Annotated in this window: 42 protein-coding genes, 1 other RNA gene and 1 pseudogene; 34 read left to right on the top strand and 10 right to left on the bottom strand. The window is 30.1% G+C overall.

Going from position 1 to position 45,408, the window contains the following annotated elements; genetic code table 11:
* Positions 1–162: 162 nt before the first annotated feature.
* From prmA to CLCHR_RS25475, 17 genes are all read left to right on the top strand, one after another.
* Positions 163–1,107, top strand: a complete 945-nt coding sequence (prmA, locus tag CLCHR_RS15875) for a 50S ribosomal protein L11 methyltransferase (protein ID WP_079440813.1) — start codon at positions 163–165, stop codon at positions 1,105–1,107.
* Between the two features lie 8 nt (positions 1,108–1,115).
* Entirely contained in the window at positions 1,116–1,883 is a 768-nt protein-coding gene (locus tag CLCHR_RS15870) for a 16S rRNA (uracil(1498)-N(3))-methyltransferase (RefSeq protein ID WP_079440812.1), read from the top strand.
* Positions 1,883–3,283, top strand: coding sequence for a tRNA (N(6)-L-threonylcarbamoyladenosine(37)-C(2))-methylthiotransferase MtaB (gene mtaB, locus CLCHR_RS15865; protein ID WP_079440811.1), 1,401 nt, complete (start codon positions 1,883–1,885; stop codon positions 3,281–3,283). The genes CLCHR_RS15870 and mtaB overlap by 1 nt, the downstream gene beginning before the upstream one ends.
* Before the next feature lie 455 nt (positions 3,284–3,738).
* On the top strand, positions 3,739–4,083 hold the full coding sequence (locus tag CLCHR_RS15860) for a histidine triad nucleotide-binding protein (RefSeq protein WP_079440810.1): 345 nt from the start codon (positions 3,739–3,741) through the stop codon (positions 4,081–4,083).
* Between the two features lie 143 nt (positions 4,084–4,226).
* The gene (rpsU, locus tag CLCHR_RS15855; protein ID WP_079440809.1) at positions 4,227–4,403 is read left to right on the top strand and encodes a 30S ribosomal protein S21; all 177 of its coding nucleotides are present in this window, start codon (positions 4,227–4,229) and stop codon (positions 4,401–4,403) included.
* A gap of 30 nt (positions 4,404–4,433) precedes the next feature.
* Positions 4,434–4,886 (top strand): GatB/YqeY domain-containing protein, encoded by a 453-nt coding sequence (locus tag CLCHR_RS15850; RefSeq protein WP_079440808.1) that lies wholly within the window; start codon positions 4,434–4,436, stop codon positions 4,884–4,886.
* A 145-nt stretch (positions 4,887–5,031) separates the two neighbouring features.
* A complete protein-coding gene (yqfC, locus tag CLCHR_RS15845; RefSeq protein WP_079440807.1) occupies positions 5,032–5,310 on the top strand; it encodes a sporulation protein YqfC in 279 nt (92 codons plus the stop codon).
* 5 nt (positions 5,311–5,315) lie between these two features.
* Positions 5,316–6,443 (top strand): sporulation protein YqfD, encoded by a 1,128-nt coding sequence (yqfD, locus tag CLCHR_RS15840; protein WP_079440806.1) that lies wholly within the window; start codon positions 5,316–5,318, stop codon positions 6,441–6,443.
* 71 nt (positions 6,444–6,514) lie between these two features.
* Entirely contained in the window at positions 6,515–8,620 is a 2,106-nt protein-coding gene (locus tag CLCHR_RS15835; RefSeq protein ID WP_169896818.1) for an HD family phosphohydrolase, read from the top strand.
* Between the two features lie 2 nt (positions 8,621–8,622).
* Positions 8,623–9,123, top strand: a complete 501-nt coding sequence (gene ybeY / locus CLCHR_RS15830; protein WP_079440804.1) for an rRNA maturation RNase YbeY — start codon at positions 8,623–8,625, stop codon at positions 9,121–9,123.
* 248 nt (positions 9,124–9,371) lie between these two features.
* Positions 9,372–10,073, top strand: coding sequence for a diacylglycerol kinase (locus CLCHR_RS15825; protein ID WP_079440803.1), 702 nt, complete (start codon positions 9,372–9,374; stop codon positions 10,071–10,073).
* A gap of 256 nt (positions 10,074–10,329) precedes the next feature.
* Entirely contained in the window at positions 10,330–11,220 is an 891-nt protein-coding gene (gene era / locus CLCHR_RS15820) for a GTPase Era (protein WP_079440802.1), read from the top strand.
* A gap of 122 nt (positions 11,221–11,342) precedes the next feature.
* A complete protein-coding gene (gene recO, locus CLCHR_RS15815; RefSeq protein ID WP_079440801.1) occupies positions 11,343–12,092 on the top strand; it encodes a DNA repair protein RecO in 750 nt (249 codons plus the stop codon).
* A gap of 6 nt (positions 12,093–12,098) precedes the next feature.
* The gene (locus CLCHR_RS15810; RefSeq protein WP_079440800.1) at positions 12,099–12,812 is read left to right on the top strand and encodes a DUF4342 domain-containing protein; all 714 of its coding nucleotides are present in this window, start codon (positions 12,099–12,101) and stop codon (positions 12,810–12,812) included.
* Between the two features lie 199 nt (positions 12,813–13,011).
* The gene (gene ccpN / locus CLCHR_RS15805; protein ID WP_079440799.1) at positions 13,012–13,650 is read left to right on the top strand and encodes a transcriptional regulator CcpN; all 639 of its coding nucleotides are present in this window, start codon (positions 13,012–13,014) and stop codon (positions 13,648–13,650) included.
* Positions 13,651–13,892: 242 nt separating this feature from the next.
* Positions 13,893–16,520: a pyruvate, phosphate dikinase gene (gene ppdK / locus CLCHR_RS15800; protein WP_079440798.1), complete on the top strand. Its 2,628-nt coding sequence runs from the start codon at positions 13,893–13,895 to the stop codon at positions 16,518–16,520.
* A gap of 230 nt (positions 16,521–16,750) precedes the next feature.
* Positions 16,751–16,876, top strand: a complete 126-nt coding sequence (locus CLCHR_RS25475; protein WP_278337009.1) for a hypothetical protein — start codon at positions 16,751–16,753, stop codon at positions 16,874–16,876.
* A gap of 174 nt (positions 16,877–17,050) precedes the next feature.
* Here the strand turns inward: CLCHR_RS25475 and CLCHR_RS15790 are convergent, their stop codons facing one another.
* Entirely contained in the window at positions 17,051–18,118 is a 1,068-nt protein-coding gene (locus tag CLCHR_RS15790; RefSeq protein WP_079440797.1) for a CotS family spore coat protein, read from the bottom strand.
* 283 nt (positions 18,119–18,401) lie between these two features.
* Here CLCHR_RS15790 and CLCHR_RS15785 point away from each other — a divergent pair, with 283 nt between their 5' ends.
* The 7 genes from CLCHR_RS15785 to rnpB all read left to right on the top strand — a co-directional run bounded on the left by CLCHR_RS15785 (position 18,402) and on the right by rnpB (position 25,206).
* Complete coding sequence (locus CLCHR_RS15785; protein ID WP_079440796.1) at positions 18,402–19,427, top strand: deoxyguanosinetriphosphate triphosphohydrolase; 1,026 nt, start codon at positions 18,402–18,404, stop codon at positions 19,425–19,427.
* A 261-nt stretch (positions 19,428–19,688) separates the two neighbouring features.
* Positions 19,689–21,470, top strand: coding sequence for a DNA primase (dnaG, locus tag CLCHR_RS15780; RefSeq protein WP_079440795.1), 1,782 nt, complete (start codon positions 19,689–19,691; stop codon positions 21,468–21,470).
* A 29-nt stretch (positions 21,471–21,499) separates the two neighbouring features.
* Positions 21,500–22,609 carry an RNA polymerase sigma factor RpoD gene (gene rpoD / locus CLCHR_RS15775; protein ID WP_079440794.1) on the top strand — a complete coding sequence of 370 codons (1,110 nt, stop codon included), beginning with the start codon at positions 21,500–21,502 and terminating at the stop codon, positions 22,607–22,609.
* A 203-nt stretch (positions 22,610–22,812) separates the two neighbouring features.
* Complete coding sequence (locus tag CLCHR_RS15770; RefSeq protein ID WP_079440793.1) at positions 22,813–23,511, top strand: tRNA (adenine(22)-N(1))-methyltransferase; 699 nt, start codon at positions 22,813–22,815, stop codon at positions 23,509–23,511.
* A gap of 4 nt (positions 23,512–23,515) precedes the next feature.
* Positions 23,516–24,307 carry a Nif3-like dinuclear metal center hexameric protein gene (locus CLCHR_RS15765; RefSeq protein ID WP_079440792.1) on the top strand — a complete coding sequence of 264 codons (792 nt, stop codon included), beginning with the start codon at positions 23,516–23,518 and terminating at the stop codon, positions 24,305–24,307.
* Positions 24,308–24,484: 177 nt separating this feature from the next.
* Complete coding sequence (locus CLCHR_RS15760) at positions 24,485–24,787, top strand: hypothetical protein (RefSeq protein ID WP_079440791.1); 303 nt, start codon at positions 24,485–24,487, stop codon at positions 24,785–24,787.
* Between the two features lie 71 nt (positions 24,788–24,858).
* An RNA gene (gene rnpB / locus CLCHR_RS15755) (RNase P RNA component class A) lies at positions 24,859–25,206 on the top strand.
* Between the two features lie 44 nt (positions 25,207–25,250).
* On the opposite strand, the gene CLCHR_RS25250 is transcribed toward rnpB, so the two are convergent.
* Both CLCHR_RS25250 and CLCHR_RS25245 read right to left on the bottom strand, forming a co-directional pair.
* Positions 25,251–25,517, bottom strand: a complete 267-nt coding sequence (locus tag CLCHR_RS25250) for a tyrosine-type recombinase/integrase (RefSeq protein WP_243128322.1) — start codon at positions 25,515–25,517, stop codon at positions 25,251–25,253.
* A 62-nt stretch (positions 25,518–25,579) separates the two neighbouring features.
* Entirely contained in the window at positions 25,580–25,894 is a 315-nt protein-coding gene (locus CLCHR_RS25245) for a tyrosine-type recombinase/integrase (protein ID WP_242966116.1), read from the bottom strand.
* Between the two features lie 308 nt (positions 25,895–26,202).
* On the opposite strand from CLCHR_RS25245, the gene CLCHR_RS15745 reads away from it, so the two are divergent.
* Positions 26,203–26,721 carry a YcxB family protein gene (locus tag CLCHR_RS15745; RefSeq protein ID WP_079440790.1) on the top strand — a complete coding sequence of 173 codons (519 nt, stop codon included), beginning with the start codon at positions 26,203–26,205 and terminating at the stop codon, positions 26,719–26,721.
* 214 nt (positions 26,722–26,935) lie between these two features.
* On the opposite strand, the gene CLCHR_RS15740 is transcribed toward CLCHR_RS15745, so the two are convergent.
* The gene (locus CLCHR_RS15740; RefSeq protein ID WP_242966114.1) at positions 26,936–27,226 is read right to left on the bottom strand and encodes a tyrosine-type recombinase/integrase; all 291 of its coding nucleotides are present in this window, start codon (positions 27,224–27,226) and stop codon (positions 26,936–26,938) included.
* A gap of 350 nt (positions 27,227–27,576) precedes the next feature.
* A complete protein-coding gene (gene pdxR, locus CLCHR_RS15735; protein ID WP_079440788.1) occupies positions 27,577–29,001 on the bottom strand; it encodes a MocR-like pyridoxine biosynthesis transcription factor PdxR in 1,425 nt (474 codons plus the stop codon).
* A gap of 173 nt (positions 29,002–29,174) precedes the next feature.
* Between pdxR and CLCHR_RS15730 the strand changes: the two genes are divergently transcribed.
* From CLCHR_RS15730 to CLCHR_RS15710, 4 genes are all read left to right on the top strand, one after another.
* Positions 29,175–29,546, top strand: a complete 372-nt coding sequence (locus tag CLCHR_RS15730; protein WP_079440787.1) for a pyridoxamine 5'-phosphate oxidase family protein — start codon at positions 29,175–29,177, stop codon at positions 29,544–29,546.
* 206 nt (positions 29,547–29,752) lie between these two features.
* Complete coding sequence (locus tag CLCHR_RS15725; RefSeq protein ID WP_079440786.1) at positions 29,753–31,219, top strand: MFS transporter; 1,467 nt, start codon at positions 29,753–29,755, stop codon at positions 31,217–31,219.
* 533 nt (positions 31,220–31,752) lie between these two features.
* The gene (locus CLCHR_RS15715) at positions 31,753–32,190 is read left to right on the top strand and encodes a GNAT family N-acetyltransferase (RefSeq protein ID WP_079440785.1); all 438 of its coding nucleotides are present in this window, start codon (positions 31,753–31,755) and stop codon (positions 32,188–32,190) included.
* Between the two features lie 361 nt (positions 32,191–32,551).
* The gene (locus CLCHR_RS15710) at positions 32,552–33,202 is read left to right on the top strand and encodes a hypothetical protein (RefSeq protein ID WP_139376248.1); all 651 of its coding nucleotides are present in this window, start codon (positions 32,552–32,554) and stop codon (positions 33,200–33,202) included.
* A gap of 747 nt (positions 33,203–33,949) precedes the next feature.
* On the opposite strand, the gene allB (CLCHR_RS15705) is transcribed toward CLCHR_RS15710, so the two are convergent.
* From allB (CLCHR_RS15705) to CLCHR_RS15685, 5 genes are all read right to left on the bottom strand, one after another.
* Positions 33,950–35,305 carry an allantoinase AllB gene (allB, locus tag CLCHR_RS15705; protein ID WP_079440783.1) on the bottom strand — a complete coding sequence of 452 codons (1,356 nt, stop codon included), beginning with the start codon at positions 35,303–35,305 and terminating at the stop codon, positions 33,950–33,952.
* Between the two features lie 88 nt (positions 35,306–35,393).
* Entirely contained in the window at positions 35,394–36,473 is a 1,080-nt protein-coding gene (locus CLCHR_RS15700; RefSeq protein ID WP_079440782.1) for an ABC transporter substrate-binding protein, read from the bottom strand.
* 79 nt (positions 36,474–36,552) lie between these two features.
* Positions 36,553–37,920, bottom strand: coding sequence for an allantoinase AllB (gene allB, locus CLCHR_RS15695; RefSeq protein ID WP_079440781.1), 1,368 nt, complete (start codon positions 37,918–37,920; stop codon positions 36,553–36,555).
* Between the two features lie 89 nt (positions 37,921–38,009).
* Positions 38,010–39,062 carry an ABC transporter substrate-binding protein gene (locus tag CLCHR_RS15690; protein WP_079440780.1) on the bottom strand — a complete coding sequence of 351 codons (1,053 nt, stop codon included), beginning with the start codon at positions 39,060–39,062 and terminating at the stop codon, positions 38,010–38,012.
* Positions 39,063–39,311: 249 nt separating this feature from the next.
* The gene (locus CLCHR_RS15685; protein WP_079440779.1) at positions 39,312–40,940 is read right to left on the bottom strand and encodes a PucR family transcriptional regulator; all 1,629 of its coding nucleotides are present in this window, start codon (positions 40,938–40,940) and stop codon (positions 39,312–39,314) included.
* A 302-nt stretch (positions 40,941–41,242) separates the two neighbouring features.
* Between CLCHR_RS15685 and CLCHR_RS15680 the strand changes: the two genes are divergently transcribed.
* The 5 genes and pseudogenes from CLCHR_RS15680 to CLCHR_RS15660 form a co-directional block, all read left to right on the top strand.
* On the top strand, positions 41,243–42,001 hold the full coding sequence (locus CLCHR_RS15680) for an ABC transporter ATP-binding protein (RefSeq protein ID WP_079440778.1): 759 nt from the start codon (positions 41,243–41,245) through the stop codon (positions 41,999–42,001).
* A 16-nt stretch (positions 42,002–42,017) separates the two neighbouring features.
* Positions 42,018–42,914: an ABC transporter permease gene (locus CLCHR_RS15675; RefSeq protein WP_079440777.1), complete on the top strand. Its 897-nt coding sequence runs from the start codon at positions 42,018–42,020 to the stop codon at positions 42,912–42,914.
* Between the two features lie 15 nt (positions 42,915–42,929).
* Positions 42,930–44,150, top strand: coding sequence for a M20 family metallo-hydrolase (locus CLCHR_RS15670; protein ID WP_242966111.1), 1,221 nt, complete (start codon positions 42,930–42,932; stop codon positions 44,148–44,150).
* 23 nt (positions 44,151–44,173) lie between these two features.
* Positions 44,174–44,938 (top strand): (S)-ureidoglycine aminohydrolase, encoded by a 765-nt coding sequence (allE, locus tag CLCHR_RS15665; RefSeq protein WP_079440775.1) that lies wholly within the window; start codon positions 44,174–44,176, stop codon positions 44,936–44,938.
* A gap of 142 nt (positions 44,939–45,080) precedes the next feature.
* Positions 45,081–45,408: pseudogene (locus CLCHR_RS15660) on the top strand (hydroxyacid dehydrogenase); the annotation flags it as partial.

The following is a 45,408-nucleotide window of genomic DNA, read 5'->3' as shown; positions in this document are numbered from 1 at the left end:
ATATATAGGTATTAAAATAGAAACCTATGTAAAAAGTTAACTATATAAAAAGATAAATATGTAAATATTTATAGTTATTATGCGGGTTACAGACATGTAATATAAGCATAATACTAAAGGTAAATTGCAAACTATTAACTGAATTAAGGAAGGATGATAAATATGGACGGAATATGGATAGAGGTTAGTGTAATAACAAAGAGTGAGGCTTTAGAGCCTATATCAGGAATATTTTATGGATTAAATTGTCCTAATGTTGCAATTGAAGATCCTGAGGATTTGCTTTCAAGAGATCAAGGACCATTAACTTGGGATTTTGCAGATATAAATATCTTAGAACATAAAGGAAATGCAGCTGTAGTTAAAGCTTATTTTTCTCAAGATGATAAGGTTGAAGAGATTGTTGAATATGTTAAGGAAAAACTTTCAGAAATTAAAGAGTTTGGAATAGATATTGGTGAAGGTACAGTTGAAGCTAAAAAGATGCACGAAGAGGACTGGGCTAATAATTGGAAGCAATATTATAAACCAGTTAAAATAACAGATAAGATTGTTGTTAAACCAATTTGGGAAGACTATGAAAAAAATGATGAGGAACTAATTATAGAGTTGGATCCAGGAATGGCATTTGGAACTGGAACTCATGAAACTACAAGAATGTGTATTCAAGCTTTAGATAAGTATGTAAAGCCTGATACAACAGTGTTTGACGTAGGATGTGGGTCGGGAATACTTGCGATAGCAGCAGCGAAGCTTGGAGCCAAACATGTCGTTGGTGTTGACCTAGATCCTGTTGCTGTTGATTCTTCTAAAGAAAATATAGGCTTTAATAATTTGAATAATATTGAAGTATTAGAAGGAAATCTTTTAGATGTAGTTGATGGAAAAGCTGATATTGTAGTAGCTAATATAATAGCAGAAATTATTTGTATATTAACAGAAGATGTAAAGAAAGCATTAAATGAAGGCGGTTTATTTATTACATCAGGCATAATTCATGATAGAGTGGATATGGTTAAAGAAAAATTTGCAGAGTGCGGTTTTGAAGTTATTGAAATAAACAAAGATGGAGAATGGAACTGCATAGTGGCTAAGGCTATTAGTTAGGAGTTTGTATGCATAAGTTTTTTATTGAGCCTCAAAATGTTACGGAAACTGAAGGAAAGATACTTGGAGATGATGTAAAACATATTTACAAAGTTTTAAGATTATCTGAAGGAGAAGAAGTAGTAATAAATAATTGTGAAGGTAAGGAATACTTAGGAGAAATAAAAACTATAACTAAGAGTGAAGTTATAGTTAACATAATTAAAAAATTAGATATAGATAATGAAAGTAAAGTTAAAGTACATCTTTACCAGGGATTACCTAAAGGTCAAAAGATGGATTTAATAGTTCAAAAGGGAACAGAGCTTGGCGTAATTGAATTTATACCTACAATCACTGCAAGAGTAGATGTAAAACTTAAGGGTGAGTTTAAAAAGCTTGATAGATTAAATAGGATTGCACTAGAAGCTTGCAAACAATCAAAAAGAAGTATTATTCCACAAGTTAAAGAAGTAATTGAGTTTGATGAAGCTTTGACTCAATTAAAGAATATGGATTTAATTATAGTACCATATGAAAATGCTGATAACTTTGGAATAAAAACTCTATTTAAGCAGCTTGATAAAGAAAATATAGATTCAAATAATATAATAAATGTTGGAATAATTATAGGACCAGAAGGCGGATTTGAAGAGTCTGAAATTAACGCTCTAAGAGAACAAGGAGCTCATATTGTTACTCTTGGAAGTAGAATATTACGTACAGAAACAGCTGGATTTACGGCTACATCGTTAATTCAGTATGAATTAGGAGATTTAGGAGGAAGACTATTATAATGGGAGAAAACCAAAAAAAAATAGTTAGAGTTAATAATAAGTCTGAACTAAAAAAAATACCCAATAAACAATTTAAAAAAAGTTCAGAAGGAAAAAGTCTTGTAGCTTTTGCAACATTAGGATGTAGAGTAAATCATTACGAGACAGAAGCAATGGCTGAAAAATTCATAAGAGAAGGATATGAAGTTACGGATTTTGAAAACTTTGCAGATGTTTATGTTATAAATACATGTTCAGTAACCAATATGAGTGATAAGAAATCAAGGCAAATAATAAGCAAGGCGAGAAGAAGAAATGAAAATGCAATAATTGCAGCGGTTGGATGCTATTCGCAAGTTTCACCAGAGGAAGTTTCTAAAATAGAAGGCGTAGATGTAGTTCTTGGAACTAGAAATAAAGGTGATATTGTTTATTATGTGAATAAGGCTAAGGATGAACAAAAACCTCAGTTAATGGTTGGAGAAGTTCTAAAGAATAAACAGTTTGAAGAGCTAAATATAGAAGAGTACCAAGATAAAACAAGAGCGTTCTTGAAGATACAGGATGGTTGCAATAGATTTTGTGCATATTGTTTGATACCTTATACTAGAGGAACAACTTGCTCAAAAGATCCTCAAAAAGTACTAGAGGAAATAAAGAAGTTAAGTGAGCATGGATTTAAGGAAATAATATTATCAGGAATACATACAGCATCCTATGGAGTTGACTTAGATGGAAATGTAACTTTAATAACTTTATTAGAAGAAATAGAGAAGATGGGTGGTATAGAAAGAGTAAGAATAGGATCAATTGAGCCAAGTTTCTTTACTGATGAAGTCATAGAAAAAATGAAGAACATGAAAAAACTATGCCCACAGTTCCATTTATCACTTCAAAGCGGCTGCGATTCAACTTTAAAAAGAATGAATAGAAGATATACCGCTAAAGAATATGAGGATGCAGTTAATAGAATAAGAGAAAATCTTAAAGATGCTTCAATAACTACCGATGTAATTGTAGGTTTCCCAGGTGAAACTGATGAAGAATTTAATGAAACTTATGAATACTTAAAGAGAATTAAGTTAACTAAAACACATGTATTCAAATTTAGTCCAAGAAAAGGGACGAAAGCAGCGGATATGCCTAATCAAATAGATGGAACTATAAAAGATAAGAGAAGTAAGGCTTTAATTGAACTAAATGCAAAGAATGAAGGGGATTTTAGCGAATCTTTAGTTGGAAGAGAGTTAGATGTATTAGTTGAGCAAGAAGTTCCGAATAAATTAGGTGTATTTGAAGGGTATACAAGAAATTATGTGAAAGTTGAAATTCAGTCGGGTAATGAACATATGATAGGTAAGATAATTCCATGTAAAATTGAGGAAGCAAATGGGGATTATGTTGTTGGAAAAATTATATAATTTTGGTATAATGTAAGTTAAGAAAATAAATTGAGATTTACGTATAAGATTGAAATTATTATAGAGAAATGTAAAATGCCCACAGGGAAAGTTCTGCTAACCAAATGCAAGAATTCAAAAGGAAGTTAAATCGCATGTGCGATTTGACTAAGTTCGAATAACGAAATGTAAGATTTGGATTTTTTCAAAGGAAACTCGACTCACGTTCGTTCGCTGAGTGCTCACAGAGTAAGCGACCATCATAAAATCATAGATTTGAGATGTCTGCTTAAGTTCGAATAACGAAATGTAAAAAAGCAAAAGGAAGTTAAATCACTTGTGCGATTTAACTAAGTTCGGGAAACCAAATATAAAATTTGGACTTTTTCAAAGGAAACTCGACTCGCGTTCGCTCGCTGAGTAAGTTCGACTAACCAAATATAAAATTTGGAGTCTCACTTAAAGGAGGTGAATTTATGGATGATTGTATATTTTGCAAGATTGTAAAGGGGGAAATCCCTAGTAAAAAAATATATGAAGATGATAAAGTGTATGCTTTCTATGATATAAATCCGGAAGCTCCAGTTCATTTTTTGGTAATACCAAAAGATCATATTGCAAGTGCAAATGATTTGAATGATAATAATGCTGATATTGTTTCACACATATTTAAGATTATTAATAAATTAGCAGTGGAACTTAATATATCTGATAAGGGATATAGGATTGTAAATAACTGTGGAGAAGATGGCGGACAGACGGTAAAACATATTCATTTTCATGTGCTCGGGGGAAGATGTTTACATTGGCCACCAGGCTAAGAAATTAGAGGAAAAATGGGGTAAAAAACATGGAGATTTTTTCTTAATTTCTTGACATTGTTTATTTGAATATTGTATAATATAGCATGTGTTATTAAGCCCATAGCTGAGTTAATTTAAGCTAGCGGAGGGAGGGATAGTAAATGTCAGAAATTAAAGTTGGAGAAAATGAAACACTTGAAAGTGCGTTAAAAAGATTTAAGAGAAAATGTGCTAGAGCTGGGGTTCTTTCAGAAGTTAGGAAGAGAGAACATTACGAAAAGCCAAGCGTTAAGAAAAAGAAAAAATCAGAAGCTGCAAGAAAGAGAAAGTTTAAATAGTGATATTTTCTTTTGAAAGAAGGTACAATTATGCCAACAATTAAAGATAAATTACAAGATGATTGGAAAGCTGCTTTAAAGACAAAAGATAAATTCACAGCTAACGTAATTAGTACGGCTAAGTCTGCTATATTATTTGTTGAAAAAACTGATAATAGAAAGCTTGAAGATGACGAAGTTATAAGTATATTAGCTAAAGAAATCAAGCAAAGAAGAGAAGCTGTGCTTGAATTTGAAAAAGGAAATAGACAAGATTTAGTAGATCAGCATAAAGCTGAAATAGAAATTTTGTTAAGATACCTTCCTCAGCAGTTAGGTGAAGAAGAGATAAAACAAATAGTAAAAGAATCAGCTGAAGAAGTGGGTGCAAATAGCATTAAGGATATGGGAAAAGTTATGTCAGCCGTTAAACCTAAAGTAGTAGGAAAAGCTGATGGTAAACTTGTAAGTCAAATTGTTAAAGAATATTTAAATAATAAATAATAAAAGAACTCAAGAAAGCCTTGAGTTCTTTTATTATTTATTTTTATATGCCTTAAAATTATTATAAATTTAAGAAAAGAATTTGTGTATTAAATTTCCAAAACCATCATAAATTACAATGAAGAAGTTTATGTAGGAGGAAATTATGGAGGATAAAATTCAAAAGGGAAAAGAGAAAATTCTAAATAAATTAGATTTTCCAAGTGATATTTCATTAGACTTACCCAAGATAATAGTTGTAGGAAATAGAGAAATAACAATTGAGAATCATAGAGGCATTATGTTTTTTGAAACTAATATGGTTAAGATAAATTCCAGAATTGGTGGGATTATAATACATGGGGAAGAGTTTGAAATACTTTTTATTGCTGAGACAAGCATTACTATAAGTGGAATCTTTAAAGGTATTTCATATGAGAGGTAAAAGAGATGTTCGATAGTTTAAAATCAGGACAAATAACCATAGAAGTTAATGCTTTAATGCCAGAAAAAATATTAAACATACTTTGGAATAATGAAATTTATACATGTAATATTATCCGCGTTAATTTAACCACGCTTAGATTTACGATATATTATAAAGATTATAAAGAAACTGAAATGTTAATTAAAAAACATAAGGGAAAAGTAAGAATTGTTAGGAAGAAAGGATTAGTAGTTCTGCTATCTAAAATGAAAAGTAGGATTTCATTACTGGTAGGGGTAATACTATTTTTTGTAGTTATATATGGACTTTCAAATTATATATGGGCTATAGATATACAAACCCAAAGAAATCTAAGCCCTTTTGAAATTAGACAACAGCTTACATCAATTGGAATTAAACCTGGCATAGACAAATCTCAAATAAATGTATATGATTTGGAAAAGAAGATGGAAAATTTAAATGATCAAATAATGTGGATTAGAATTAGGGTTGAAGGATCAACTTTAAAATTAGTAATAAAAGAAAAGGTAAATCCACCCTCAACAGAAAAAACATTATTTAATCAAGTTATTGCTAAAATGGATGGAGAAGTAAAAAGAATATACACTAATTCAGGAAATCCGGCAGTAGTACCAGGTGACATAGTAAAAAAAGGTGATAATTTAATCCTTCCTATTCAAGGAAGAGAAGGATTCCAAATAGAAGTAAAGCCAAGTGGTACGGTTATAGCTAACACTTTTTATGAAAAGTTTATGGAAGTTCAGATAAGTGGAGATAAACTAGAAAGAACAGGAGAAAAAAGCAGCGATATTTACTTGAGTTTTTACGGAAAAAAAATTTACTTAAAAAAGGCTATAAATGAATTTACTAATTATGATAAAATAGAAGAAGATGGTGGATTTTTTAATAAGGTAACATATTTTGAGAAGAAAGGAAAACCAGTAAACTTAGATAAGGATATTACAGTAAAAGAATCAACTCAAAAATTAGAAGATTCACTAAAAAAGACACTTAGTAATGACGCTAAAATTATAGATAAAAAGGTTACAGTAGATGATATTGGTAATGGAAAGATATTGGTTAAGGCGATATTTACAGTAGAACAAGATATAGCAAGGAACATATCATAAGACAATTTTAAACTTTATTTTTAGGCCTAATTACTCTATTAGAAGATGAAAAGGTGAATAGCATGAATATGATGAAGAAAAATAATAAAAGGAAGGATAATAGGATTCAAAGAATTATATTATTCACACTTGTATTTATTATAGGTTATATATTGCTTGTTACGGCAATAACTCCAAAGCAATATAACCTAAAAGAAGGAGATATACCTAGAGTAGACATAAAGGCACCAAGAGATATTATAGATGAAAAAGCAACTAAGGAAAAGGAAGAGCAATCACTCGAAAAGGTAGGTAAACAGTATACCTTAAAGCCGGAAATAAAAAAACAATCTGAAGATAATATTAAAGTTTTGTTTGATAAACTTGTTTCTATTAGTAATGATTCGAATGCAACGGCTCCAGCAAAAGAAAGTGATAAAATAACTGAACTAAAGAAGTTGACAGTATTTAAATTAACTGAAGATCAATATAAAGTATTAGTAAATATACATAAGGATAACTTAAGTGATTTACAAATAAAAATGTTAGCTGTCGTTGATTCGGCATATGAAAAAAATATAAATGAAAATGATGAGACAGCAATTAAAGAAGCAAGAAATATTGTGGCTGACAAGATAGATGCTTTAAGTTTAGAATTAGAATTATCTAATGTATTAAAACAGATAATTCAAAGTCAAATTAATCCTAATGTTTTCTTTGATCAAGAAAAGACAGATGAAAAAATACAAGAAGCTCAGAAAAGTATTTCTAAGGTTGTAATAAAACAAAATCAAACAATTGTAAAAGAAGGGGAACCAGTTACAAAGGATCAAATAGATATTTTATCAGACCTAGGTATGCTAGATAGTGAAAATGCTTCTGTAAATTTATATGTATATATTGCACTTGCAGTTTTTCTAGCTATAATATTATTTCTCCAATATATTTACATTAAAATAAATTACGGTGAAATGTATAGAAATACTAAAAAACTAGTATTGATTAGTTTTATAAATCTTATTTCTTTAGTATTTGGTAGAACAATAGGAATTGCATCACCATTTTTGATTCCCTTTGCATGTGCTCCTATGATGCTCACATTATTATTGAATTACAAGATATCATTTGTTATGAGCGCTTTAAATATAATTCTTATAAGTGCGTTAAATGGGTTTGATGTTCAAATAATAATATTGGGTATAGTAAGTTCTATAATTGGATCGACTTTATTAAAAAAAATACAGCAAAGGAACGAATTGTTGTATTCAACATTATATGTTGCAGCAGCAGGGGCGATTTTTTCACTGTCAACTGGGATGTTAATATCAAGCAATTTTATGGACATTTTAATAAAAGGTGGACTTACAATTATAGGAGGACTTCTATCAGGAATCCTTGCTTTGGGGATACTACCATTTTTAGAGGGAGTATTTAATGAAGTCACAACTTTAAAGTTATTAGAATTATCAAATCCCAATAATCCACTTTTAAAGAGACTTTTAATGGAGGCTCCTGGAACATATCATCATAGTATGCTTGTAGCGAATCTCGCTGAAATGGCTGCAGAAGAAGTTGGGGCAAATTCTGTAATTACTAGAGTAGGATCTTACTATCATGATATTGGTAAAACAGAAAGACCATATTTCTTTGGAGAAAATCAGATGGGAGGAGATAATCCTCATAAAAACATACCGGCTAATTTAAGTACGATGATAATAAAATCTCATGTAAAGGATGGTCTAGAATTAGCTAAAAAACATAATTTACCAAAGGTAATACAAGATATTATTGAAGAACATCATGGAAAGACGTTAGTTAAATATTTTTATTACACTATGAAAAATAGTGCTGAAAATCCAGATGATATAAAAGAAGAAGATTACATGTATGAAGGTCCTATACCTAGTACAAAAGAAGCAGGGATAGTTATGCTTGCAGATAGTGTTGAGGCTGCTGTAAGGTCAATAAAGAATCCTAGTAAAGAGAAAATTAATGATATGGTCAATTGCATAATGGATGATAAATTATCATCAGGACAATTAAATAACTGTAATTTAACATTGAAGGATATAGAAAAAATTAGAACCTGCTTCTTGACTGCATTAAATGGAATTTATCATCAAAGAATAGAATATCCTCAAGAAAAAATCAAAGATTTAAGCGATGAAAACAATGAAGTTGAAACTAAGGAGCAATAAAAATGATTTATGTAGATAATAGACAAGAAAAACTAGAGGTAAAAGATAGTTTGATAGACCAATTAAAAAAAGTAATTGAATTTACATTAAAAGAGGAAGAAGTAAATATTGAATGCGAGATTTCTTTAGTATTTGTTGATAATGATGAGATTAAACAAATTAATAATGATACTAGAAGGATTAATAAAGAAACAGATGTGTTATCTTTTCCTATGCTTGAATATGAGGAACAAAAAGTCTTTAAAGAAATGTACAAAGATTATAAATTTTCCCAAAGTGATTTTGATGGAGATGAACTTGTGCTTGGAGATGTAGTACTATCTTTAGAAAAGGCCCTAGAACAAAGCAAGGAATTTAATCATTCCTTTGAAAGAGAAGCATCATACTTGGTAGTGCATTCGATACTGCACTTATTAGGGTATGACCATATGGAGGATGATGAAAAAAAGATTATGAGAAGCAGGGAAGAAGAAATTCTAAATAAACTCAATATACCTAGATAAAAATATTGTATTTCACATAATTTTTAGTATAGATGGTGAATACTATTGTTTGTCTTTTAGTTACGTGATATGTTGGTAAGTTCTACTTAACAGTTTGAATAAGTAGAGCTTACTTTCTTATATAATAGGTGAAAATTTTTAGATTGCACTACATGAGTTTTAATTAGATGGGGGTTAAGATTATGTTGCAAGTAAAGAGGCATTATAAATTATTAAATATACTTAAAAGAGTAAAGTAGGGGTTAGCAATGAAGATGAAAAAAACACTAGAAAGTTTTAATAATGCGATAACAGGTATCATCGACACAGTAAGAACAGAAAGAAATATGAAGATACATTTAATTGTTGCGTTAATAGTATTAATTTCAAGCTTTTTCTTTGATGTAACAAAATATGAGTTTTTAATTTTGGCTGTTACAATAGCCATGGTAATTGCAGCAGAACTCGTGAATACCGCTATAGAAGCAACAATTGATATGACAACTAATTATTATCACCCGCTGGCTAAGATAGCCAAAAATGCAGCAGCAGGAGCTGTACTTATTACGGCCATAAATGCATTGCTTGTTGGTTATATTGTATTTTGGGAAAAGTTAACTAAGTTTTCTTTCACTTTAATCAACAGAGTTAAAAATTCAGAGCCGTATACAATGCTGATCGTATTAATAATAGTTTGCATTGTAACAATCATAGCAAAGGCTATATTTGGTGAAGGAACTCCTTTAAAAGGGGGAATGCCTAGTGGGCATAGCGCTTTAGGATTTTCCATTGCAACAGCAATATCATTAATTACAGAAGAACCAATCTGCATTCTTCTAAGTTTTTTACTAGCATTTATAACAGCGCAAAGTAGAGTGGACTCAGAGGTTCATAGTATTCTAGAAGTAATTGTCGGAGCGATATTTGGGGTTTTATTAACATTATTTATTTTCACTTTATTTAGACTTTAGCTAAACTCGTGGTAATAAAATTTTTATTTACAGGAGAATATATTAAAGAAAAGTAAGTTTAAATAATAATTAACAAAAAACTAGGTTGCCATAATTTAATAGTGAATATAAATAATTATTAAATTATGGTAGTTAATTAGATTGAGTACATTGTCAATTAACTTATAAATAGAGTATACTATTTGTAAAGTAGTATAACATTAGTTAAATTAGTTAAGCTTCTATCAAAATGAAGCTTATTTTTGAGGAGGAAAAAATGTTTAGATCAGGATTTGTTACAATAGTTGGAAGACCTAATGTAGGTAAATCAACTTTGTTAAATTACATAATGGGAGAAAAGTTATCAATAGTTTCAAATAAACCACAAACCACAAGAAATAATATTCAAACAATATTGACAGGTGATGATTATCAGATGGTATTTGTTGATACACCTGGTATACATAAACCTAAACATAAATTAGGTGAATACATGGTTAATTCGGCAAAGGAATCTACTAAAGATGTAGATTTAGTATTATTCTTAACCAATCCAGATGAGGAGATTGGTAGAGGAGATAAATTCATATTAGAAACTCTAAAAGGAAAAAAATGCCCAATATTTTTAGTGTTAAATAAGGTTGATGAAAGCACTCAGGACAGAGTAGCTAAAAGTTTAGAAATGTATTCTAAAGAATTTGAATTTGCAGAAATAATACCGATATCTGCAATTAAGGGTAAAAATGTTGATAGATTGGTAGAGCTTATGAAAAAGGCAATGCCAGAAGGGCCAAAGTATTATCCAGATGATATGATTACTGATGTACAAGAAAAGTTTGTTGTATCTGAAATAATCAGAGAAAAAGCACTAAGGACACTAAGGGATGAAGTTCCTCACGGTATAGCTGTAGATATAATTCAAATGAAACAAAATGATATAGGAACATATCATATAGAAGTGGATTTAATATGCGAAAAGGATTCGCATAAAGGTATAATAATAGGTAAAAATGGGCAAACACTTAAAAGAATTGGAGAAAATTCAAGATACGAATTAGAGAAATTTCTAAGATGCAAGGTTAATTTAAAGATATGGGTTAAAGTTAGAAAAGAGTGGAGAGACAATCAGAACTTACTAAAAGAACTGGGTTATAAGTCTAAGAAATAAAATAAAGTTATACTCCTGATGAATTTGATCTTGTTCTTAGAAATTAAAAACGAACATTAAAAGTTTTTTAATACATAAGATAAGATAAAGAGATAATAGTGGAAACATGAGATAAATGGGGGATGATTAATCTGTCTACTTTTGAAACCAAAGCTGTAATTATTAAGACACAAGATTTCAAAGAAAACGATAAATTAGTTTGGTTTTATACTGAAAAATTAGGAAAAATCACAGCTGTAGTTAGGGGCGCTAAAAGAAGTAAAAGTAAGTTTTTAGCGTTGACATTACCATTATGTTATGGAGACTATATGGTATATAAGGGTAAAAATCTATATACTCTTCAAGAAGGAAAGATAATTAATTCTTTCCAAGGACTTTTAGATAATTTATATAAACTTACTTATTCTTCATATTTATGTGAGCTTATAGATATTGCTTGTGCTGATAATGAGGTTAATATTGAGTTGTTTAGAAATTTGGTTACAACATTATACTTATTAAATACAGATGCATTAGATTATGAACTCTTAATAAGATCATTTGAGTTAAAATTATTAAAGACTACTGGATATAGTTTGATATTAGATGATTGTAGTATTTGTAGAAAAAAGATATCTACATCAAATTATATAAGCCTATCGTATTATGGTGGTGTATGTGATGAATGTCCCAAAGAACATGGTCTATTCATTTCTAAGGGTGCATACAATGCTTTAAGATTTCTAATGAATATGGATGTAGATAAGATATATAGATTAAATTTGAATAATGAAATAAAGGAAGAGATAGAAAGGGTTACTACTTTTTTGATATCCAATAATTATGCAAAAAAGCCTAAAAGTTTAGATATGTTAAAATTTATTAAGGAGTGATGAATTATGGAAAATATAACATTAGAAAAAGTTGATATGATACGTGAAAGAACAGGTATCAGTTATGAAAAGGCTAAAGAAGCTTTAGAAACTTGTGAAGGAGATGTACTTGAGGCCTTAATATACATTGAAAAGACTCAAGGCATACCAGAACAAAATAGCTCCGACACTGAAGGCGGCAAAGTTACAATGACAATAGAAGAGCTAAGAGCTTGGTTCAAGCAAACAATAGAAAAAGGCAATGTAGCAAGGGTTAAAATTAAGAAAGACGATACAGAGCTAATAGATATTCCAGTTAATGCGGGACTTGCAGCAGGAGTTGTGGCGATTATAATACCACCATTACTTGCAGCAGGAGTTATTGCAGCAATAGCAACTCAAATTACAATAGAAATAACTAAAGAAGATGGATCAGTAGAGGTAGTAAATAAGTATGTTTCAGAAGTTGCAAGCACTGTAAAAAATGCAGCAAGTGATTTTGCAGATAAAATCAAAACTAAAGTAAATGAAATAAAACATGATCACGAAGCTAATAAATATAACAATGATTCAAATGATAAGGGATATACTGGTGGTTCAGATACAGTATATAGTTATACTGTAAATTTTGAAGAAGAAGAAAAAGAAGAAGAAAAAGAAGAAGAAAAAGAAGAAGAAAAAGAAGAAGAAAAAGAAGAAGAAAAAAATGAAAATATAGAGAAAGAAAATTCAGAAAATTAAAAGATAATGATAGAAATATATAGGAAAACATATTTATAAGTAGGATAAAATTATTATTCAAGAGATATTTGGTGAATTTATTTGATTTTTCTGAAAATTAACTCTAGTCAAACAATAATTACATGATATAATTAGAGTGTAATAAAAATTAATACAAATTAGCTAAATATTTCTTGAAGTTATAGAAAGAGGGATAAGATTGAAATTATCACCTAGGCAAGAAGAAATAGTATGCTTAGTTAAAGAGAATGCGCCAATTACAAGTGAAGCACTTGCTGAGAAGATAGGAGTTACTAGAGCAGCACTTAGGGCAGATTTAGCAGTTCTTACAATGATAGGAATTCTAGATGCTAGACCAAAGGTTGGATATGTATATACAGGGAGATCTTCTAACAAATTAGTTTATCAGCAAATTAGTAAAATTAAAGTATCGGAAATTATGTCAAAACCTGTGACAGTAAGCGAAGATACAATGGTATATGATGCAATCGTATACCTGTTTTTAAATGATGTGGGCACGTTATTTATAGAAAATAACGGAATATTAACAGGAGCTGTTTCAAGGAAAGATTTTCTTAAAATTTCTATAGGGGGGACCGATATACACAAGGTTCCAGTTGGAGTAATCATGACTAGAATGCCAAATATAATATGTGCAAATGAAAATGATAATGCCTATGATTTAGCGAAGAAGATTATTGAACATGAAATTGACAGTATTCCAGTTGTTAATATAGTGGAGAGGTCTGATGGTAAGGACCAAATGAAGATAATAGGAAAGGTTTCAAAGACTAACATAACAAAATTATTTGTTAAACTTGGAGAAATCGAAAATTAATTATTAGGGTAACTACGAAGTCTTTAGGCGCACGAAAGAAAATAATAAGTCCATGATGCGATGAATATTTCCTGTTAGATAAGGAGGTACGTTTACCTCATAGTGGACTATTAAGTAAACATGCTGATAAGTATAACGGCAAATACACTGGCATGCAGACTTATTATTTTATTTCATGTGCCTTAGGTAGGCATCGATAGTAAATATAGTGAGAAAATTATAAGAAAAGAGGGAGTATTGAGATGTCAAATAAGTATGTATATCTTTTTAGTGAAGGAAATGCTTCAATGAAAAATCTACTTGGAGGAAAAGGTGCTAATTTAGCAGAAATGACTAGTCTAGGGATTCCAGTACCAAATGGTTTTATTGTTACAACAGAATCTTGTAATAAATATTACGAAGATGGTAGAAAAATTTCTGACGAAATAATAGGTCAAATCTATGAAAATTTAGCTAAACTCGAAGAATCTACAGGTAAGAAATTTGGAGATAACACAAATCCTTTACTAGTTTCAGTAAGATCTGGTGCAAGAGTTTCAATGCCAGGAATGATGGATACAATTTTAAATCTTGGATTAAATGATATAGCAGTAGAAGCTATGGCTGAGCTAACAAACAATCCTAGATTTGCATATGATTCTTATAGAAGATTTATTCAAATGTTCTCTGATGTTGTTATGGGGATTGAAAAGAGATTATTTGAAAATAAAATCGATGAACTTAAAGAAAAGAAAGGTGTTGAATTTGATACAGATTTAACAGCTGATGATTTAAAAGAGTTAGTTGATGAATTTAAGGCTCTTTACAAAAAAGAAAAAGGTGAGGATTTTCCAAGTGATCCAAAAGTTCAATTAATAGAATCTATAACAGCTGTTTTTAGATCTTGGGATAATCCAAGAGCTATTGTATATAGAAGATTAAATGATATTCCAGGAGAATGGGGTACAGCTGTAAATGTACAACAAATGGTATTTGGTAATAAAGGAGAAACATCAGGAACTGGAGTTGCATTTTCAAGAAATCCAGCTAATGGAGATAACGCTATATATGGTGAATATCTAATGAATGCACAGGGAGAAGATGTTGTTGCAGGTATCAGAACACCACTTGAAATAGGAAAATTAAAAGAACAAAACCCAGAAATATATGCTGAATTCGAGGGAATTGTTAATAGGCTTGAAAATCACTATAGAGATATGCAAGATATGGAATTTACCATAGAAGAAGGTAAGCTATACTTCTTACAAACTAGAAATGGTAAGAGAACAGCTCAATCTGCTTTAAAGATTGCAGTTGATTTAGTTGAAGAAGGAATGCTTACTAAAGAGCAAGCAATATTAAAGGTTGAGCCTAAACAATTAGATACATTATTACACCCAGCTTTCTACACTGAAGATTTAAAGAGTGCTACACCAGTTGCAAAAGGGTTGCCAGCATCTCCAGGAGCTGCATGTGGTAAAATTGCATTTACTGCTAATGAAGCTAAAGATAGAGTTGCACTTGGTGAAGATGTAGTTCTTGTAAGACTTGAAACTTCTCCTGAAGATATTGAAGGTATGATAGCTGCTCAAGGAATACTTACTGTAAGAGGAGGTATGACTTCTCACGCTGCCGTTGTTGCAAGAGGAATGGGAACTTGCTGCGTAGCAGGATGTGGAGCTATTAAGGTTGATGAAGAAAAGAGAATAGTAGAGATCAATGGAAAAGTTTATACAAGTGATGACTATATTTCAATTGATGGTACTAGTGGTAATGTATATGGAGAAAAGATAAAGACTGTTACTCCAGAAATATCAGGACATTTCGCAACATTTATGGGATGGGCTGATGAAATAAGAAAATTAAAAGTTAGAGCTAATGCAGATAGTCCAAGAGATGCAAAGCAAGCTGTTGAATTTGGTGCAGAAGGTATAGGTCTTTGTAGAACAGAGCATATGTTCTTTGCAGAAGATAGAATTATGGCTGTAAGACAAATGATTACTTCTAAAGATGTTGAACAAAGAAGAGTTGCTTTAGATAAGATATTACCAATGCAAAAATCAGACTTTATAGGTATTTATGAAGCAATGGAAGGAAGAGCTGTTACAATAAGATTGTTGGACCCACCTTTACATGAATTCTTACCAACTGCTGATGCAGATGTAAAAGAATTGGCTAGAGAAATGGGAATAACTTATGAAGAATTAAAAGCTACAGTTCAAGAACTTCATGAGTTTAATCCAATGATGGGTCATAGAGGATGCCGTCTTGCAGTATCTTATCCAGAAATTGCTGAAATGCAAGCAAGAGCTATTATTGAAGCTGCAATAGAAGTTAATAAAGATAAAGGTTATGATATAGTGCCAGAAATAATGATTCCATTAGTTGGAGAAATTAAGGAATTAAAATATGTTAAAGATGTAATTGTGAATACAGTTGAAGCAGTTATGAAAGAAAAAGGTGTAACTTTAGAATATAAAGTTGGAACTATGATAGAAATACCAAGAGCTGCATTAACAGCTGATCAAATAGCAAAAGAAGCAGAATTCTTCTCATTTGGTACAAATGACTTAACTCAAATGACATTTGGATTCTCAAGAGATGACGCAGCTAAATTCTTATCTGCTTATTATGAAAAGAAGATTTATGAACAAGATCCATTTGCTAAATTAGATCAAACTGGAGTAGGTTCACTAATTAAGATAGCCGCAGAAAAAGGAAAGGCTACTCGCCCAGACATCCATCTTGGTATCTGTGGAGAACATGGTGGAGATCCTTCATCAATTGAATTCTGCCATAACACAGGCCTTGATTATGTGTCATGTTCACCATTTAGAGTGCCACTTGCAAGACTTGCAGCAGCACAAGCACAAGTGAAAAATAAAAGATAATATCTATGTTTATAGGCTTGTCTAAAGACTTGATGCAATTAAGAGTTTAATTATTCATACAGTAAAAAGTATAGGATATTGTAATTTAAAACTTTACTAGTTTAAATGCAATATCCTATTTTTTATTTAAGAACTTGTAGTTCATAAATATTAGTGATTCTATTTGGAATCATGACAATTAAAATCTCTGAGCATTTCTGTAAACTGTTCTAGTTTAGAATCATCCCATTTTGAAGTACGTTCATGGAATAGAGATTCTTATGATTACTAATCCAATAGTTGTAATAACCGGGGCTACCAATGGTCTTGGACAGCTAGTTGCAAGCGAATTAGCATCATCTTATTTTAACTGCTAGGAGTAAGGATAAATCCGAAGCAACTAAAAAAATGATAAAAAGTATAGCACCGAAAGCAGAAGTAGAATTTTTCTTCGGAGATTTGTCATTGATGAAAGATGTCAAAAGAATAGGAAATGAGATTAATATTTAAAATAGCAGCCTCTTGAATATGAAATTCAAGAGGTTTCTATTTTACATCAAATTCATATTATATTTTGTTTGTACTGCATTTATTATGTTTAATGCGAAGTCATATTGGAAGTCTGACTTTGAAACAGCATTTGAGAGCAGGGTTGAAAAAGCGGGTTTATTACATTTATGAATATTTTTGTAATAATCCCTTGAAATCTTCCAATACTTTTGTGGAAAGCAAATATATGAGATTATATATCTTAAATCTGATTTTGTTAAGGGAGAAATTTCGTTATAATTATCCAATACAGATAAAGCTAAATCAATATTCCATTTTGTATTTTCTCTTTTTAATAATCGACGCATGAAGTATGCTAAATCTTTCGCACAATAATCTACCTTACATTTATCAAAATCTATAATCCATGGATCTAAGTCTTCAGGGAAAATTAAGTTCTTATTTACATAATCACCATGACATAAAGATTTACTTAATTCGCTAGTATCAATCTTGTTAGAAATATCTAAGGATACCTTTGCAAGCCGTAAGTTTGTATCAAAGCTTGATATGAATTGCCTTGAAAAGATATCTTTGTATTTAAAGGCTTCATTTGATGATTCAAGTAAATCTTGAAAGTGTTTTAAAGTTGATATGTAATAATCATCAAGTCCTTGTTTTGGCGAACTACCTAAAATAGGTTGAAAATTACGCGATATCGAATGAATAGCAGCAAGTTTTTTTATGGAGATTATTACATGATCTGAGTTATCAAAACTGCATTTTTCACCTTCAATCCAAGGAGTAAGTATGAAAAGCATATTCTGATAAGATACAAAACGATTATTATCAATTGTAGGTAAGAGTTTCGGAACTCTGATATTATTTCTATACAGCCATTCAATTGCTGAGTACACATATAATAAATCTTTAATATCATAATAAACCTTTTTTAAACAATAACTCTTTTCATTATAGTCTATTCTGTAGACAGCCCTTTGTTTTTCAGTATCCTTAAACTTAATTACAGAGATTTTACCATTCTGTAAATTATAATATGGTAAAACATTTTGTTTTATGATTTCAGGGGACAAGTTAGATTCTTGTAAAGATAAAATTTCACTACCCATAATACACTCCTTTATAAAGTGATTCTAATTTATATTAATAAAGAATTTTAAAGGAAATTAATCAAAATCAGCTTTGTTCAATAAATATTAGATAAAATATAAAAAACCTCATTATTAAATAATATTAAAGTGATTATAGTAATATACTTAAAGTATTTTATAAAAATATAAAAATTTATATGTAAAGGATATTATTTTTTTATTATTTGCAAATAATAAATATAGCCAATAAATAGAGGAATATAATGATAAGAGTAGAATACATAAAAAGAGGTGAGAATATATGAGTGTGAGAGAAAAAATTCAGAATTTTGAAAGCTTGACATTAATTCCAGAAGCAGCTTTTTCAAAAAACTCTCTAGGGAGAAAAATAAGGGAAGACGATGATGAAATTAGAACTTGTTATATGCTTGATAGAGATAGAATTATTCAAAGTAAATCATTTAGACGCCTCAAGCATAAGACACAAGTATATATAAAAACTTTTGGTGATCATTATAGAACAAGATTAACTCATACCCTTGAAGTATCACAGGTTGCTAGAAATATTGGTGTTGGAATTGGATTAAATGAAAATTTAATTGAAGCAATAGCATTAGGGCACGACTTAGGGCATGTTGCTTTTGCTCATAATGGGGAAGAGGTATTAAATGAATACCTAAAAGATGGTTTCCGTCATAACGAACAAAGTGTGAGGGTCGTTACAAAACTCGAAAATAATGGGTTAGGCCTTAACTTAACTGAAGAAGTTATTAACGGAATATTAAATCATAGTGGTCTAGGTACTATAAAAGACATTATTACATTAGAGGGAATTGTAGTTAAATATAGTGATAAAATGGCTTATTTAAACCATGATATAGATGACTCTATACGTGCAGGTTTACTTAGCATAGAGCAGATTCCAAAAGAAATTGTAAAAGTTTTAGGTGATAATTCAAATCAAAGATTGAACACTTTAATTAAGGATTTTGTAAAAACATCCAATGAAAATCTTATGAATGGAATACGAGTGGTTGGGTTAAGCAAAGAAATTAATGAAGCGATGATAGAACTTAGACAATTTATGTTTAAAAATATATATTTAGGGGATACCTTAAAGGTTGAGAGAAATAAAGCGAAATTTATTCTTGAGCAATTAATAAAACATTTTGAAGAAAATCCCAATCAAATGCCAGAAATATATTTAAGAATAGCAGAAAACGAAGATTTGCAAAGAGCTGTTGCAGATTACATTGCTGGTATGAGTGATGATTATTGTTTGTCGTTATTTAATAAAATATTTGTTCCAAAGGTTGTAATAGATTAGTTATTTATTAAATATATGTATTAAGTCAATAATTTTAGTTAAAGATTATTTATTTAATAACGATATTTTTAAAATAAAAAAAGGATTTTAAAATAAAAAAAAGAAATATTAATACATAGTGCAATTATTAATGTTATTTTTAAATGATTTACTTAAGTAAATAAAATAAATATAATTTTTATATGATTTAAGCAGGAAAACTCGTTTTTATGTCGAATAATATATAATTGCCAAAAAAAGCAGTAGGAAGGAGATGTCTCCTTGCAAATACCAGAGGAAGTAATTGAGAGTATAAAGCAACAAAATGATATTGTTGATATTATTTCAGAAGATGTAAGATTGAAAAAATCAGGAAGAAATTATATGGGATTATGTCCATTTCACAATGATAAGTCCCCATCATTCAGCGTTTCTAGTGAAAAGCAGATCTACAAATGTTTTTCGTGTGGAGAAGCAGGGAATGTTCTTACATTTATTATGAAATATAAAAAACTTACTTTTGTAGAGGCTGCAAAGTATTTAGCAGATAAAGCTAATATTCCATTAGAAATGCACAATCAGGAAAATAGCAAGGTTTCTCAAAAAAAAGAGCTTTTATTTAAAATAAATGTAGAAGCCGCACGATATTATTTTGCAAACTTACAAAATAATAAAACAGCAAAAGAATATTTTCTTAAGAGAGGAATCAAAGAAGAAACAATAAAAAGATTTGGACTGGGTTATTCTCATGATAGCTGGCATGGAGTAATGAATTATTTAAGAACAAAAGGTTATAAGAATGATTTCTTACTTGAAGCAGGATTAGTTTCACAAAATGAGAAGACTGGTAATGTATATGACAAATTTAGAAATAGAGTAATGTTTCCTGTATTTGATGTAAGAGGAAAAGTTATTGGGTTCGGAGGACGGGTTTTAGATGATTCAAAACCAAAATATTTAAATTCACCAGAAACAATGATTTTTCAAAAAGGAATTAATCTGTATGGATTGAATTTTGCAATTAAAAACAGACTACAAGAGGATTATATTATTATAGTTGAAGGATATATGGATCTAATAGCACTTCATCAATATGGTATAACTAATACAGCGGCATCACTTGGAACTGCACTTACTACAAATCAAGTAAGACTTCTTAAGAGATATGTAAATAAGGTCATAATTTCTTACGATGCTGATTTGGCTGGCCAAACCGCAACTTTAAGGGGACTTGAAATTTTAAGAAGTGCTGGGTTAGATGTGAAAGTATTAACAGTACCTGAAGGAAAAGATCCTGATGAATTTGTGAGAAACAATGGGAAAGAGGCATTTTTAAGATTAGCAAAAGATGCGTTACCTCTTATTGAATATAAGATAAAAAGGGCATCACAAGGCATAAATCTTAAAAATGGAAATGAATTGATAAAATACGGAGAAAAGTTCGCAGAAATATTGGCAGACTTAAATCCCATTGAGAAAGATGTATATATAAAGAAAATTTCGGAAGAAACATCGATTAAAGAACAAGCATTATATGACTTACTTTCACAAGTAATAACAAAAAATCAAAAAGATGACAATTTTGTGAATAAAAAGGAATATTTTGGAACAAAATTATATGTAGAGCCGGGTTATTTAAAGGCAGAGAGAGCACTGCTGAACTTGATGTTAAGAGATAAGTTTTATGAAGAATTAAAGGGTGCTATAAAATTAGGAGATTTTGTAATAGAATCCCATAATAAAATTTATTCATTAATATTACAAGGCAAAAGTGAGGATACTATAAATATAACCTCATACGTTGAAAGCAGATGTGATGATGTTGAAAGTTCTAAAGAATTGACTAAAATAAAAGAGCATGAAATTTTAGATTTTAGCGATAAGGATAGACTGATTAATGATTATTTAAAACAAGTTAAAAGTTATAAACTTAAATTACAAATTGATGAATTGAAGATAAAGCAAAATAGATTTGAAAAAGAAGGGGAAATTGAAGAATCTATAAAAATTGCTATGGAGCTTACTAAATTATCGGAGATACTTAAAAAGGGAGAGAGAGGTTAAAGGTTGTGACGGAAGGAGGCAATAATAATATGGAACAAAAAGCGAATGGAAAAGTTGTAAAGCCAAAAGATGATAAAAAAGATAAGAATGCTAAAATGGTGGCCGTAAAGGAATTAATTGATAAAGGTAAGAAGAATGGTTCGTTAACATATAAAGAAATTATGGAAGCAATGGATCATATTGATTTAACTCCAGAACAAATAGAAAAAATATATGAAGTTTTAGAGATGACAGGTGTCGAAATTATAGGCGAACCAGTTGATAATACTGTTGAAGAAGAAGAACTAGATTTATCAGTTCCGGAAGGTATCGCCATAGATGATCCAGTTCGAATGTATTTAAAAGAGATTGGTAAAGTACCTTTATTGTCTTCTGAACAAGAGATGGTTTATGCTAGAGAAATAGAAGAAGGAAATCAAAAGGCTAAGAAAAAATTAGCAGAAGCAAATTTAAGACTAGTTGTAAGTATAGCTAAAAGATATGTTGGAAGAGGAATGTTATTCCTAGACCTAATTCAAGAAGGAAATTTAGGACTTATAAAAGCAGTTGAAAAATTTGATTATAGAAAAGGATTCAAGTTTTCAACTTATGCAACATGGTGGATTAGGCAAGCAATAACAAGAGCTATTGCAGACCAGGCTAGAACAATAAGAATTCCAGTTCATATGGTTGAAACTATAAATAAACTTATAAGAGTGCAAAGACAATTATTACAAGAGCTTGGTAGAGATCCATTCCCAGAAGAAATTTCAAAAGTTATGGAGTTACCAGTAGATAAGGTTCGTGAAATCCAAAAGATTGCACAAGAGCCAGTTTCATTAGAAACTCCAATTGGTGAGGAAGAAGATTCACATTTAGGTGACTTTATTCCAGATGATGAAGCACCAGCACCAGCAGAAGCTGCTGCATTTACAATGCTTAAAGAACAATTAATAAATGTTTTAGATACATTAACTCCAAGAGAAGAAAAAGTATTAAGATTAAGATTTGGTCTTGATGATGGAAGAGCAAGAACTCTTGAAGAAGTAGGTAAAGAGTTTAATGTTACTAGAGAAAGAATTAGACAAATTGAAGCAAAAGCTTTAAGAAAATTAAGACACCCATCAAGAAGTAAGAAATTAAAAGATTATCTAGATTAATAGCGAAGCACCTATATTTAGGTGCTTCTTTTAAGTGAGGATCTAAATCTTTGATTTAGTTATCCGAACTTAGTTAAATCACGTATGTGATTTAACCTCCTTAAAAAGAGATTTAGTTAGCTGAACTTACTCTGTGAGTAAGTGATAAGTGAGAGTCCGAATCTCTGATTTAACTTCCTTAAAAAATAGAAAAGAGGTCAATAATGGAATTAAGTAAAAGATTAAACTGGATTATAGAAAAACTTGATAATGCTAAGGTTATAATGGATGTTGGAACAGATCATGGATACATACCAATATATTTAGTTAGGAATGGTATAGCTGAAAAAGTTATCGCATCAGATATAAATAAAGACCCATTAAAGAAAGCACAAATTAACGCAGCATTAGATGGTGTATCAGATAAGATAGATTTAAGATTAGGTGGTGGATTAGCACCATTAAAAAATAGAGAAGCAGAGGCTGTAATTATTGCTGGAATGGGTGGGAATTTAATTAGAGATATATTGGAAGCGGATTTTAATAAAGTCAAAAATTTGAAATATCTTATACTTCAGCCGGCTCAAAATCCTGAAGTTTTAAGGGAGTATTTATATAGTAGCGATTACGAAATCTTAGATGAAGATTTATGTTTAGATGAAGGTAAGTATTATGAATTATTTAAAGTAAGACATAAAAGTGGCGATTATATAAAGTTAGAAAGTATATTTTATGAAATAAGTCCTACTATGTTAAGTAAGAAAGTGCCTTTATTAAAATCGTATATAGAAAGTAAAATTGATAAAAATAAAAAAGTAATTAATTTTATCGTGGATGATACTGATCACGCAAAAGAGAGAAAAAATGAACTGAAAAAGAAAAATGAAAGATTAGAAAGTCTTTTAAAAAGTGTTAGGTGGTGATCTTATGATCAGAGTAATGGATATTGAAATGGAAATCGAAAGACTTGCTCCAAAATTTTTAGCGGAAAGTTATGATAATGTTGGATTAATGGTTGGTGATGAACTTAAGGAAGTAAAAAAGGTTTTTCTAGCTCTTGATTGTACAAAGGAAGTAATTAAAGAAGCAGTAGAAAATAAGAGTGATTTAATTATAACACATCACCCATTAATTTTTAGAAAGCCTAAAAGTATAATTAAAGGTGAGCTTTTAGGAGATAAAGTGATAGAATTAATCAAAGAAGATATTGCACTATACTCATGTCATACTAATCTAGATAGCGTTAAAGGCGGGATTAATGAAACGTTAGTTAAGATGCTCGGATTTAACTCTGATGAAATAATCGAGCCGTGTGAGAATAGTAATTATAAAGATAGTGGAATTGGAAGAATTGTAAGATTACAAAACGAAACTACTTTAAATGATATAATTAACATTGTTAAGAAAAATTTAAATATAAAAAATATGAGGATTGTTAGAGGGAATGATAAAATAAAAGCACTAGCAATTATAAATGGCAGCGGTCAGGATTATTTTAGTAAAGCAAAAGCTTTAGGTGCGGATTGTATAATAACAGGGGATACAACTTATCATTATGCATCTGATTTTAAAGAGATGGGAATAAGTATAATTGATGCTGGACATTTTGCAACTGAATATCTTATATTTTTAAAGACATTGGATTTTTTAAGAGAAAAATTTAAGGGTGTTGAATTCACTGTTTCAAAGAAATGTGAAGATCCATATGAATTTGTTTAAGGCACATGACTTGTTATTTATTTGATTGTGCCTAATATATACAAGCATATATTCTACTATGAAATTAATACTTTTAGTTTCATAGTATTTTTTTGGGAAAATATTAAGAGAATTAATTAACTAAATTGAGAGATGGTTGCATATAATGATATTGTAATAATAATTTAGCGGTGGATTATGAGTAGAGACGATGATTATAATGATAAGGCTGGAGGAGATTTGAAAAAAGATTTTAAAAATATGTTCAAACATAGTAAGAGGGCAATACAAGATTTTTTTAGAGGCGGAAGCAGAAGAAAGAAATTTGGTGGAATAAATGGATGCTTTCCTTTCTTTCCTAATAAAAATCCTCTTTTAATGTTATTATATCCTAAGTTGATAGTAGCTGGAGTAATACTTTTGACATTATTATTTTGCGGAGTCAGTATATATGGCATAATAATACTATTGCTATTAATAATAATATTTATTTTAATATAATTCTTAATGAAATTTAAATTAATTTAAAAAATATTTGCATATTAGTATAAGGTGTGTTAATATAGATTTTGCGAGTGAGACGTGCAATCGCTGCTAGACTTAGATCTAGGAGAGGAAAGTCCGAGCTCCATAGGGCAGGGTGCTGGATAACGTCCAGTCAAGGCGACTTGAAGGAAAGTGCAACAGAGATATACCGCCTAAGTTTTACTTAGGTAAGGGTGGAAAGGTGATGGTAAGAGCTCACCAGCGTGATGGAGACTTCACGGCTATGTAAACCCCACTTGGAGCAAGACCGAATAGAGAGGCATTAAGGGGCTGCCCGTCCCGCCTCCGGGTGCGTCGCTTGAGCTTACTGGCAACGGTAAGCCTAGATAGATGATTGCTTAATACAGAACTCGGCTTATGGCTTATCTCGCAACAAGTAATTGCAAGGATTTGAGGAATACCAAGTTGGTATTTTCCCTTAACTTTCCCTTGCTTTTTTTGCGTACAAAACATTTGATAAAACATCTGTAGCTTCAGTATTCATTTCTTTTGTTACGTGAGTATAAATATCTGATGTTGTCTGCATTATGGAATGGCCTAAACGTTCTTGTATTATTTTCATTGATACCTTATTCTTCAAAAGTATGGTTGCATTACTGTGTCTTAGATCATGCCAGCGAATATTTTTTTCTATGCCGCAATATTTACATAATCTTTTTATTCTTTGGAGAAATCTAGATGGTATTATAAATTTCCCGTTTTCTTGAACTAATAGAATGTTTGGAGATATATCTTAAAATATATTTTTTATATAAAATTCTCCATATTGAATTTTTTTAGTTTTAATAATTTTTTATGATTTTCTATTTTAATATATAATAATTCACTTATTTGTGAGGTCCTATAAAATGATTCTGTTTTTAATCTTTGAGATAATACATAACTATTTTTTACTCTGATTAACGCTTGACGAACTTTTAAGGTCTGCTTTTTAGTATCAATATGTTTATCTATATCCAATCCGCACAATTCACCACGTCTTAACCCTGTTTCTGCTGTAATATCCAATGCTAGTCTAAAAATATAATCTTCATATGAATCTGAATTTACTCTTTGATATATAAGCTTTAGTTCTTCAATTGTAAGTACATTTGCTTTAAATTTCGCTCTTTTAGGTGTGTCTACGAATCTGCAAGGATTGCTATTTAATAAACGTATTCATTGTCAAAAATTTCTGAAAAGCCTAGATTTGGTTCAAATCTGATGTAATATTTTCCTATCCAATGGTTACCGTCTATCACTATTCGAATATACTGTAGGCTATTGTCCTACTTTGATAATATACCAATAAATAAGAAATTGTTAATACATTGCTTAAACTATTAAATTTGGATTATAATGTATTTAATATTGATTTTTGGGAGGAATTTATGAAAGTATCATTTAATTTAACTAAAAAAGATTGTTTTAATTTAAATTTCTATATTTTAAAGAGATATTTTTTACTAAACTTTCTTGTATTAATTGTAGTTAGTTTTATTTTAGGAATTATTACAAAAAGGTTTTCTTTCGATTTCATCGTTGGCTCTATTATTTATTCAATTGTAATAGCGTTTATTTTTTTTCTTATATTATTATTTATTGTTCTTTTTAGAATATGTTTTAGTTCAAGCTATAAAGTGGGTGTATTGTGTGAACATGTCATAGAAATAGATGATGAAGGTTTTACGGAATCCACTTCAGTAAACCGAGATTTTTGTGTATGGAGTTCGATATATAAGGTTAAACAAAATAAAAAATATATTTTTATCTTTATTAGTAAATATAAATATCATGCTATACCTAAAAATTCTTTTAATTCCTTTGGTGCGCTAAATTACTTTTACGGTAGTTTAGTTAGTTTTTGGAATAAAAATAAATTGAATAAAAAAATAGATATAACATGCTAATTATTATTCGTACTGTTTGGACCTTCTATTTATAAGAAAGAACCTCTATGAATTATAGAAGTTCTTTTTGCACACGCTTTGCCCACAAGGAGTAAATTTTAATAAGTTATAATCAGTTATTATAAGTCTTTTTTGTTTCTTTAGGTCTTGTTTTTACCATGTTTTTCGTTATAATAAATCATTATAAATTACTATTAGGTGTAATATATTTTGACTACAGAACTCTGATTATGGCATATCTCGCATCAGTAAAATAGCTACTTTGGAAATGATGGAATGAAAAACTTCCATTATTCTTCCACTGGATATTTTTTTTGTTTTGAGACAGTAAAGAAGATATCTTTTTACTAGCAGATTTCTGCATTTCCATTGTGGCATGAAAATATATGTTTAGTGTTGTACTAATATCTGAATGACCTAAACGTGATTGAATAACTTTATAGTCAGTTCCTTCTCCTAAAAGTTGAGTGGCATTTGTATGCCTTTTTTTCGTAAATTGGATCACCCGATTTATCCACATATCTTTGTACTTCAATGCATTGAAGGTAAAATTAGTATATTTGAATTGCCTGTTACAGAGGTTATTAAATCAAAGAAAATTATCATAAAAGAATAAAATAAAGAAAATATTCTTAGGAATCATTGATCACAAGGACGTTTTCTTTATTTTATTCCTTAATGTTATTTATTAAATTCATCTATATAAAGTGTGCTTATTTTTAAAGATTTAATAATCAGCCCAATATCTCATTTAGGAAATATTTTATGCAAGCTAAAAAATGAGCTATCGCTAATGGATTTTAATCCGCTAATGCGACAGCTCTTATAATGTCTATTTTGATTTTTTAATAGGATTTACTTACTAAACCATGCTTTACTAAGTAAATTAATACCTTCAGCAATCTCACTCTCAGTCATTCCACCAAAACCAAGAAAAACCATATTATTAGAATATTTATCCTTTCGTAACCAATATGTAGATACAGGAGAGACTATAACACCATATTCTTTAGCTTTTTCTATTATCTCTTCTTCAGATAATCCATTATTTAATTCTAGCAAGATATGCAAGCCTGCATTTTTACCATGAATAATAACATTGTCTCCCATAAATTTATGAATAGAGTGGATTAACATATCATGTCTTCTTTTATTTAGAAGAGATATTTTACGCAGATGACTATCCCAATGTCCTAAATGCATAAACTGTTGAATTATTTTTTGCTCAACTATTGGAACTGAGGTTTGGTAGCTACTAAAAAAATTATCATATATTTCTAGTAATGATTTTGGTAATACCATATAATTCAATCGCAAGCTTGGGGATAAAGACTTTGAAAAAGTACCAATATATATAACACAACATTTTGAATCAATACCTTGTATTGAAGGTATTGGCCTTGAATTGTAACGAAGTTCACTATCATAATCATCTTCAATTATAATTCCATTTTCTTTTCTTGCCCAATCTAATAATTGTAACCTTTTTTGAATCGGCATCACTGATCCAGTCGGAAATTGATGTGAGGGGGTTACATATACTATCTTCGTGGAGCTATTTTCTAATTCAGTAATATTTATTCCATCCTTGTCTAAGCTAATTGGAACAACATCATACCCGTTATTGTCAAAAATTTTTCTTGCACCAATGTAGCCAGGATCTTCCAAAGCTACTTTAGAAAAATTGTTTCTGAACATCTGGCATAGTAAACTTAAACACTGCTCAAAGCCCGAAGTAATAATAACCTGTTCTGAGGTACAGTAGACACCCCTTGACTTATTTAAATAATCCATTATTTCTATTCGTAATTCTTTTTCGCCTTTACTACCAGTATAAGATGTCATAACCTCAGCATCTATAGAGGCCAAGCATTTATTTGATATCCTCCTCCATAAGCGCAAAGGAAAATCAGAAGCATTTAACTTTCCATATTTGAAATTATACTTATAATTATTATCAGAATTCATCTTAGGTAAAGTAGTTTTTTTATATTTTTCAATATTGACAGAGTTATCTCTCTTTAACTTAGTGATTAGCATACTATCTAGTTTCTCAACTATGAATCCGCTGCCTGCTTTACTTGTGATATATCCTTCAGAAGAAAGTTGTAGATAAGCACTTTCTACTGTATTTCTACTGACATTTAATGTTGTTGCAAGCGTTCGTGTTGAATATAGCTTACTGCCTTCCAAAAGCTGTCCTGAAATTATCTCTTCTTTTAACTGCTCATAAATTTGCAAATATAGTGGAACACTTGAATCGTTATCTAGAACAATCATTTTTTAAAACACTCCCCTTATGAACTGTATCCTATAAAATAAAATGAATTGGCACTTTTGATGAGTACACATTGATTGTATAATTGTTTTATAGAAAAGTCAATGTGCACAAATTAAGACTTTTTAAAATATTAAAATAATTAAATTTGTAGAATTACAGAGGAGGAATTTAAATGTTAAATGAAAAATTGCTTGAAGTTATATCACATGAAGGTGTAGTAGCTATAGTATCTTGTAGTAACAATGAGGCGCATGTAGTTAATACTTGGCATTCATTTCTTAGTGTTACTGAAGATGGTAGGATATTATTACCTGCAGGAGGCATGAGAACAACTCAAAAAAACATAGAAGCAAATAATAAAGTTAAAGTTACTTTAGGTAGCAAAGAGGTTATGGGACATCAAAATCCAGGAGCAGGATTTTTAATTGAAGGAACTGCAAAATTCCTTGTAGAGGGTCCAGATTTTGATATGGTGAAGAATAAATTTCCTTTTTTAAGTAGAGTATTAGAAATAACTGTTGCATCTGCTAAGCAAACATTATAGTTATAATATAACTCGATTTTTGAAAAGAGTACTTTATATTAGTGAAAGAACTAAAAAAGTGCTCTTTTATGTTATTCATTTTTATTATTTTCAACTTAATTAGGGTAGTAGGAGCATCTGTGTCATGCACTTAAAAGAAAATATTGTTGAAAACCTAAACTAGATTATAATAAAGAGAAAGCTATATAAGGAGGAATTTTTTAAATATGAATAAGAAAGGAATTTTGATTGTAACACTGGCGTTACTGTTGTCAAATGCGATGGCTGGATTAGATGGAACAATTGTAAACACCGCATTGCCTGCAATTATAAGTGATTTACATGGAATTCAATACATGGGGTGGATAGTTGCTGTTTTTTTATTGGGAATGGCAGTAGTAACACCACTATGGAGTAAATTAGGAGAAAGGATTGGAAATAGAAGAACCTATCAGATAGCTACATTATTATTTGCTATTGGTTCAATATTTCAGGCATTATCAAGTGATATTATATTGTTCTTAATTGCAAGAACTATCATGGGAATAGGGGCAGGTGGAATGAACACTATCCCATTTATAATTTATGCAGATTTGTATAAAGATTTAAAAAAGAGAGCTAAGGTTGTTGGATATGCCACAGCAAGCTTTAGTGCAGCTGCTATTATTGGGCCATTAATTGGGGGCTGGATAGTAGATACTTTTAGTTGGCATTGGGTATTTTATATTAATGTACCAATTGCATTAATCTCAATATTAAGTGTTCAATTTTTCTTTAAGGAGACAAAAAGAATTTCTAATGGTGAAAAAATTGATTATCTAGGTGCTGGTATTATGGTAGCCAGTTTGGTGATACTTTTAACAGGAATTCAAATGATAGAAACAGCATCGCTCGGCCTAGTTAGTATTTTAATTATTATCGGTCTAATTTTATTGATAGTACTATTTAAAGTAGAAGAAAAAGCAGCAGATCCTATTATTCCTAATAGACTTTTTAAAAATGGTCCATTAGTAGTTGATTTCATATTATTTGCTCTTTTATGGGGAGCATTTGTTGCATTTAATATATACATACCAATGTGGGCACAAGGCTTATTAGGAGTAAGTGCTTTAATTGGAGGAGTTACGCAGATTCCAGGTTCTTTTACAAACTTTGCGGGTTCAATAGTTGGACCAGCTATACAGCCAGCATTTGGCAAATATAGAACAGTAGCTTTAGGAACCTTAGCCTTTATAATTTCTTTTAGTATTATGGTATCTGCTGGAATAGTAATACCAATGTGGGTTTTGCTAGTATCGGGAGCATTTGAAGGCTTTGGTTTAGGGTTAAGTTTTAGTATTTTACAAATTAGTGTACAACAGGATGCGGAAAAACGAGATATTCCAATTGCAACATCTTTTGCATATTTATTGCGTATTTTGAGTCAGACATTTATGTCATCAATATATGGAGTAATTTTAAATAATGCTTTAAATAAAGGTGTTGCTGACACTCATGGAGAAGTTACTATTGCGATGTTAAATAAACTAAGTGATTCACAAAGCTCAGGGGATTTGCCTAAAGATTTAATACCGCTTATGAAACAGATTATGTATGGCGGACTTCATAATATAATGATAGTGGCACTTGTATTGTTAATAGTTGCTCTAATTTTTAATATTGGGCTGCAATTAAAGATCAAAAAAAGCAGTTAAGTTATTTACATCAAAAGTCGTTTCGATATTCTATTAATAAATGATGACATTGAAGGCGAAAAGTTAGTAAATCCTGATTTATCAGTAATATGTAATAAAAGTGGTTTTACAGATAATAAGTATATAGGAGTACCAATCCTAATAATAGAGATATTAAGCCCATCAAATAGCTAAATCTACACGCCTTCTTCCTTGTAATAGGGATATTATGTTTATGACAGATAAGGTGTTAATAGTGAATAAGAAGCTTCATTTAATGAAGATAGTGCTGCAGATGCATATAAAAGAACTGTTTTTAATTTAGACATGGCAAGGAAGTTTTATCGTTCCCTTTATATTTTTGGTTTTTTATATTCATAAAGTTAAACATAAAGTGGAGTATTTTTATTACCATCTAAAATAGGTATTATTTCAGACATTCCTATAACCTCCTGCAACTGGTACCGTAAAAAATATAGAAATTGATACTTTTAATGATAGCAGATTGAAATTATAATTTAAGTATCGAAATTAAATAAATGGAGGAATAAAAAATGACCGAGGACTTAATAACAATTAAAGAATTAACAGAAGAAGAGCAGTGGAAAGATGCTTTTTTAGTAATGAAACAATTACTAACTGATTTAGATAAGAAAAAATATTTACAACTTATAAAAGAGATGTACACGGAAGGATATAAAATGTTTGCCCTATTTGAAAAAGGGAAAATTGTTGCAGTTACAGGTGTAATCCAGCTTACAAACTTATATTATGGAAAACATATCTGGGTTCATGACTTAATCACCGATGAAAGTAAAAGGTCAAAAGGATATGGAGAAAAACTTTTATTACATATACAAACTTGGGGTAAGGAAAATGGATGTGGGATAGTAGTACTTTCTTCTGGCTTCGAAAGAGCTGATGCACATAGATTTTATGAAAATAAGATGGCATATACTAAATCAAGTTATGTTTTTAGAAGACAAGTCTAAGAATTACTTGTCTTAGTCTATAATAAAGATACTGTATAGTAGAATTTTGATTTGTAATATTCTTAAAAGATGTAATAGAAATATAAAGTGATGATTATAGAATTTTATTAAGTATAATTAAGAGGCAATCATGAAATTAAATTATATGGTATTTTCATTTTTATATTAGGAATAGGCAAAAGTAAATAATAAAGTGCCATATTGCTGACATAATAAACATGTAATATATGAATATAGAGTAGTTAAAGCACTATTTCCCTTTATTAAATAAATATTAACCAATATGTAGAATGGTCTACTGCACCATAGTAGATCATTCTTTTTTATTTTCCCTTGCTTTTTTAATGAAAATATTTTTAAGATGTTTAACTTGCTAGGCGTAGGTGAAAGAGCTGGCTCTGGTCTTGAAAATATCCACTTAGCATGGAGAGAGCAAAAATGGATAGTTCCAGATTTAGAAGAAACATATGATCCAGATAGAACTACATTAACTTTAAAAACAACATCAATATTGCCAAAAGAAAGTACTGAAAAACTTAAATCAGTCCTTAAAGAAAAATATTCGAAATTAAGTAAAGATGAAGTAATGGCTTTAGTAGCAGCAGAACAAGAGGAATGTGTAACTAATAATAGATTACAAGAGCTTTTAAATACTCATACAGTAAATAGTAATAAAATACTATCTTCATTAGTAAATAAAGGATTCTTAGAAACAGATGGTTTTGGAAGGGGAACTAAATATCGCCTTTCTAGTATGTTTGATTTTGAAAATCCAAGATCTATAGAAAATAAGAATGATGAAGTGGATTTTGAAGTTAAATTAGATGATGATGAAACTAAAATACTTAATTATATAATTAGCCATGGATTTATTACAAATTCACTTTGTAGATCAGAATTAGATTTAAAAAAGCATAAGAGTGTAAGAGTATTTAATAGCCTTATGAAAAAAGAAAAAATAGATAAAGTAGGAAGTGGAAATCAAATTAAGTATATCTTAAAACAGGAATAAAAATTTAAAAGCGACGAAGTGCAACGAAGAGCGACGAAGAAATATAAACGTTAAATTATATGAATTTAGAGATTGAATTTCCTGAAAAATGAAAAATTCAATTAAACACCTGCATTTGTTTAAAAGTGCAGGTGTTTAATTGAAAGAATAGATAGTAGTGATGTAATTATTTTGGGAAAATAAAAGCATTTGGGTTACTAAAAAAATTAAAAGAGCTAGGAAAAATAAAAAAGTTGGTAAACGATTATTAACTATATATAATTGAATTATTTATAATTATATGTGCTTTTAATATGAATGTTATTGTTGAATTGTTGATATTACGTAACATAAGAAATGGGTGGGATTTTATATCAATATACATTTAAGAGAATGGTAGGAAGAATTAAAACTTCCGACATTCTTCCTACCATCAGTAAAATATAATAAAATAGAATTTAATATGGTAAATTATACAATATACCTCAAAGTCAGTTATATCAGTAACTAGAGAGTATTGTAAGATACGATAAAGTACAATAAAATATACTAGAATTGGAAACAGAACTCGGCTTATGGCTTATCTCGCATATTGAAAATTTTTTTATTTTGGAGATTTCTGCATTTCCACTGCGACACGAGAGTATATGTTTAGTGTTGTACTAATATCTGAATGACCTAAACGTGATTGAATAACTTTAATGTCAATTCCTTATTCGAAAAGAAAGAGTTGCATTTGTATGCCTCAAATCATGGAAGCTGACTTTTTTACAATTTTCGTTTTATTAATTGCCCATATGGAGTATTTTTAGTTATGCAACCATTTTCTGAAATGATTTTTCCACGTAATATAGTTAGAACAGGAAGTCCAGTTCCTTCTAAGCCAACAAAAGCAGATTGCTTATTTAAATATTTTAAACTGTCACATGTAATATTCCATTCTTTATTTGGATCTAGAAGAACTATATCAGCATCAGCGCCTATTTTTAAAGAACCTTTTTTCTTATCTATTCCAAAGTGTTTTGCAGGATTAGTAGACATTACTTTAGATATTAGTGAAGGAGAAATTCCTTTTTTAACAACAAGGTAATCATACATAGTTTGTAGGCCAGTTTGAATTCCACTGATGCCGCCCCAAGCATTAAAGATTCCCATATCTTCTGATTTTTCTTCAGGAGCACAAGGGGAATGGTCGCTTACTATCATATCAATAGTTCCATCACAAACATAATCTATTAATTTTTCTTTATCTTTAGAAGTTCGAAGCGGTGGAGCACATTTGAAAATAGCTCCTTTAGCAAGAAAGTCATTTTCATCGAAAATTAAATAATGTGGGCAAGTTTCAGCTGTGATTCTTACACCATCTATCTTTGCTTTTTTTATTTCTTCTGCTACAACAGGATGACTTACGTGGCATATATGAACACGGCAATCTTGTTCTTTTGAAAGTTCTATAATATTCTTTACGGCTATAAGTTCTGCGACTACAGGGCGTGAATTAAGAAAATCTCTGCGACCTAGTCTACTTTCCTTAATGGCTTTATTTTGCTCGTAGGTGATAATATTGTAATCTTCGCAATGAAAGCTGGCTAAACCATCAAATTTTCTTATAATGGATAATGCGGTTCTAATTTCTCCTGTATTTAAAGGTGTGTAATCCGGGCTTACAGGGGCAAAAAAGCTTTTAAAAGCTACGGTACCACATGAATTTAATTCCTCGAGATTATTTAAATTATAAGTAACAAGGGCTCCATAAAAGCTGTAATCAATATATGCTTTTGAGGAAACGCAGGCTTCCTTTGATAGAAAGATATCTTTGCTATATAATGCAGGTTCATTTTGCATTGGCATATCTATAACAGTAGTAACACCACCAACTGCTGCTGCTCTTGTTCCATGATAAAAATCTTCACGAGTTGTAAAACCAGGTTCATTTAAATGCGCATGAGCATCAATTAGTCCAGGGAAAAGGTATTTACCAGTACCATCGATAATTATTTTTGAATTCACTTCACAATTATCAAATAAAATATCTATAATTTTACCGTCTTTTATTGCAAGACTTCCAAGTTTTATTTTTTCAGAAGTTACTAAATTAGCATTTTTAATAAGTATATCAAACATATTTACCACCCAATCATATATAATTTTAAAAGACTGAAAGTGTAGATAAAATTATGTATTAAAATATTTTATCTACACTTAATATTTATTATTTAGCAGTTACTAATGAAGGATCTAATGAAGAAAGAATTTTAGTATCTGTATATTGAGAAAAATCAGGGACGCTGTTTATGTTTTTCATATCTAACATAAAATTAGCCATAGCATTTGTTCCAGAGACAAACTGGTCATCAAATTTCATAGAATAAACGTTATTTTTCATAATTCTTAGGCAATCTTTAGGATCAATATTAATTTCAGTAGCAATAATTTTTGCTGAATCCTCAGGATTTTCATTTATATACTTAGTTGCCTTATTTAAAGCTGATAAGAAACTTTTTAGCTCTTTAGGATGCTGATTATAGAAGCTTTCAGTGGCTTGGACTGTCATATAGAAGTCAATCCAATGAACATTTCCTTGTTTTTCTGGTAAATTTGAAGTTGTGCCGCTAAATAGTAACTTACCTCCTATAGCTTGTGCTTTACCAACCCATGGTTCCCATACAGCCATAGCATCAATATCACCTTTTTCTAAAGCAGATAATTGTTCTGATGCTTGTAAATTTACAAAATTAATTTTATTGATATCTACTCCTAGTTCATTACACATATTTCGGATTGCAATAAGTACTCCAGCTCCGGAAGTCATACCTATTTTTTTGCCTTCTAAATCTTTTGCAGAAGTTAGATTTAAACCAGGACGAGCAACAACACTTTGAGTACCGGCAGCATTGGCAAGTGGAGCAAGTACCTTTACCTTAACACCATTTGCAGCAACAGCGATATTGTTATAAATAGATCCAAAGCATATTGAAGCAGTACCACTGGCAACAAGAGGTGCATTTTGATCAGGACCAGTCATTAATTTATTATTTACTTTTAATCCTTCTTCTTTAAAATACCCAAGCTTGTCTGCAATAATTTGTTGGGCAGATACTTGAGGATCTAGTTCACCGTATGCATCTACTTCAAATAATTTATCAGAGGAACTATCAGAACTAGCAGTCTCCTTAGACGATGTTGTAGTACTTGAAGTTGAAGAAGTACCGCAACCAAATAAACTTGTTGATATTATTGTAGTTAGAGTTAATATAGAGAACAGTTTTTTTAATAATTTACTTTTTTTCATATTAATCACTCCTAAATAAATTTTGAATATAACAGAAAAGGTATAAACATAGAATTTTTATGTTTACACCTTTGTAAAACTAAATATTAGATTTGTTAGGTTTAATTAAATTTCCATAACCTGAATTTATAACTATGCTGCCATCTTTAGCAATTATTTTTCCACGTACTATTGTCAAAACAGGAGCACCTTTGCCCTCCAAACCAACAAAAGCTGAAATTTTATTTAAATATTTTAAACTATTTTCAGAAATTTTCCATGTTTCATTTTGATCAATAACAGTAAAATCTGCATCAAAACCAATTGAAATATCACCTTTTATGCCATATATGCAGAATATTTCAGCAGGACGTTTACTTAATGCTCTAGCCATTATGGAAGGGCTTAATTTATGTTGATTTACTAATTGGTCGAAGAATATTTGGACAGTAGTTTGTACACCACTTAAACCACCCCAGGCACCAAATGCGCCAAGATCATTTTCAGTTTTTTCTTCAATTGTGCCTGGTGAATGATCAGAGGAAATACAATCTAAAGTTCCATCACAGATATATTCCCACAGCCCCTCGCAAGCTTCCTTAGTTCTTAATGGAGGAGAACATTTAAATAACATCCCTTTATGTATTAAATCATCTCCAGTAAACATTAGGTAATGGGTGCATGTCTCTCCAGTAACTTTTATACCTTTTGCTTTTGCTTTCCTGATTTCCTCTGCAACAAGAGGATGAGAAACATGACATATATGAATTCTACTGCCAGTCTTTTCTGCAATAGCTATTACATTTTTAGTTGCAATTAATTCGGCGTCTAGCGGCCTGGAATCTAAATAATCCTTTGCAGAAATTCTACCTTCAGACAATTTTTCTTTTTGTAATTTTTGTATCATATCATAGTCTTCACAATGAAAACCAGCTAGACCGTTAAAGTTTTTTAATATTAATAAGGCTTTTTCAACTTCATGTAAGTCTAAAGAAGTATAATCTTTACCCGCATCACAAATAAAACTTTTAAAAGCCAAAGCACCGGCTTCACTTAATTCATTAAGGTCCTCCATATTATAGTTTACAAGAGCACCCCAGAAACCATAGTCAATAAAAGCTTTCTTTTTTATTAAGTTATACTTATCCTCAAAAATATCTTTATTAGAAACAGGCGGTTTATTATTTAATGGCATATCTATAACTGTTGATATTCCACCTATGGCTGCAGCTTCAGTACCATGACTAAAATCTTCACGCAGGGTATAGCCAGGTTCATCGAAATGCACATGGCAATCGATGAAACCAGGAAATAGATATTTACCGTTTAAATCTAATATTTGCTTAGCATCTATTGTTTCATCAGTTAAAAAAATATCTTTGATTTTTCCATTACTAACAGCTACACTTCCAAAAGAAATATTATTACAAGTCACAATATTTGCATTTTTAATTAATAAATCATACATAATTAACATCCCTTATTGTAAAATTTTTGTTGTGATATAAAGACCAAATAATCTAATTGTGTAAATTGTATACGTCTTTATAATGAGAATTAACTAGCTGTTACAAGCTCTGGAACAGCATTTTTTAAAGGAGTAGGGTCACCATATGATTCAAACTTTGGAACAGAATTAATATTTCCCATTTCATGCATAAAGGCTGCCATTTCATTTGAAGAATCTATAAATGATTTATCAAATTTCATAGTATACACATTTTTTTTCATAATACTTAATACTTGTTTTTCATCAAGATTGATTTCAGGAGCTATTATCTTAGCAGATTCTTCTGGGTTTTTATTTATATAATCAGTTGCCTTTGATAGCGCTTTAAGTAATGACTCTACTTGTTTTGGATTATTTTTTAGAAAGTCTCCAGTAACTTGCAAAGTAGTATGGAAATTTAGCCACTCAACAGGACCAGTTTTTTCAGGTAAATAAGAATTCAATCCACTGAATAATAATTTTCCTCCTGTCTTTACTGCATTTGAGACCCATGGTTCCCAGCAAGCCATCATATCAATATCTCCACGTTCTAATGAAGAAATTTGATCAGAAGGTGATAAGATGACAAATTGAATTTTGTTTACATCAACACCTAAATCTTTGCACATATTACGTATAGCTATAAGTACACCAGCACCAGAAGCTATACCTATCTTTTTGCCTTCAATATCTTTAGCACTATTAATAGTTACATTTTTACCAGCTACTACACATTGTGTATCACCTATGTTAGCCATGGTTGCCAGAATCTTTACATCAACATTATTTGCAGCAAGAGCAATATCTGTATAGGTACTTTCGAAAGATACTTTAGCACTGCCACCAGAAATTAAAGGTGAAATATCACCACCAGATTGCAATAATTTATTTGTTACTTTTAAACCTTCTTCTTCAAAAAATTCTTTTTTATCAGCTATAATCTGTTGTGCTGATATTTGAGGATCAACCACACCGTATGCTTCTATTTCAAAAAGTTTCTTATCGTTAGCAGTAGAAGTTTGTGCCGTATTTGCTGAATTACCACAACCGTAAAGTGAAGTGGTAAGTATTGCAAAAGTAGTGAAGATAGTTAATAAATTTTTTAGCCTAAATTTTTTCATATTAATTTCCCCCTCAATCATTTAATGATTTATCAAGTGATGATATTGCTTAATTTAAATAAAAAAAGGCATAAATATAAATAGTTATTTATATTTACGCCGTTGTAAAAATCACGTGATTATTAATTTTTCATACTCATTAAAATTTGTAGTAAATTTTACTATATTATTATTATAACAGTAATTTTTTGTATGATAATAGGCAAGTTGCATAAATAACGTATAAAAATATAACTATTTGCACAAAAGTTAATCTTTAAGAATTTCATAAGCACAAATTCCGAGATATATGGAGAACATTCTATCATTATCTATAAAGTCACTATGCAGCAACTCTTTTATTTTATCTAATCTATGAATTAAAGTATTTCTATGCAAAAATAATTTCTTCGCAGTGTCTGTTGAATTAAATTTACTTTGATAATATATTCTTAATGTGTCAATAAGATTTGCATTATTGTTTTTATCAAATTCAATTAATGGGCTTATAGTATCCTCACATAGTTTTAGTAAATACGATTCAGGCAGAGTAGAAAGAAGATGATATTCTAGTTTATCAGTATAGCAGCAAATATGATCAGCATCGTTTTGATGTTTTTTTAAGTTTATACAATTTAGTGTATCTTTAAAAGTAGTACGTATAGAGTTTATTCCTGAATGACATCTACTTATCCCAATGTTTATAGTGCAACTTATACTATCACCTAACTTATTATAAAAATCGGAAATAATATTATAAGTATTATTTACAGCCCAAATGTTACTTTGTTCTGATTTATAAAATAGAAATAGGCTTAATATATTATTGTTTGCACATAAAAATAAACCGTGATGGTCACGAAATTTATTGGAAATTGCTTGTTGCAGGGTGGATATTATTTTATTTCTATGTTGATCACTGCCACAATTCTCCAAAACAAAGGAAACACATACACGTTTCTTTGTATAATCAAAATCATAAAAATTACATATTTCTAAAATGTCCTTTTCACTTCTTGCATTCTCAGATATTAAAAAATCAAAGAAAAAATTGTGGTAGGAGTTTGAAAAACTCTTTGCTTTGTTAGATTGCGTTATTTCTAAAGAAATTATATTTTTAGCTTTCTCAAGCAGAAGTTTATCATATGAAGAAATATCATTATCGTCAATTAAGACACATACCAGGCCTGTAAAGTTTGGCAACGTCAGTACAAAAAAACGAAATACCTCATCATTTATTTTTAGCTTTCTATAAGCTGTATCGCTAATTTCAGTATGGCTAATATGAGAAGCAATTTCAGTAGGAGATATTTTTGGCAAATCTATTTCATTTATTAGATGTTTATAATCTAAGCTGAATATGGCGGAAAAGACATTATAATCACAATCTGTAATTATAATAGATTTATTTATAAAATGAGATAATTCATTAATCATAACATCAAGGCCTTGATTTTCAAAAAATGCTGAGGAAAGTTTATTAATAATACTATATTGAAGTAGATCATTATTAAGTTCATTGGAGTATATTTTATTGTATATTAATTTGCTTATTTCAGAAAAGGAATAATAAAATGGGACTTCTACTAGTGGAAGACCGACTTTTTCTGCTTCTTCTATCATTATTTCAGGAATTGTTTCAAAAAAACGTTTGATTTTGATACCTAAGGCGCAGCAGCCAGTCTCTTTTAATTCTCTAATTATATTAATCTGTGCTTCTTTGCTATCCTTAAATATATAGCCTGTTGTGAGCACTAACTCGTCCTTTTTTATCCAACGTATTACATCAGGATTATCTAATATATTTACGCTTGATAGGTGGTTATTAAGTTTATTCTTGCCCGCAACACATTTAAAATTATTTAATTCTGTACTATTTATTAACCATTCCAAAGTCATAAAATTACCTCCTTAATTTTTGAAAATAAAAAGCAATGGGGCCTTGTTTAGCACCATTGCTTGAAAAAATATTATCATATTTTAGCAATTGTGTCAAAAATAATGTGATATATGCACAACAAAATATATAAAAAATGTGCACATTACCATTGTAGATATTAATTTGATATATTAAACTAGAATTAACCTGAGGGACAAGTTATTTGATTGTTAAAATTACTTTTAATTAAGAATAAAATAGATTTGCAAAGGCGCAAAACAAATTATTGTTTTGCGTCTTTTTGTGCAAGGGAGGAAATTATATGGGCGTATCGTTAGTTAGAGTATTTAAAGCATTCGATGAATGCGAAGGAAAGTTAAAATATGTATTAAATGATTTTTCACTAGATATAGAAGACGGGGAGTTTATTTGTATTTTAGGAAAGAGTGGCTGTGGTAAATCTACATTACTCAATCTAATAGCAGGATATTTAAAATCAGACAACGGAAATATTTTAGTTAATGGAAAAGAGGTGGAGGCGCCGTCAGCAGAAAGAGGTGTTGTATTTCAACAACATGCACTTTTTCCTTGGTATACGGTAGCACAAAATATAGAGTTTGGATTAAAGATAAAAAAGAAGAGAGATTCAAAAAAAATAGTTGATAAATATATTGATTTAATAGGTCTACAAGGGTATGAAAATAAATATCCATCAAGTTTATCAGGAGGTATGGCTCAGAGAGTTGGTATAGCAAGGGCGCTAGCCAATGATCCGGAAGTACTGCTTATGGATGAACCTTTAGGAGCATTAGATGCTATGACAAGAGATACTATGAGAAAAGAGTTAATAAAAATATGGAAAGCAACAAATAAAACTATTATTTTTATTACTCACAGTGTACCAGAAGCAGTATATTTAGCAGATAGAGTTGTTTTATTAAAAGAAGGCAAGATAGAGATGTTAGAAAAAATAGATATACCAAGGCCTAGAAATACTAAGAGTGTTGAATTTATGAAGTATGTTGAAATGTTTGAAAAAGGGCTTACAGATAATTTAGATGAAGCCGTAATAACAGAATAGAAATGGAGGGATAAAAATGGAGGTATATGAAATGAAGCCGGAAACAATATTAAAAGGCATAAATGAGAAAGTAGAAGCGGAAGTTAATGTGCCACGTATATCTAGAAAGACTGAGCAAGCAATAAGGGAAAAGAGAAATAAGTGGTATAAGATACTTTCATTATTTATATTTTTTATTATATGGGAAATGGCTAGCAGAATTAATGTTTATCAAGGGTGGTTTAATCCAGTTTTCTTACCATCACCGACTTTGATTATTCAGACAGGATATGATTATTTTCAAAAAGGAATTTTGTTTAAGCATATAGGGATAAGCTTATATAGAATGCTTGGCGGATTTATGATTGGAACTATTATAGCTGTTATTGGAGGGTCTCTAATTGCAAACTTTAAATGGATTGAGAATTTGATAATGCCTATAGTTAATATGTTTGGGCCAATACCGGTTCTTGCGTTTTTACCAATGTTTTTAATTTGGTTTGGAATTGGGGAAGGTTCAAAAATAACATTAATAACATATACAACATTTATAGCGATGTTACCGTATGTAATTGATGGAATAAAAAATACAGATCCAGTACTTATTAGATCAGCGGTAAGTTTAGGTGCATCTAGAGTTCAAGTATTTACAAAAATAATATTGAATTCAGCTATGCCTAATATCTTTTCAGGAATGAAAGCGTGTCTTGGATTAGGGTTTTCTTCATTGGTAGTGGCAGAAATGATGGGAGCATCTTCAGGGTTAGGATATATAATTGTAGACGCAAAAAATTGGTTTAAGATGGCCGATATGTTTTTGGCTGCAATATTAATCGGTATTTTATACACTCTCTTCTTTTGTCTGCTTACTGCTCTAGAGAACATTTTATTTAAGTGGAAAAAAGACGGAATAACAAGTGCAGTAGAGTCTTAAAGGAAAGTGATGATTATGATAAATGAAATTGCAAAAAATATAGAAAAACATTTAAAAGCATTAAGGGAATTCACATCTACATGTGGCAATGGAGTCACGAGATTTCCCTTTACAAAAGAAGCGAAAATGGCGGTTCAATATCTAGAAGATGAAATGAAGAAGATTGGTTTAAAAACTAGAATAGATGAATCAGGAGCTATTATTGGGAGATTGGAAGGAAAAGAAAAAAGAACTATTATTATAGGTTCACATTATGACAGCGTAAAATACGGAGGAGAATTTGATGGCATTGCTGGAATTGTTTGTGGATTAGAGGTGGCAAGACTACTTAAAGAAAAAGATTTTTCATCTAAATATTCTGTTGAAATAATTGGTACCAATGATGAGGAAGGTGCTAGATTTAAATCTGGATTTTTTTCGAGTAAAGCTATGCTTGGTCAGCTTAAGGTTTCAGATTTAGAAGCATTTAAAGATTCAGATAATATAAGCATATATGATGCAATGAAAGATTATGGTTTAAATCCAGATAGGATATATGAAGCAAAAAGAAATTTGGAAGATATTAAAGCTTTTTTAGAGATTCATATTGAGCAAGGTCCAGTTCTTGAGAAACATGGAAAAGATATTGGGATAGTTGATACTATTGTTGGCATGCAAAGATATATGGTAAACATACAAGGAAGAGCAGATCATGCAGGCACGACTCCAATGGATATGAGAATAGATGCAGTAGAAGTTGCTGCAAAAGTTATATCAAATATTGGAGATATTGCAAGAACATATAAAAATGCAGTTGCAACCGTAGGAAGTATAAATGTTTTTCCAAACGAAATCAATACAATCGCACAAAATGTATCATTTAGTATAGATATAAGAAGCACAAAACAGGAAGCAGTTAATTCTATATATCAAAAAATAAAAGAATGGATTGAAAATATTACGAGTAAGTATAATTCAAAATATTCGATTACAAGCACATTGAGTATAAATCCTGTAGATATGAATGAAGGTTTAAAAGATAAAATTGAAAAAAGCTGTATAGAAAGAAAGTTTTTATATGAACATATAAACAGCGGAGCGGGACATGATAGTTTGCCTATGGCAGAGGCTGTAGACACGGCTATGATATTTGTTCCAAGCAAAGCTGGAAGAAGTCATAGCAAAGAAGAATTTACTAGCTATGAGCATTTGGCTAAAGCTGCTTTAGTAGCATTAGATGCAATAGTTAATATATAAATAGAAATGAAGGAGAGATAGAAATGGGATATCCTAAAGACTTATTATCAACAAGAGCAGTGGTTAAGCCAGGTTTATGGGCTGTAATACCAAAAGAAGGCCTAGTAAACAATGTAGTACCAAATATTAAAGATTGCAAGGTGAGCATTGTAGCTTCACCCAAAATGGGTGCAAGTTTTGTACAATATATTATAGATGCACAAGTGGGAGGAGGCACAACCTCACCTTTTGCAAAGGAAGAAAAAATTGAAAGCTTTATTTATGTTGTAAATGGAAGTGTAGAAGTTGTAATAGAAAATGAAAAACACTTATTAAGTGATGGAGGATATGCTTTTGCACCAGAAGGCATGGGTATGAGTTTTAAAAATATTGGATCAGAGGCTGCAAAAATACTTTTATATAAACAAGTATATATAAAATATGAAGACTTAGAAGCTAAAGTGGTAGTAGGAAATGTAAATGACATTGAATATAGAATTTATGATGATATGGCAAATGTATTTATAAAAGATTTACTTCCAACAGATCTTGGATTTGACATGAATATGCATATATTATGCTTTGAACCAGGTGGATGTCATCCATTCGTGGAAACTCATGTACAAGAACATGGTGCCTATATATTAAGTGGAGAAGGAATGTATTTAATGGATAATACATGGATGGGAATAAAGAAAGAAGATTTTATGTGGTTTGGTCCATATGTACCACAATGTGCTTATGGTGTAGGGACAGAAAATTTTGCTTATATTTACTCAAAGGATTGTAACAGAGATGTGACTCTGTAAGTCAATATGATTTGAAAAATAGTATTTATTCAAAAATAGCAGTTGGATATAGGATTCATTTATTTTCTTAGGAGGAATAAATAAGGACTATATAATTAAATAAATTTCACAAATACAATTATTATTAAAGGAGATTAATAAAATGAAATTAGTAATATTAGAGCCATTAGGTGTAAATAAGGATAAATTATTAGGCATGGCAAAGGATACTTTAGGAAGTGAGGTAGACATAATATATTATGATACAAGAGTAGAAGATACTGAAACATTAATAGAAAGAAGTAAGGAGGCAGATGCTGTAGTTCTTTCTAATCTTCCATATAAAAAAGAAGTAATAGAAAATTGTCCTAATTTAAAAATGATATGTGTTGCATTTACTGGAGTAGATCATGTTGCTATGGATTACTGCAAAGAAAAAGATATTATGGTATGTAATTGTGCTGGGTATTCAACTGTTGCAGTTGCAGACT

It is taken from the genome of Clostridium chromiireducens, from assembly GCF_002029255.1.
GTDB classification, from domain to species: domain Bacteria; phylum Bacillota; class Clostridia; order Clostridiales; family Clostridiaceae; genus Clostridium; species Clostridium chromiireducens.
The sequence above is the reverse complement of the archived record's forward strand: the minus strand, read 5'-3'. Positions and strand labels throughout refer to the sequence as shown.

Excerpts from the sequence above, each read along its gene's own strand:
- CLCHR_RS15765 (WP_079440792.1), top strand. The coding sequence starts at position 23,516 with ATGATCAGAGTAATGGATATTGAAATGGAAATCGAAAGACTTGCTCCA.
- CLCHR_RS15685 (WP_079440779.1), bottom strand. The coding sequence starts at position 40,940 with ATGACTTTGGAATGGTTAATAAATAGTACAGAATTAAATAATTTTAAA.
- CLCHR_RS15810 (WP_079440800.1), top strand. The coding sequence starts at position 12,099 with ATGGAAAATATAACATTAGAAAAAGTTGATATGATACGTGAAAGAACA.
- CLCHR_RS15725 (WP_079440786.1), top strand. The coding sequence starts at position 29,753 with ATGAATAAGAAAGGAATTTTGATTGTAACACTGGCGTTACTGTTGTCA.
- CLCHR_RS15670 (WP_242966111.1), top strand. The coding sequence starts at position 42,930 with ATGATAAATGAAATTGCAAAAAATATAGAAAAACATTTAAAAGCATTA.
- CLCHR_RS15715 (WP_079440785.1), top strand. The coding sequence starts at position 31,753 with ATGACCGAGGACTTAATAACAATTAAAGAATTAACAGAAGAAGAGCAG.
- CLCHR_RS15850 (WP_079440808.1), top strand. The coding sequence starts at position 4,434 with ATGCCAACAATTAAAGATAAATTACAAGATGATTGGAAAGCTGCTTTA.
- era (WP_079440802.1), top strand. The coding sequence starts at position 10,330 with ATGTTTAGATCAGGATTTGTTACAATAGTTGGAAGACCTAATGTAGGT.
- pdxR (WP_079440788.1), bottom strand. The coding sequence starts at position 29,001 with ATGATTGTTCTAGATAACGATTCAAGTGTTCCACTATATTTGCAAATT.
- mtaB (WP_079440811.1), top strand. The coding sequence starts at position 1,883 with ATGGGAGAAAACCAAAAAAAAATAGTTAGAGTTAATAATAAGTCTGAA.
- CLCHR_RS15870 (WP_079440812.1), top strand. The coding sequence starts at position 1,116 with ATGCATAAGTTTTTTATTGAGCCTCAAAATGTTACGGAAACTGAAGGA.
- ppdK (WP_079440798.1), top strand. The coding sequence starts at position 13,893 with ATGTCAAATAAGTATGTATATCTTTTTAGTGAAGGAAATGCTTCAATG.
- allB (WP_079440783.1), bottom strand. The coding sequence starts at position 35,305 with ATGTTTGATATACTTATTAAAAATGCTAATTTAGTAACTTCTGAAAAA.
- rpoD (WP_079440794.1), top strand. The coding sequence starts at position 21,500 with ATGGAACAAAAAGCGAATGGAAAAGTTGTAAAGCCAAAAGATGATAAA.
- CLCHR_RS15675 (WP_079440777.1), top strand. The coding sequence starts at position 42,018 with ATGGAGGTATATGAAATGAAGCCGGAAACAATATTAAAAGGCATAAAT.
- ybeY (WP_079440804.1), top strand. The coding sequence starts at position 8,623 with ATGATTTATGTAGATAATAGACAAGAAAAACTAGAGGTAAAAGATAGT.
- CLCHR_RS15860 (WP_079440810.1), top strand. The coding sequence starts at position 3,739 with ATGGATGATTGTATATTTTGCAAGATTGTAAAGGGGGAAATCCCTAGT.
- CLCHR_RS15835 (WP_169896818.1), top strand. The coding sequence starts at position 6,515 with ATGAAGAAAAATAATAAAAGGAAGGATAATAGGATTCAAAGAATTATA.
- rpsU (WP_079440809.1), top strand. The coding sequence starts at position 4,227 with ATGTCAGAAATTAAAGTTGGAGAAAATGAAACACTTGAAAGTGCGTTA.
- CLCHR_RS15790 (WP_079440797.1), bottom strand. The coding sequence starts at position 18,118 with ATGGGTAGTGAAATTTTATCTTTACAAGAATCTAACTTGTCCCCTGAA.
- CLCHR_RS15785 (WP_079440796.1), top strand. The coding sequence starts at position 18,402 with ATGAGTGTGAGAGAAAAAATTCAGAATTTTGAAAGCTTGACATTAATT.
- CLCHR_RS15770 (WP_079440793.1), top strand. The coding sequence starts at position 22,813 with ATGGAATTAAGTAAAAGATTAAACTGGATTATAGAAAAACTTGATAAT.
- CLCHR_RS15710 (WP_139376248.1), top strand. The coding sequence starts at position 32,552 with ATGTTTAACTTGCTAGGCGTAGGTGAAAGAGCTGGCTCTGGTCTTGAA.
- CLCHR_RS15700 (WP_079440782.1), bottom strand. The coding sequence starts at position 36,473 with ATGAAAAAAAGTAAATTATTAAAAAAACTGTTCTCTATATTAACTCTA.
- yqfC (WP_079440807.1), top strand. The coding sequence starts at position 5,032 with ATGGAGGATAAAATTCAAAAGGGAAAAGAGAAAATTCTAAATAAATTA.
- prmA (WP_079440813.1), top strand. The coding sequence starts at position 163 with ATGGACGGAATATGGATAGAGGTTAGTGTAATAACAAAGAGTGAGGCT.
- allB (WP_079440781.1), bottom strand. The coding sequence starts at position 37,920 with ATGTATGATTTATTAATTAAAAATGCAAATATTGTGACTTGTAATAAT.
- recO (WP_079440801.1), top strand. The coding sequence starts at position 11,343 with ATGATTAATCTGTCTACTTTTGAAACCAAAGCTGTAATTATTAAGACA.
- CLCHR_RS15680 (WP_079440778.1), top strand. The coding sequence starts at position 41,243 with ATGGGCGTATCGTTAGTTAGAGTATTTAAAGCATTCGATGAATGCGAA.
- CLCHR_RS15760 (WP_079440791.1), top strand. The coding sequence starts at position 24,485 with ATGAGTAGAGACGATGATTATAATGATAAGGCTGGAGGAGATTTGAAA.
- CLCHR_RS15745 (WP_079440790.1), top strand. The coding sequence starts at position 26,203 with ATGAAAGTATCATTTAATTTAACTAAAAAAGATTGTTTTAATTTAAAT.
- CLCHR_RS15730 (WP_079440787.1), top strand. The coding sequence starts at position 29,175 with ATGTTAAATGAAAAATTGCTTGAAGTTATATCACATGAAGGTGTAGTA.
- yqfD (WP_079440806.1), top strand. The coding sequence starts at position 5,316 with ATGTTCGATAGTTTAAAATCAGGACAAATAACCATAGAAGTTAATGCT.
- allE (WP_079440775.1), top strand. The coding sequence starts at position 44,174 with ATGGGATATCCTAAAGACTTATTATCAACAAGAGCAGTGGTTAAGCCA.
- CLCHR_RS15690 (WP_079440780.1), bottom strand. The coding sequence starts at position 39,062 with ATGAAAAAATTTAGGCTAAAAAATTTATTAACTATCTTCACTACTTTT.
- CLCHR_RS15825 (WP_079440803.1), top strand. The coding sequence starts at position 9,372 with ATGAAGATGAAAAAAACACTAGAAAGTTTTAATAATGCGATAACAGGT.